The sequence below is a fragment of the Streptomyces sp. NBC_00178 genome (assembly GCF_036206005.1).
Lineage (GTDB): Bacteria > Actinomycetota > Actinomycetes > Streptomycetales > Streptomycetaceae > Streptomyces.
The window spans coordinates 5,125,386-5,183,056 of sequence record NZ_CP108143.1; the positions used below are offsets into that span (position 1 = coordinate 5,125,386).

Here is a 57,671-nt window from a genome sequence, read left to right on the forward strand (position 1 = left end):
CGGACGCGTGGACTCCGGCGACGCGATCGCCGAGGCCCGGACGTTTCCGCTGAAGCCGGCGGGCGGACACGACCTGGAGGACCGCTGGCTCTACGAGGGCCCGCTCGCCCTCGACCGCACCGGCCCCTACGGATACACCGTGCGCGTCCTGCCCTCGCACCGGCTGCTCGCCTCGGGTGCGGAACTCGGCCTGGTCGTGGTGCCGAACGCGTCCACGGGCGACGGCGGCGGGGTGCTCCTGCGCTGACGTCCCGCGGCTGCGACGGGCCCGGCGTGCGTGCTGCGCCGGGCCCGTCGTCGTGCCCCGCTGTCCCACGGGACGACCGGCAGGGGTTTTTTCGCCGTGATCTCGCTAACATGACAGCCCTGCCGGTGCTGCCCAGCAGCCACCGACGTGACGAGCGAGGCGTTCCCCCGGACGCGAGTGGAGGTCAGCACGGTGAACGGCGGCGGAGGCCGAGCGAGACGCCTGACCCGTCGGCCGGCCGCGAAGGGGGGTGTCTCCCGGCTGCTGCACATCCGCCAGTCCGAGCCAGGCGCCCTGCGCGGCGACCGCTTCACCTCCGCGGTCCGGATGCGCTGGCTCAACGCGGCGAGTACCCGGATCGGCACGAGCCTCGACCTGGAGCGGACGGCCGAGGAGCTGGCCGCGTACAGCGTCCCGAGGCTCGCCGACGGTGCCGCCGTCGACCTGCTGGAGTCCGTGCTGCGCGGCGAGGAGGGCGAGCGGGTCACCGGCGCCGCGGTTCCCGTCACGCGGGCCATGGCGGTCCGGGCCATCGAGTCGCTGAAGGGGCTCGAACCCTCGCCCGTGGGTGAGGTCGTCGACCGCAGGGAGCGTCGCGAGACGCTGCTGACCACCGAGTGCCTGCGCAACGGCCGGCCCGTGCTGGTCAGCCGGATGACTCCGCGGGACTACGAGCGCGTCACCCCCACCGCGAGCGCCGCGGTGGCCATGCGGCGCCAGGGCGTCCACAGCTACATGGCCGTGCCCCTGACCGCGCGCGGCGTCCTGCTGGGATCCGCGGACTTCGTGCGCGCCGGGGACAGCCCGCCCTTCAACCGCGCGGACCTGGACCTGGCGGGTCAGCTGGCTTCCATGGCGGCCGTCTTCATAGACAACGCGCGGCTCTACGGGCGGGAGCGCGAGCACGTCGTCTCCCTCCAGCGTTCCCTGCTGCCGCGCGCCACCCCCCGCACACCGGGGCTGCGGGTGCACGCCCACTACGCCCCCGCCGTCGACGCGCACGGGGTGGGCGGCGACTGGTACGACGTGGTGGCGCTGCCCGGGGGCCGCACGGCGCTGGTCGTCGGTGACGTCACCGGCCACGGTCTGCCCGCCGCCGCCACCATGGGCCGGCTGCGGACCGTCGCCCGCACCCTCATGACGCTGGACATCGCGCCCGACCGGGTGCTGGCCCGGCTCGACCTCGCCACCCGCGACCTGGAGGACGACCAGGTCGCCACCTGCCTGTGCGCGGTGTACGACCCGGCGGACTCCAGCTACACGATCGCGAGCGCCGGGCATCCGCCGCCGCTGCTGGTCGACGCCGGCGGCACCGCCCGCTACGTCGACGTACCGGTCGGGGCGCCGCTGGGGGCGGGCGTCATCCCGTACGACCCGCTGCGGCTGCGCGGGCCGGTCGGCGCGCGGCTGGTCCTGTACACCGACGGGCTGATCAAGACGCGGACCGACGACGTGGACGTGCAGCTGGAGACGCTCCGGACGTCCGTCGCCACGATGCCACCCGAACTCCTGGATTCCGGGAAGCCGTTGACCTGCCCCCGGCCGGACGACGGCCGCTTCGACGAAGCGGTGCTGCTCGTCGCGGGGGGCCACGAGCTGCCCGCCGACGTGCGGCTGCGGGAGTGGGACCTGCCGACCGAGGGGAACCCCGCCTCCACGGCCCGCAAGCTCGTCACCGAGCAGCTCGCCCTGTGGGGTCTCGGCGAACTCGCGGACGTGACGGAGCTGGTCGTCAGCGAGCTCGTCGGCAACGCCCTGCGCTACGGCGGCGGGCCCGGCCGGCTCAGGCTGCTGCGCGACGAACGGCTCGTGGTGGAGCTCGCCGACACCGGTCCCGACCTGCCGCAGATCCAGCACGCCGACGTCAGCGACGAGGGCGGCCGGGGACTCCAGCTCATCAACCTGCTGTGCCGGAGCTGGGGTTCGTGCCGTACGGCGACCGGCAAGGTGGTCTGGGCCGAGCAGAACATCCCCGACTGAACGCGGGACGGCCCGGGGGAAGCGAGCTTCCCCGGGCCGTCCCCTGTCCTTCGCGCCGTCCCGGGGACGCCTGGCCAGGCGTCCCCGGGCAGTGCGTCAGAAGGTCAGCTTGACGCTGTTGAAGGTGCCGGTGTCGCCGGAGTAGGCGTCCTGGATCCTGAGGTTCCAGGTGCCGTTGGCCGCCTCGGACGAGGCGTTGACCGTGTAGGTCGCCACCACGTTGTCAGCGGAGTCGCTGGACGAGGAGTTCTTCAGCCGGTACGCCGTGCCGTCCGGGGCCACCAGGTCGAGGACGAGGTCACCGCGGTAGGTGTGCGTGATGTTGACCGCCACCGACAGGGTGCTCGGCGCGTTGCCGGTGAGGCCGGTGACGACGACCGGGATGTTGGTGGTGCTGCGGTCGGCGAGGGCCTTCACTGTCGTGTTCTGGAAGACCTTGCCACCCGGGTCGGGGTCGCCGCCGCCGGGGCGCGAGCCCACGGCGATGCCGGCCCAGGCGTTGGCCACCGCGGTGTACTCGGCGCTGGAGGCGCCGTACAGCTCGGTCGCCACCGCCAGCGTGCCCGTGCGGGCCGCGGCGTAGTTCGTGGTGGAGGTGAACTTCGTGGTGAGCGCCTTGAACCAGATCTGCAGCGCCTTGTCCCGGCCGATGCCGGTCACCGGAAGGCCGTCCGACGTCGGGGAGTTGTAGCTCACCCCGTTCACGGTCTTCGCGCCGCTGCCCTCGGACAGCAGGTAGAAGAAGTGGTTGGCCGGGCCCGAGGAGTAGTGGACGTCGATCGAGCCGAGGCCGGAGTACCAGGAGTCCTTGGACGCCCCGTCCTTGCTCGGCTTGTCCATGTAACGCAGCGGCGTGCCGTCGCCGTTGATGTCGATCTTCTCGCCGACGAGGTAGTCGCCCGGGTCCGTCGAGGTGTTGGAGTAGAACTCCACACCCGCCGCGAAGATGTCCGACGTGGCCTCGTTGAGGCCGCCCGACTCGCCGCTGTAGTTGAGACCCGCGGTGTTGGAGGTGACGCCGTGCGTCATCTCGTGGGCCGCCACGTCCAGCGAGGTCAGGGGTGCGGCGTTGCCGCTGCCGTCGCCGTACGTCATGCAGAAGCAGCTGTCGGACCAGAAGGCGTTGACGTAGTTGTTGCCGTAGTGCACGCGCGAGTACGCGCCGACTCCGTCACCCCGGATGCCGGTGCGGCCCATCACGTTCTTGTAGAAGTCCCACGTCTCCGCGGCGCCGTAGTGCGCGTCGGCCCCGGCGGTCTCCGTGTTGGACGCACTGCCGTTGCCCCAGACGTCGTCGGGGCCGGAGAACAGGGTCCCGGTGCCGGACGTGCCGCGGTTCAGGTTGTACGTCTTGTGGCTGCCGCGCGCGCTGTCCGTCAGGTTGTACGAGCTGCCGGAGCCCGAGGTGCCCAGCGTGACCGTGCCGCTGTACTGCGTGTTGCCCGTGCCGTTCTCGATGGCCTGCCACTCGAACAGCTTGGCGCCCGACGAGGCGTCGGTGATGACGTGCAGCTCGTTCGGCGTGCCGTCGTGCTGGAGACCTCCGACCACGGTCTCGTACGCGAGCTGCGGGGTGCCGTTCGCCGCCCAGACGACCTTGCGCGGGGCCTTGCTCGCCTCGGTGCTCTTCGAGCCGTCCGCCCTGGCGGCGGTCAGGGCCTGCTTCTCGGCGGCGGCCGGCGCGACGTCCGCCGCGGTGCCGACGGCCTTCAGCTGCGCTCCGGTCGCCTTCGACGCCTTGGTGACGCCCTCGGTCCTCCCCGCCTTCGACTCGGCCACGACGAGGTCGCCGCCGAGGACCGGGAGCCCGTCGAGCGTGCGCTCGTAGCGGGTGTGGGTGGTGCCGTCGACGTCCTTGACGACATCCCGTACCACGAGCTTCTCCGTCGACCCGAGGCCGAGCTCCTTGGCGGTGGCCGCCTTGGTGGAGTTGGCCTCCCGGAGCAGTTCGGCCCGCTGGGCGGGGGAGAGCTTCGCGGGCAGCGCGCCGGGGTCGGCGCCCTTCACGGCGGCGGCCGGGGCCGCGGTCGCGCCTTCCGGGGCGGCCGTTGCGGCACCGCCCTGCATTCCTACGGCGAGGAGGGCTGCTGCGGCTATCAGAGCGCCGGTCGCGGTGGCACGACGGCTGGGCGTGGGTCTCACGCGGACTCCTTCTGCGAGGGGGGTCACGGCCGACTGGGTGAGCCGACCGGCAGAGCAGGCGGTGCGTGGAACGGGGGAAGAGTGCCAGCAGAAACCGGTGCGTGTCAGGACCGCGTCAATACAATGGCCGGAAGTCGTCCGTTGCCGGAAGTGCCGTGTTCGTTAAGCGGACGTTTCGCCCTGTGTCATCCCGGTGCTCTACGGGGGCTGCCGGAGCACCGGGGGGCCGGAAACGGCGGGAGGACTTGAGATTTCGTTCGAATCCGCGCCGTTCGAACAGGAACGCCCGCCGGAGGTGCGGAAACGGAGTCGGGGCGGCGTGGAACTGTGGCCAGTTCCACGCCGCCCCGAACGGCCGTTCAGAAGGAGCCGCAGGCACCGGGCGAGACGCCGTCCGGATGGACGGAACCGCGTGGTGCGAGTGACGGGTGCCGCCGCGCGGCGACCACTCGCGTCACACGCGTCACGCCAGGCTCTCGCGCCACGCGCGGTGCAGCCCCGCGAACCGGCCGGTCCCCGCGATGAGATCCGCCGGGGCTCCGTCCTCGACCACGCACCCCCGCTCCATCACCAGCACGCGGTCGGCGATCTCCACCGTCGACAGCCGGTGGGCGATCACCACGGCGGTGCGCCCGTGCAGCACGGTGTCCATCGCACGCTGCACCGCCCGCTCGCCGGGCACGTCGAGCGAACTCGTCGCCTCGTCCAGGATCAGCACCGCCGGATCCGCCAGCAACGCCCGTGCGAAGCCGACCAGTTGCCGCTGCCCCGCGGAGATGCGGCCACCGCGCTTGCGTACGTCGGTGGCGTAGCCGTCGGGCAGGGCGCTGATGAAGTCGTGCGCCCCGATCGCCTTGGCCGCGTGCTCGATCTCCTCGGGCGTCGCGTCCGGACGGCCGATCGCGATGTTCTCGGCGATCGTCCCGGAGAACAGGAACGCCTCCTGGGTCACCATCACCACGCCCCGCCGCAGTTCGCCGGTGGCCAGATCGCGCAGATCCGTCCCGTCGAGCAGCACCCGTCCCTCCGTCGGGTCGTAGAAGCGCGCCAGCAGCTTGGCCAGCGTCGACTTGCCCGCGCCCGTCGAACCGACCACCGCCACCGTCTGGCCCGCCGGGATCGTCAGGGCGAAGCGGGGCAGGACCTCGCCGCCCGTCCGGTACGCGAACCGCACCCCGTCGAAGGTGACCTCACGTCCCGGGTGCTCGCCGGCCGAGGGCGGCAGCGCCTTCGGCGCGAGCGGTTCCGGGACGGAGGGCGTCTGGGCCAGCAGGCCGGCGATCTTCTCCAGCGAGGCGGCCGCCGACTGGTAGGAGTTGAGGAACATCGCGAGCCGGTCGATCGGGTCGTAGAGCCTGCGGAGATAGAGCACGGCGGCCGCCAGCACGCCGAGGGCCAGCGTGCCCGACGCCACACGGTAGGCACCCCACAGCACCATGCCGGCCACCGCCGTGTTGGCGACCAGCCGGGACCCGACGACGTAACGGGCCATCTCCAGCAGGGCGTCGCCGTTCGTACGTTCGTGGCGGTGGTTGAGCACCGCGAAGTCCTGGTCGTTGGCGCGCTCCCGGCGGAAGGCCTGCACGGGACGGATCCCGTTCATCGTCTCGGCGAACTTCACGATGACCCCGGCCATCGCCGACGAGCGGGCCGAGTAGGCATCGGCGGCCCGCCGGCGGTAGCTCCGCACCAGCAGGTACAGGGGAGCGAAGGAGGCCACCGCGATGGCCCCGATGCCGAGATCGAGCCAGAAGAGCAGCAGCGAGATCGACACGAACGACAGGATCACGCCGATCAGTTCCTGGAGCCCCTCGCTGAGCAGTTCGCGCAGGGACTCCACGTCCGTCGTCGACCGGGAGATCAGCCGGCCCGAGGTGTAGCGCTCGTGGAAGTCCACACTCAGCGCCTGGGCGTGGCGGAAGATCCGGCCGCGCAGGTCCAGCAGCACGTCCTGGTTGATCCGCGCGGCCGCCCGGATGAAGGCGTACTGCATGATCCCGCCGGCCAGCGAACACAGCGCGTACCCGGCGCCGACGGCGGCCAGCGGCCCGTAGTCGTGGTCCCGGAACGCCGGCACGCCGCTGTCGATCGCGTACGCCACCAGCAGCGGCCCCGCCTGTACGGCCGCCTGCTGGACCAGCAGCAGGAGGGAGGCCACCACCACCCTGGCCCGCATCGGGCCGAGCAGGGACATCAGCAGTGCCCGGGTCGCGCCCCTGGGCGTGGGGAGGGAGTCGCCCTCGAAGGCGTCGTCCTCCGGGCGCGCCGGCCCGGGTCCCCCGTCGGGCAGGTCGTCGCCGGCCAGGGCGGGACCGTCGGCTGTCGTACTGCTCATCGGGTGCCGCCCTCCTCGGGCACGAGGACACCGGCGCCGTCATGGGCACCGGCCATCAGCCAGGCGTACTCGGAGCTGGTCCGCAGGAGTTCCTGATGGGTGCCCACGGCGGTGATCCGGCCCTCCGACAGGAGCGCCACCCGGTCCGCGAGCATCACGGTGGACGGGCGGTGCGCGACGACCACGGCCGTCGTATCCGCCAGAACGCGCCGCAGAGCCGCCTCCACCAGGGCTTCCGTGTGCACGTCCAGCGCCGACAGGGGATCGTCGAGCACGAGGAACCGGGGCCCGCCGACCACGGCGCGGGCCAGCGCGAGGCGCTGACGCTGACCGCCGGAGAGGCTCAGCCCCTGCTCCCCGACCTGGGTGCCGGCGCCCTGCGGGAGGTCGTCGACGAAGCCCGCCTGCGCGACGGACAGGGCACGGCGCAGGTCCTCCTCGCCCGCTCCCTCCGCACCCATCAGCACGTTCTCCGCGACCGTGGCCGAGAAGAGGGTCGGCTCCTCGAAGGCCACCGACACCAGCTCGCGCAGCCTGGGACGCTCCATCAGGGCGATGTCCTCGCCGTCCAGCAGGATCCGGCCGGCGGTCACGTCGTGCAGCCGGGGGACGAGGGCCGTCAGCGTCGTCTTGCCGGAACCCGTCGCGCCGACCAGGGCCATCGTCTCGCCGGGACGGACCCGCAGGTCGATCCGGGCGAGCACCGGCGGGGAGCCGGGACCGGCGTCGGGGTAGCGGAACTCCACGCCCTCGAAGACGATGCCCGCCTCGCCCGCACCCGCCTTCCCCGCAGGGCCGCCCGGCCCCTCGGGCTGGGGTTCCTCGGCGACGTCCATCACCTCGAAGAAGCGGTCGGCGGCGGTGGCCGACTCCTGGCTCATCGCCAGCAGGAACCCGATCGACTCGACGGGCCAGCGCAACGCGAGGGCGGTCGACAGGAAGGCCACCAGCGTCCCCGCCGACAACGCGCCGTCCGCCACCTGCACCGTGCCGAGCACCAGCGCCGCCCCGATGGCCAGCTCGGGGATGGCGGTGACGAGCGCCCAGATCCCGGCGAGGAGCCGCGCCTTGCCCAGCTCGGTACCGCGCAGCCGCAGGGCGAGCGTGCGGAAGGCCAGTGCCTGGCTGCGGTTCCGGCCGAAGCCCTTGACGATCCGGATGCCGAGCACGCTCTCCTCGACGACCGTCGTGAGGTCACCGACCTGGTCCTGGGCCTTGCGGGCCACCAGCGCGTACTTCGTCTCGAAGAGGGAGCACAGGATCATCAACGGCACCGCGGGCACCAGCAGGACCAGTCCCAGAGACCAGTCCTGGGCGAACAGGATGACGAAACCGACCAGGATCGTGGTCCCGTTCACCAGCAGGAAGGTCAGCGGGAAGGCCAGGAACATCCGCATGAGCATCAGGTCCGTGGTGCCGCGGGAGAGGAGCTGACCCGAGGGCCAGCGGTCGTGGAACGCCACGGGCAGGCGCTGCAGGTGGCGGTAGAGGTCGGCGCGCATCGACGCCTCCACGCTCGCCAGCGGCCGGGCCACGAGCCACCGGCGCAGCCCGAACAGTCCTGCCTCCAGGATGCCCAGCAGCAGCAGCCAGAGCGCCCCCAGCCACACCCCGCCGGGGTCGCGCCGCGCTACCGGGCCGTCCACCATCCACTTCAGTACGAGGGGGATGACCAGGGTGAGGGAGGAGGCCACAACGGCCACGAGCGCGGCACCGAGCCAGCGCGTACGCACCGGCCGGACGTAGGGCCACAGGCGCAGGAGGGAGCGCACGGCGGACCGGTCCGTGGGCTCTGCAGGTTTTTCGGGCATCAGGAGTGAGCCTAAGGTTCACCACTGACATCACTCACCTGGTTTTCGGGTCACGCCGGCCGGGCCGCAGCGCCGTATCAGCCGATCGGCCGATGCGGTCCGGAGCCCGTCGGCGGATACCGGCGCCGCCCGGGCTCCGGAACCCTAGCGGGTATGGCGATCATCGAAGTGCACGGGCTGGACAAGGCCTACGGGGGACGCCGAGTGGTCCACGGCGTGGGCTTCACCGTCGAGGAGGGGGAGATCTTCGGCATCCTCGGTCCCAACGGGGCGGGCAAGACCACCACCGTCGAATGTGTCGAGGGGCTGCGGGTGCCCGACGCCGGCACGGTCAGGGTCGCGGGCCTGGACCCCGCCGCCGACCGTCACGAGATCACCCGCCTGCTCGGCGCCCAGCTCCAGGAGAGCGAACTCCAGCCCGAACTGACCGTCCGGGAGGCGCTGGAACTCCACAGCGCCTTCTACCGGCAGCCCGCCGACCGGCACGCGCTCGCGGGACGGCTGGGGCTGGAAGACCACCTGGACCACAGGTTCCGCCGGCTGTCGGGCGGCCAGAAGCAGCGCCTGTTCATCGCGCTCGCGCTCATCGGCGACCCGAGGGTGGTCGTGCTGGACGAGCTGACCACCGGCCTCGACCCGCGGGCCCGGCGGGACACCTGGCGGCTCATCGAGGAGATCCGCGACCGGGGCGTGACCGTCGTGCTGGTCACCCACTTCATGGAGGAGGCCCAGCGGCTCTGCGACCGGGTCGCGGTCATCGACGGGGGCCGGCTCGTCGCGCTCGACACCCCCGCCGGCCTGATCGGCGGTTCGGCCGCTTCGACGGTCATCTCCTTCACGCCCTCCGAGCCCCTTCCGGACAGCGGGGAACTCGCACGGCTGCCCGGGGCGGCGTCCGTCTCCGTCGGGCGGCAGGACGGACGGGTCGTGATCCACGGCACCGACGACACCGCGGACGCGGTGATCTCGCTGCTGGTCCGGCACCGCATCACCGCCCGTGGGCTCCGCGTCACGGAGACCGGCCTGGACGACGCCTTTCTCGGCCTCACCGGAAAGGACACCTGAGATGACCTCCACCACCGCCGGCACGGAATCCGGCCTCCGGACGACAGGCCCGCTCGTCGCCGTCCTCCGGGCGGAGACCCGTCTCTTCCTGCGCGAGCCGGGCAGCCTGTTCTGGATCCTGGCCTTCCCCTCGGCCCTCCTGACGATCCTCGGCCTCATCCCCTCCTTCCGGGAGGACGACGACGCACTCGGGGGGCGCAGCGTCATCGACCTGTACGTGCCGGTGGCCGTCCTGCTCGCCATGATCATGGCCGGTCTCCAGGCCATGCCGCCCGTCCTCACCGGCTACCGCGAACGGGGCGTCCTGCGCCGCATGTCCGCCACACCGGTCCGGCCGTCGGCACTGCTCACCACCCAGATCGTGCTGCACGGCGCGGCCGCGCTCGGTTCGGCCGCCCTCGTCGTGGCCGTGGGACGCGCCGCCTTCGGCGTACGGCTGCCGGAACAGGCCGCCGGCTACCTGGTCGCCCTCCTCCTGGCCGTCGCCTGCGTCCTCGCGCTCGGCGCCACCATCTGCGCACTGTCACGGACGTCCAAAGCCGCGGCCGCCGCCGGTTCGGTGGCCTACCTGCTGACGATGTTCACCGCCGGGGTCTGGGTCCCCGTCCAGGCCATGCCGGACCTGCTGCGCCGCACCGTCGAGTTCACTCCCTTCGGCGCGGCCTCCCAGGCGCTCGACCAGGCGGCCACGGGGAGTTGGCCCGACTGGACGCACCTCGTGGTCGTCGTGGCGTGGACGGCCGCACTGGGAGCGGTTTCGGCCCGGTTCTTCCGCTGGGAGTGAGGCGGGTGCCGGGCGGGGGAGACTCGGTGTCCAGACGGGCACGAGCCGGGGGCGGACGATGAGCGGCGGCACGACGGTCGAGCAGCGCTGGGAACAGTTCTACCGCTACGGCCCGTACACACTGCTCGGCATCGCCGTCCTGATGGCCGCGCTGTCCTCGGGCCTCGTCGGGATGTCCGGGGCGGAGAGGTCCGCGGCGGGGCTGCTCGCCGCCGCGGCCTGTGCGCTCCAGGTGTGGTGGGGCCGCGCCAGGCGGACGGCGCCCGCACGGCCGGCCGCCGCACAGGTCTACTACGCCCTGCGGACGCTGACCGCCTTCGCCCTCTGCTGGTGCAACCCGTTCTTCTCCGTCTACGCCATCGTGGGCTACTTCGACGCGGGGGAACTGCTGCCGAAACGCCTCGTGCGCGCCGGGCTGCTCTGCACCGCCGCCACCATGGCCGGTTCGCAGTCCGGAGGCGGGATGCCGCCCGCCTCGCTCACGAACTGGGCGGCCTTCGGCGCACTGTTCGTCCTGCACGCCTCGCAGGCACTCCTCTTCGGCAACCTGGGCGAGCGGGAGGCGGAGAGGACCAGGCACCAGGCCGGCACGATCGCCGAACTGGAGCGCGCCAACACCCGTCTCGCGCGGGCCATGGAGGAGAACGCCGGGCTGCACGCCCAACTTCTCGTCCAGGCCCGGGAAGCGGGGGTGTCCGACGAGCGGCGCAGGCTGGCCGCCGAGATCCACGACACCCTCGCCCAGGGCCTGGCGGGGATCATCACGCAACTCCAGGCAGCCACCTCCGCCGACGGCCCCGCCCTGGCCCGCGAGCACCTCGACCGGGCGGCGGGGCTCGCACGGCGGAGCCTCGGCGAGGCCCGTCGCTCGGTGCACGGCCTGGTGCCCGCCGCCCTGGAGCACGACGACCTGCCGGGAGCGCTGGGCAAGACGGTCGCGGACTGGTCCGAACGCAGCGGAGTGCACGCGGAGTTCACCGTCACGGGCACCGTCGAACCGCTTCACGACGAGGTCGGTGCCACCCTGCTGCGCATCGCCGAGGAGTGCCTCGCCAACACCGCCCGGCACGCCTCGGCGACCCGAGCCGGTGTCACCCTCTCGTACATGGACGGCGAGATCACCCTGGACGTACGCGACGACGGCCGCGGCTTCGACCCCGCGGAGCCGCCTCCACGCGGCGGCACGGGCGGCTTCGGCCTCGGCGGGATGAGGGCCCGCGCGGAACGCGTCGCGGGCTCCGTCACGGTGGAGGCCGAGCCCGGCCTCGGCACCGCGGTCTCCGCGAGGGTGCCGCTGGTCCGGCGCGCCTGAGGGTCAGTAGGGTCACGCGGCATGACCCCTGCCCCGGACGCCTCGCGCACCATCACCCTCGTTCTCGTCGACGACCATCCCGTCGTACGGGACGGCCTGCGCTCCGTGTTCACCTCCGCACCCGGCTTCGAGGTGCTCGGCGAGGCCGCCGACGGAGTGACCGCCGTCGGTCTGGTCCGCAGTGCGGACCCGGACGTCGTGCTGATGGACCTGCGCATGCCGGGCGGCGGGGGTGTGGCGGCCATCGCGGAGCTGACGCGCCTGGGTGTCCGGTCCCGGGTGCTCGTCCTCACCACCTACGACACGGACTCCGACACCATCCCCGCCATCGAGGCGGGCGCGACCGGTTACCTGCTCAAGGACGCGCCCCGCGACGAGCTCTTCACCGCCGTACGCGCCGCCGCCGACGGCCGCACCGTCCTGTCGCCCGCCGTCGCCTCACGCCTCGTCTCACGGGTACGCACCCCGGCGCCCGGCCACGACGCGTTGTCCGCGCGGGAGCGCGAGGTGCTCGGCCTCGTCGCCCGGGGGACGTCCAACCGGGCGATCGCGGCCGAGCTGTTCATCAGCGAGGCCACCGTGAAGACCCACCTCGCCCACGTCTTCGCCAAACTCGGTGCGAAGGACCGCGCCGCGGCGGTCGCCGTCGCCTACGAGCGCGGCATCCTCGGCTGAGTCCTCCTCACTCCGCCACCCGCAGCAGCAGCACCGACCTCCCCGGAACGGTGAGCACGGCGCCGCCGGTGTGCAGCGTCCCGGGGGCCGTGGACTGCTCCTCGCGCGAGGTGTCCAGGACCAGTTCGTAGGCCTGCGCCCACGGCGGCCCCGGGAGCCGGAAGTCGCACGGGAGGTGGCCGGCGTGCAGGACGGCCAGGAAGCTGTCGTCGGTGATCTGCCCGCCGCGGGCGTCGCGGCCCGGGATGTCGCGCCCGGACAGATAGAGACCGAGCGTCGCCGCCGGCGCGTACCAGTCGGCCGCGGTCATCTCCTCGCCCCGTGAGGTGAACCACGCCAGGTCCCGCAGTCCGTCCGGGGCCTGGGGCGTCCCGGCGAAGAAGGCGCGGCGCCGCAGCACCGGATGCCGGTGGCGCAGCGACAGCACCCGGGCCGTCAGCTCCGTCAGCTGGCGCCACTCGGGCCGCTCCAGCAGGGACCAGTCCACCCAGCTGACCTCGTTGTCCTGGCAGTAGGCGTTGTTGTTGCCGCCCTGGGTGCGCCCCATCTCGTCCCCGGCGACGAGCATGGGCACCCCGGTCGACAGGAGGAGCGTGGTCAGGAGGTTGCGCAACTGCCCGCGGCGCAGGGCGTTGACCTCGGGGTCCTCGGTCTCGCCCTCGACGCCGCCGTTCCAGGAGCGGTTGTCGTTCGTTCCGTCGCGGTTGCCCTCGCCGTTGGCCTCGTTGTGCTTCTGTTCGTAGCTGACCAGGTCGCGCAGGGTGAAACCGTCGTGCGCGGTGACGAAGTTGACGGAGGCGTACGGGCGCCTGCCTCCCCAGGCGTACAGATCGCTCGACCCGGTGAGGCGGTAGCCGATGTCCCGTACGTCGGGCAGCGCGCCACGCCAGAAGTCCCGTACGGCGTCCCGGTAGCGGTCGTTCCACTCGGTCCACAGAGGGGGGAACGCGCCCACCTGGTAGCCGCCGTTCCCGACGTCCCACGGCTCGGCGATCAGCTTGACCCGGCGGAGCACCGGGTCCTGGGCGATCACCGCGAGGAACGGGGAGAGCATGTCCACGTCGTGCATCGAGCGGGCGAGCGCCGCCGCCAGGTCGAAGCGGAAGCCGTCGACGCCCATCTCCGTCACCCAGTAGCGCAGGGAGTCGGTGATCAGGCGGAGCACCTGCGGCTGCACCACGTGCAGGGTGTTGCCGCAGCCCGTGTAGTCCGCGTAACGGCGTGCGTCCTGGGAGAGGCGGTAGTAGCCGCGGTTGTCGATGCCGCGCAGGGACAGCATGGGACCGAGCTCCCCGGCCTCCGCCGTGTGGTTGTAGACCACGTCGAGGATGACCTCGATCCCGGCGTCGTGCAGGGCGCGCACCATCTGCTTGAACTCGCCGACCTGCTGGCCGCCGGTGCCGCTCGCCGCGTAGCCGGCGTGCGGGGCGAAGTAGCCGATCGAGTTGTAGCCCCAGTAGTTGTGCAGTCCGCGCCGCAGCAGGTGGTCCTCGTGGGCGAACTGGTGCACCGGGAGCAGCTCGACGGCGGTGACCCCGAGCCGTCTGAGGTGGCCGATGGCCGCGGGGTGCGCGAGACCGGCGTAGGTGCCGCGCAGCTCGGGCGGGATACCGGGGTGCAGCTTGGTGAAGCCCCGTACGTGCAGTTCGTAGATCACCGAGTCCGCCCACGGTGTCTTCGGGCGGCGGTCCTCGGCCCAGTCGTCGTCGTCGTGGACCACGACCGCCTTGGGTACGAAGGGCGCGGAGTCCCGGTCGTCGCGCACGGTGTCGGCGACGTGCTGCTCGGGCCAGTCCCGCACATGGCCGTAGACCTCGGGCGGCAGGGTGAACGACCCGTCCACCGCGCGGGCGTACGGGTCGAGGAGCAGCTTCGCCGCGTTCCAGCGGGCTCCGGTCCAGGGGTCCCACCGTCCGTGCACCCGGTAGCCGTAGCGCTGTCCCGGCCGCACCCCGGGGACGAAGCCGTGCCAGATCTCGTGGGTCAGCTCGGTCAGGGGCAGCCGGATCTCGTGTCCCCGCTCGTCGAAGAGGCAGAGCTCGACGGCTTCGGCGCCGCCGGCCCAGAGGGCGAAGTTGGTGCCCGCCACACCGTCGGGTCCGACCCGGAAGCGTGCCCCCAACGGCATAGGGGCACCCGGCCATACGGGTGGTTCGTCCGGACCGTTCCCGGGGACCGGTCCGGTCGCCACGACCCTCCCGGAGGTACGCGGCGTTTCCTCCTGCTCGGCTGTGCTCGACACCTCTCAGCCTCCTGCGGCTCGTCGGAGCGGCCACCCGCAGAAGGAGTCCGCGGCGTCCCGGCGGCGGCCTTCCTGATGGTGTCCTCACCCCTTGTTCTGCCCACCGGGGGGCCCGCACTCACGTTTCCCCCGGACGACCCCTGTCGTTGGGGGAGCGTGAACCACGTAGCGAAGAGAGCACGGGCGGGTTCGACCGCCGTGCTGACATGGGCAGGACTGTTCACCGTGCTGGCCGTACTGACCGGCTGCAGCGGCACGTCGTCGATCTTCGGTGACGACCGCTCACCCGGGGACGCCATCCGGATCGTCCCCAAGGACGGCGCCGCGGACGTCGGCGCCGACAGCCCGCTGGAGGTGACGGTCCCCGACGGCCGCCTCGAACGGGTCAGGGTCACCCGGATCGAGGACGCGGAGCAGCAGGAGGTGCCCGGCCGGATCGCGGGCGACGGCCGCTCCTGGGCTCCCCGGGACGACGGCCACCGGCTCGGGCTCGCCGGGAAGTACAGCGTCGAGGCGGTCGCGGTCGACGGGGACGGCCACCGCTCCGCCCGCAGCACGACCTTCACCACGCTGGTCCCCAAGGACCGCTTCATCGGCTACTTCAAGCCGGAGAACCGGTCCACCGTCGGCACCGGGATGATCGTGTCCTTCGACTTCAGCCGGCAGATCACCGACCGGGCCGCCGTCGAGAGGGCCATCCGGATCACCACGGAACCCGAGGTCGAGGTGGCCGGCCACTGGTTCGGGAAGAACCGGCTCGACTTCCGCCCGGCGGGCTACTGGCAGCCCGGCACCGAGGTCACCGTCGACGTCGGCCTGCGGGACGTCGAAGGGGCTCCCGGCGTGTACGGCAGCCAGCGCAAGAAGGTGACCTTCCGGGTGGGCCGTTCCCAGACGTCCGTGGTGGACGTCGGCGAGCACACCATGGAGGTGCGCCGCGACGGCGAGCTCGTCAGCGCCGTGCCGATCACGGCGGGCGCCGAGAAGACGACCACCTACAACGGGAAGATGGTCGTCTCCGAACTGCACGACGTGACCCGGATGAACGGCGACACCGTCGGTTTCGGCGGCGAGTACGACATCAAGGACGTGCCCCACGCGATCCGTCTGACGAAGTCGGGCACCTTCCTGCACGGCAACTACTGGGAGGACCCCGACATCTTCGGCTCGGAGAACACCAGCCACGGCTGCATCGGGCTGCGTGACGTGAAGGGCGGCGGTTCCGACACCCCCGCCGGATGGTTCTTCGAGCGCACGCTCGTCGGCGACGTGGTCGAGGTCGTCAACTCCGCCGACCGGACCGTCGCACCGGACAACGGCCTCGGCGGCTGGAACCTCGACTGGGCCCGGTGGAAGGCGGGCTCCGCGCTGCGCTGACCCCGGTCCGACCTGCGAAGGTCCCGGAGAACAGCTCTCCGGGACCACCGGGCGCCGCCGCAGGGCCACTTGGGACCGAACGGTGACATCCCGGGGGACTTCTCCTTACACGCCGTGTGATTATCTGGCGTCTGGCGTGCATGAACAGCGCGCGGGGGTGCGGGCCATGGCGGGGCCAGGGCCGTGCGAGGGGAGACGACCACAATGAACGGGCAGCCGATATCGGGGGCAGGATCCGGCGCGGGCGGAGGACGGCGCGGGCGCGGGGCCCCCGTCCTCCTCCCGCTGGTACTGGGCGCGCTGCTGCTGGCCACCGCGTGCGGTGGGAACGGGAGCACCGGCACGGCCGACGGCAAGGGAGCGGGTGCCCGGGTGGACGACACCAGCGCCTCGCAGGCGGTGGTGACCATCGCGCCCAAGGACGGTGCCGACGACGTCGCGACCAGCGGTGCGCTGAAGGTCTCGGCCGCCCAGGGCAAGCTGAGCACGGTGAAGGTCGCCGGCCCCAAGGGCAAGGAGGTCGGCGGCAGGATAGCCGCCGACGGGCTGAGCTGGGTGCCGGACCGTCATCTGGCCGCCGCCACCAAGTACACGGTGCACGCGGTCGCCAAGGACGCCAAGGGCCGCCAGTCGGCGAAGGACACCACCTTCACGACGCTGGTCCCGCAGAACACCTTCATCGGCCAGTACACCCCCGAGGACGGGTCGACCGTCGGCGTCGGGATGCCGGTGTCGATCCACTTCACGCGGGGCATCACCGCCCCCGAGGCCGTCGAGAAGGCCATCAGCGTCACGGCGGAGCCGGCCGTGGCGGTCGAACCGCACTGGTTCGGCAACGACCGCCTCGACTTCCGCCCCGAGAAGTACTGGGCGGCGGGCACGAAGGTGACCGTGCGGCTCGACCTGGACGGCGTCGAGGGCCGGCCCGGGGTCTACGGCAAGCAGGCCAAGACGGTGGAGTTCACCATCGGCCGCAGCCAGGTCTCCACGGTCGACGCGCGCTCGCACCGGATGAAGGTGGTCCGGGACGGCAAGCAGATCAAGGACATCCCGATCTCCGCGGGCGCCCCGGCGACGACCACGTACAACGGGCAGATGGTCATCAGCGAGAAGCTCAAGGTGACCCGGATGAACGGCGACACCGTCGGCTTCGGCGGTGAGTACGACATCAAGGACGTCCCGCACGCGATGCGCCTGTCGACCTCGGGCACCTTCATCCACGGCAACTACTGGGGAGGGTCGGGCATCTTCGGCTCGACCAACACCAGTCACGGCTGTGTCGGGCTGCGGGACGTGCGCGGCGCGTGGGACAGCAAGACACCCGCCGCGTGGCTCTTCGACAACTCGCTGATCGGCGACGTCGTGATCGTGAAGAACTCCAAGGACAAGGTGATCCAGCCGGACAACGGCCTCAACGGCTGGAACATGGACTGGGCGGAGTGGACCGGGTAAGTCCCCCGCGCGGCGGATGCGAAGCGGGCCCGGTGCTGTGACCAACGGCACCGGGTCCGCTCGCGTTAGCGACGGTTAACCTGCTTCCCATGACCGTAACCCTTGAAGTGAGCGACAACGTCGGCACGATCCGGCTGGACCGCCCGCCGATGAACGCCCTGGACGTGGCCGTCCAGGACCGGCTGCGCGAGCTCGCGGAGGAGGCGGCCCGGCGCGACGACGTGCGGGCCGTCATCCTCTACGGCGGCGAGAAGGTGTTCGCCGCCGGAGCGGACATCAAGGAGATGCAGGCGATGGACCACGCGGCCATGGTCGTGCGCTCCAGGGCCCTGCAGGAGTCCTTCACCGCCGTGGCGCGCATCCCCAAGCCCGTCGTCGCCGCGGTCACCGGCTACGCCCTGGGCGGCGGCTGCGAGCTCGCGCTCTGCGCCGACTTCCGGATCGCCGCGGACAACGCCAAGCTCGGCCAGCCGGAGATCCTGCTCGGGCTGATCCCCGGCGCCGGCGGTACGCAGCGACTGGCCCGGCTGGTGGGGCCCTCGCGGGCCAAGGACCTGATCTTCACCGGCCGTCAGGTGAGGGCCGAGGAGGCCCTGGCGATCGGTCTGGTGGACCGGGTGGTGCCCGCGGCCGAGGTCTACGAGCAGGCCAGGGCCTGGGCCGCCCGGCTGGCCCAGGGGCCCGCGCTGGCGCTGCGGGCCGCGAAGGAGTCCGTGGACGCGGGGCTGGAGACGGACATCGACACCGGCCTCACGATCGAGCGGAACTGGTTCGCCGGTCTGTTCGCCACGGAGGACCGGGAGCGGGGCATGCGCAGCTTCGTCGAGGAGGGGCCGGGCAAGGCCAAGTTCCTCTGACCGAAAGTCAGTTGCGTACAGAGTGACGTGCGTTCATCCGTGTGGGCGGATTAGCTGGACCTTAAGAGAGCCTTAAGGTCCAGCGCTCCGGACGCCCGTGCAATTACCCCGCTCTCCCGCGTCCGCCCAGGTGGAAGTGGCTGCGGAGGCGTCCGTACTGCCTCTGGCATATGCCGGAGAACCAACCCGGAATGACTGGTTCCGGGAAAGGGATTCCGTCGGAACGGTCACGGAGAGCGTTCTGTGCGGCCATGATGGGGGCATGGCGGGCTGGGAGGGTGTGGAGCAGCCGCGACCGCGCAGCAGTGCGACCGCGGCGCGCTGGACGGCTGCCGTCGATGACGAACAGGCGTTCAAGGCGCTGGAGTTGTTCGGGAATCCGACGGACGGTGAGGTGGTGCTGCCCTCCCGTCCGGAGTCCGCCGCGACCGCCCGGCGCATCACGTCGTGCGTGATGCAGCGTCAGTGGCAGCTTCCGCCGCAGACCGTCGAACACGGTGTGCTACTGGTCTCCGAGCTGGTGGGCAACGCGGTACGGCATACCGGTGCGCGGGTTTTCGGGTTACGCATGCTCCGCCGCCGCGGCTGGGTCCGGATCGAGGTGCGCGACCCGTCGCGCGGCCTGCCGTGCCTGATGCCCGTCCGTGAGATGGACGTGAGCGGGCGGGGGCTCTTCCTCGTGGACAAGCTCTCGGACCGCTGGGGTGTGGACCTCCTGCCGCGCGGGAAGACCACCTGGTTCGAGATGCGCACCGTCGACCGCTGACACGCAGAAACCCCCGGGGCGGCCGGGGTGCGGCACGTCGGGGGCTTCTGAGGGGGCCGTGGAATGGGGGGTGTGTCCACGGCCGCTCGCGGGACCTGGCTCGGGTCGGAGGAGGTCGTCCGTCCGACTATGGCAGACGGGCGACCCCGGGGCCAAAGAGGCAAAAAGGGCATTACGGCATAGAAGTGTATGTTTCGCTTCTGAATCACAGGTGTGTTCGGTCACTCGCCTGGTTTTCTTCACACTTTCGTCGCCTTCGGTGCGTGATTCATCGATGACCTTCTGAAAGCGTCCAGCCGAACAATCCGTCGGTTCCGCCTTAACGTGTGGGTGTCTCGGGAAGATCAGCACCCGAACCGACCCGCGAGGTGGACGGCCATGGACGGTCGCAGGACACCGGTGCCCCGCCGCGACGCGCTGCGCGCCGCCTCCGCGGCACTCCTGGCGGGTACCACCGCCGCGGGATGTGCGCGGGAGACCCCCTCGCGGCCGGCCGCCACCTCGGACGGGCCCCGCGCCCGCCCGGCGGACAAGGCGCACGGCGCCGTGCGCCCGGCCGCCGCCCCGCGCCGCTTCCCCGGGCAGCCGGCCGAGATTGCCCACGGCCCCCGCGACCGCCCGCGCGTCGCCCTCACCTTCCACGGCCAGGGCGACCCCGTCCTCGCCCGCGCCGTCCTCGCCGAGGCCGAGCGGGCCGGGGCCCGGGTCACGGTCCTGGCCGTCGGCAGCTGGCTCGACGAGCACCCCGGCATGGCGCGGCGGATCCTCGACGGCGGCCACGACCTCGGCAACCACACCCAGAGCCACCTCGACATCAACGCGATGGACGAGACCAGGGCCTACGCCGAGATCACCGGCTGCGCGCAGCGCCTGCGCAGGCTCACCGGCTCCATCGGCACCTGGTTCAGGCCCTCTCGCGCGCAGTGGGCGACCCCCCTGGTGCGGGACCTCGCCCGCCGGGCGGGATACCCGCACGTCCTGTCCTACGACGTGGACTCCCTCGACTTCACCTCGCCCGGAGTCCCGGCCGTCACCCGCAAGGTCGCCGGGGAACTCCGCAACGGTTCCGTGGTGAGCCTGCACTTCGGCTACCGCGACACCATCGCCGCCCTGCCCCTCCTCCTCACCGAAATCGACCGGCGCCAACTGCGCGCGGTGACGACCACGGAGCTGTTGACCTGATGCCTCCCTCCCCGCGTACCATCGCCGCCGCGGCCCTGCTGGTCGCCGCACTCGCCGCCTGCGCAGCCCCCTCCGACCATGCCCGGTCCGCCGCCCCGCGCACCGAGGCCGCCGCGCCGCCCGACAGGGCGGCGGCGCCTCCGGGGCTGCCCGGGATGCCGCCGGTGCTCGACCCCGCGGACGTCTACGCGGCGGACCGGCCCGGGAAGCTCGCAGCGGCCGTCAAGGACTTCCCGTCCCGGGTGTACGTGCCCAACACGAACTCCAACACGGTCTCGGTGATCGACCCGGCGACGTACAAGGTGATCGAGACGATCCCCGTCGGCAACCAGCCCCAGCACGTCGTGCCGTCCTGGGACCTCAAGACGCTCTGGGTGAACAACGATCTGGGTGACAGCCTCACCGCCATCGACCCCGCGACCGGGAAGACCGGGAGGACGCTCGACGTCTCGGACCCGTACAACCTCTACTTCACGCCGAACGGCAAGTACGCCGTGGTCATGGCGTCCATGGACCGCGAACTGGTCTTCCGCGACCCGCACACGATGAAGACGGCCAAGGCGCTGCCGGTCGACTGCGCGGGCGTCAACCACGCGGACTTCTCGGCGGACGGGCGGTACTTCATCGTCTCCTGCGAGTTCTCCGGGGACCTCCTCAAGGTCGACACGGAGAAGATGAAGATCGTCGGACAGCAGAAGCTGCCCCGGCAGGGGGCCATGCCGCAGGACGTGAAGCTCTCCCCGGACGGGAAGACCTTCTACATCGCCGACATGATGTCGCACGGCATGTGGGTGCTCGACGGCAGGACGTTCGCCGTCCCGAAGCTGCTGCCGACGGGCAGGGGAGCCCACGGGCTCTACGTCAGCCGCGACTCGCGGGAGATGTACATCACCAACCGCGGCGAGGGCTCCGTCTCGGTCTTCGACTTCGCGAAGAACGAGCTCACCAAGAAGTGGCACCTGCCCGGCGGGGGCAGCCCCGACATGGGCGGCGTCTCCGCGGACGGCAAGGTGCTCTGGCTCTCCGGACGCTACGACGCCGAGGTGTACGCCATCGACACCGCGAGCGGGAAGGAACTGGCCAGGATCCCGGTCGGCAGCGGGCCGCACGGACTGGCCGTCTACCCGCAGCCCGGCCGCTACTCGCTCGGCCACACCGGGGTCTTCCGCTGACGGCCGCCCCCGGGACGGCCCGCCCCCGCTGCCGGATAATCTGAACTCCGTCAGCAACGCTTAACGAAGGGGCGGAACAGTGGCGGACATCGAGTCGGCACGCACGGCATTCGAGCGCTTCGACCAGAACAGCGACGGCAGCATCACGGCCGCCGAGTACAAGAGCGCCATGGCGCAGCTCGGTGACCCCTACGTCACCGAGACCGTGGCCCAGGCCGTCATCAACGCGCACGACACCAACGGTGACGGCGAGCTCACGTTCGACGAGTTCTGGGCCTCGCAGAACAAGGCCTGACCGCACCGGACCGGCGGCTGCCGGTCCGGTGCGGCGGCGGCGCTACTTGAGGTAGACCAGGCCGTCGGTGGTGAGGGTGGGCCGGCCCTTCGTGCCCACCACCACGACCCTGACCGTGTGCGCGGCGGAGGCGGACCAGGACTTCGTCCAGATCGCCTGCCGGTAGGCGGTGGTGGAGGACTTCAGGTCCACCGTCGCCGCCTTGACGCCGTCGACGTACACGTACGCCTGTCCCGAGGTCGAGGCCCGGGACACCACCCAGGCGACCGAGCGGCCGGTGAAGGTCCACGTCAGCGAGGCGTTCCTGGTTCCGCTCGAGTAGGACCTGCCGCCGAGATAGCTCGACGACGACTTCGTGGTCCAGGTACCGCTCTTCTTCGCCGACGACTCCTGAAGGATCACCGGTGTGCCGACGACCGAGGACGCGCCGCCGTTGCCCGCACGGTCGTACGCGGTCATGCGCCATGTGGTGGCCGCACCCGACTTCGCCGTGTGCGACGCCGAGGTGACCGTCGGACCGTAGGTCCTGGCAAGGGGAGCGGTCAGGGCCACGTCCCTGAGCTGTACCGCGTCGGTGGCCTTCCACTTCAGGGTGACGGGGACGGCCGTCGTGTTCACCGTGCCGCCGCGCAGCGACAGGACGGGCTTCGTGGAGAACGCCGGAGCCGTCCGGTCGGCGATGACGGTGGCCGTCGCGGAGACCGAGGTCTTCCCCGACACGTGGGTGGCGCGTACCTGCACCGTGTGACTGCCCGCGGTCAGCGCCGCCTTGGCCGACGTGGCGGTGCCCGGGGCGGTGGCGGCGGGCTTGCCGTCCACCAGCAGCTCGTACTTCCCCACGAACACGGCGGGGGTGCTCGCCGACCAGCCGACGGTGATGTCGGCCTTCGCGTGGTACGCGGCGCCGGAAAGGACCCCGCCGGTCACGGACTTGACGGCCAGGCCGGCGACCGGGCCGGCCGCGTAGCCGCGGATCGTGGGCAGTTGAGCGTAGAGCCGGGTGCCGGGGCACTCGGTGTTGAAGCCGTCGCGGTGCCCGGAGATCCGGTCGAACGTGTAGGCCGTCTGCGCGGTGAACTTCCTTCCGCTGTAGCCGGTGCCGTCCGCACCCGCGGTCAGAGTGGTCGTCCCCGACGGGCTGACGCCGTACTGGCCGAGCTTCCAGGCAGCGACTCGGGCGACTGCCGCCGTCGCGGCGGTGGCCGCCGAGGAGTCGGTGTACAGGCCGATGACGGCGATACCCGCGGTCTCGCGGTTGAATCCGTAGGTGTGCGCGCCCATCACGGCGCGGTCGGCACCGCCCTTGCGGCCTTCGAAGACCGTGCCGCACTTGTCGACCAGGAAGTTGTAGCCGAGGTCCTTCCAGCCGTTCGACCGGACGTGGAACGCGTGCAGACCGCGGACGATCGCCGCCGAGTCGGCGCAGGAGTAGTCGTTCGTCTGCGCGGTGTGGTGCACGAATACGGCCTTGACCGTGTCCATGTAGTCGGGTGACTCGTCGTTGAGCGTCTCGTCCGCGCTCCAGCCGGCCCGGGTGACGATCGGGGGCTTGGGCGCGGTCGACGGCAGGGGCGGCGGGAGCGTCGCGGTCGGTCCGGGGGTGGCCGAGGGTGACTGGGACGAAGGGGAGGGGGCCGGCCCGGGGTCCGTACTCGTGGACGGGTCCACGGGGGCGCTCGGCTCGGGCGCCTGTGTCGTGGGGCCGGTGGTGGCGTCCTGCGACGGGTCCACGCCGGAGGGGGAGGGGCTCGGTGACGACGGCTCGTCCGACGGGTCCGCCGACGGCTCGTCGGTGGAGTCGGCCGTGAAGGCTGCCGGCTCCGCCGTCCCGGACGGCCCGCCGGGATCGACGGTGTCCAGCCGCAGGCCGTCGGGGAGTCCCTCGGTCCGGCCCCTCCCGGCGGACACACGGACCTCCACACCGTCGGAGGGGCCGACCCACCGGGGCTCGGTCGTGCCGCGGACCCCGGGGCGGCCGGCTTCCGTGGGCCCGTCGACCTCGGTGTCGACCGGCAGCCAGGAGGTCCAGTCGCCGGTCGACACCGACCGCGTGCGCGCCTGCACCGTTCCCGTCATCTCGGCCGACGGATCGGTCCAGGTGACGCCCAGCATGCTGAACCGCTTCGTGCCGTCCCGGCGCAGGGAGGCGCTCTCCCCGTCCGCCGAGACCTTCAGGGCGTCGTGGTGCACCTCGGTCCGCGCCGGGCCCGGCTTCGCTCCGGCGTCACCGGCCTCGCCCGACATGCCCGCCGTGCCCTGCACCACCAGCACGCCCGCCACGGCCGTTGCCGTGACGGCGGCCGTGGCCCATATTCTTCGCTTCGCTCGCACGTGGGTTCCCCGTTGATGAGTACGGAAGTGACGACCGGCTGCCCGCCGGTGCTGTGCATGATCCTCGCGCATCGGCCGCACACGGATCGGGCTCTACGGACTCGACCTCATCACGATGGCACCGGAGCTACGGTCCTTTCGGCCGGCCGGGCGGTCAGACGGTGAAGTGCGGCGACAGGGAGTCCTGCCACTCGGCCCGCACGAGATCGGGGCGGGTGTAGCGCTCGGCGCGCGCCTGGTGGTCGAAGCTGCCCCGCACCAGGCGCCGGTGGCTCCGGGCGCAGGCCCGCAGCGCCGCGCGTACGGGGGCGGCGAGGCGTGCGGCGTCGGTCTCCGCGGCGAGTTCCTTCTCCGCGCGCTGTATCCGCTCGGCCATGCGCGACAGCTGGATGCCCGCCTCGTTCACCGCCTCCTGGAGCGTGTAGCCCCGGTCCCGGCGCAGGAGCAGGACGGCGTTGTGCCCGTAACCGAGCACGGCCTCCTTCTCCAGCGAGCAGATGTCGTTGCAGAGCCCGGCGTGGTCGGCGACCGCGTTCCGCAGGGTGAGGTAGGACGGCAGGCCGCGCGCCGATTCCGGGAGGTCCGTCCCGGTGGCGATCTCCTGGAGGTCCAGGAAGGGCCGCACGGCCACGGAGTCGCGGCGGTGCTCCGTGAAGTCGGCCCGTGCGGGCTCCCTTCCGGCGGCCCGTTCGACGGCCTCGGCGTAGTACGTCCAGAGCCAGGAGGCGGTGTCCCGCCGGAACTGCCGGATCCAGCCCGGGGACCGGCCCCGGCAGGCGCGCTCCCGCAGGTCCCCGAGGGCGTACTCCATGGGGCTGCCCGGCCCGGAGCCGTCGAGGACGCCCACCAGCCCGGCGACCACCCGCTCGCACAGGCGGGGGTCACGGCCCGCGATTCCGTCGTCGAACTCGTCGTCGACCAGGAGCATCCAGAAGAGCCATTGGCAGAAGAGGTCGAGATGCTCCTGCGAGGCATCGGGGAAGACGAGCGAGGTCCAGAGTTCCGGCCGGGCCCGGAGCATCCTGCTCCGGGCGGCGGGGGAGAGCGCGAGGCCGTTCTCCGCCGCCCAGCGCCAGACGGCCTCACGGGTGAGCTCCATGCGCGGGTTGCAGCCCGCGCTCCTGAAGGGCATGTGGAGCGCAGGCAGGACGATCTTGCTCATTGCGGCCCCTTCTCGGAGAAGGGTCGGCGAGCCGGACGTGCGGCCGCGTCACCTCGAGTCACTGTCAGTGAACCCGTTGGGAGTGCCTGTGGGAAGGCATATGCCAGTGAGGCCGCACGAATATGGCGGAAAGCCATCTATATCTGCCCACTTGGCGACGGGGCTGCGCCCCCGGAGAGCGGTGCGGGTCTCCGGGGGCGTTTCACCACGCGGCTGGGGAGGTGCCGGTAGGGCGTGCGCCGACACCCCACGGCCGCCCCTCGCGCGACGTCTCGTGGCGAGGCGTCGGTGCGCGCTCTTCCCTACACCTCTGCGGCGGCGGGGAGCGGGGGAGCTCTCCGGGCGCGATGCCCGAGTGGCGGGTGTCCCGTCACGCCCTTGCTGGTCGGAGCGGTGCTCCGTTGACTACCGGAGCGCCGCTCCGTTATGGTTCTGTAGCCGGAGCGGCGCTCCGGCTACGTTCACGGTACGGAGCGACCGTCCAGCATGCGACCGCCGGAATGTGAACGGACATCGCGGCGTGCGCACGTGTGCCTGTCGCTGAAGCCACTTGCCTCACGGGGAGATGGCACGCGCGGGTGATGCGTCGAGCATCGCCTCACCGGTCAGCCCCCTGTGCTGCCTAAAGGCCGGGTCGGCAGCACAGACATGTGCGCGGGACCACCCGACGGCCGGACGGCGGCCACCGCGCGCGGCTGACGCGTGCCGGTCCACTTCTTCCCTGGCGGGCGGGCACTCGCCGTCCAGCGAACGGATGCGCCTCCCGGGCCGATCGGTGCCCGGGTGGGTGACCACACGAAACGAATCACAGGAGATACCGGATGCACGTCGGAATCATCGGCTATGGGGCGATCGGTCAGTCTCTGGTCAAGCGCCTGGCAGCGGCAGGCATCGAGGAGATCACCGTCGCCAACAGCCGGGGGCCGGAGTCGCTCGCCCCGCACGTGGAGCAGTTCGACGGCCGGGTGAACGCCGGCACCGTGCGTGAAGCGGGCGCAGCCGAACTGGTCGTTCTGGCCGTCGGCTGGCACCAGGTTCCCAACGCCTTGGCTGAGGTGCAGGACTGGACGGGCCGGATACTCATTGACGCGACGAACAACTACGCCCCGCCCGGGGAGACGCCCCCCGACCTCGGAGGCCGCACTTCCAGCGAGATCGTGGCGTCCCACGCGCCGGGGGCCAAGGTGGTCAAGGCCTTCAACCACCTCGCCGCCGCTCTCCTGGGCGAGGACCCTCGCGTCGCCGGAGGTAACAGGGCCCTCTTCTACTCGGGTGACGACGAGGCGGCAAAGGAATCGGTGGGTGCGCTCCTGAAGCGGCTCGGCTACGCGGGAATCGACCTCGGCGGGCTCGTCGAGGGCGGCAAGATGCATGCCCCCCGCAATGGTCCGCTCATCATCCGGAACCTCATCGAGATGTGAATCGCACGGGGTGACACCGTCCCCCGGCACGTCTTGACGCCCATGGCCTCGGCGAACGGCCGGACGTGCCGCCCATCAGTTCTGGAGGAGTATCGCAGTGACGCTTTCCGCAGCCCACGTTCTGGGCCGTCCGTTCGCCCTGGGGCGGCTTACCGTCCCCAACCGGATCGTCATGTCCCCCATGACCCGCTCGTTCTCGCCCGACGGGATACCGGGCGACGACGTGGCCGCCTACTACGCCCGCCGAGCAGCGGCCGGAGTCGGGCTCATCATCACGGAAGGGACATACATCGACCACCCGTCGGCAGGCAATGACGCGGCTGTCCCTTATCTGTTCGGGGAAAAGCAACTCGCGGGCTGGGCCGCCGTCGTCGAGGCCGTCCACGCTGCCGGCGGGCGCATCGTTCCGCAGTTGTGGCACATCGGCATGGTGCGTGAGCCGGGGGATCTTCCCTTTCCCGACGCCGCTCCGATAGGGCCGTCGGGCCTCACCCTCACGGGTGCGGAACGAGGTGGTCGCGCCATGACCCGCGCGGACATCGACGACGTCATCGGCGCCTACGCCCAGGCCGCCTGGGATGCGGAGCGGATCGGCTTCGACGGTATCGAGATCCATGGTGCGCACGGATATCTCATCGATCAGTTCCTCTGGTCCCTCACCAACCGGCGCACGGACGGGTACGGAGGCAACGCCTTCGAGCGCACACGGTTCGCCGTCGAGATCGTGCAGGCGATCCGTGAGCGGGTCTCCAAGGACTTCCCGGTGATCTTCCGCTTCTCGCAGTGGAAGGCCAGCGACTTCGACGCCCGGCTCGGCGACACCCCGGACGAGCTGCAGGCCGTGCTCGCCCCTCTGGCGGATGCAGGAGTATCCGCCTTCCACGCCTCCACCCGGCGCTACTGGGAACCGGCGTTCGAGGGATCCCACCTGAATCTCGCGGCCTGGGCCAAGAAGCTCACCGGGGTGGCTGCCGTCACGGTCGGCTCGGTCGGCCTCAACGCGGACTTCCTGCAGGGCAGTGCGGGGACGGCCGGTCTGGAGGCGTTGATCGAGCGCCTCGAGCGGGATGAATTCGATCTCGTAGCGGTGGGCCGGGCACTCCTGGTGGACCCCGAGTGGGCACGGAAGGTCCTGGAGGGCAGGGCGGACGATCTCCTTCCCTTCACGCCCGAGGCGGAGAAGACGCTCTACTGACCCTGGCCGAGCTCGGGTGGGGAAGCCGAGCGGTCGTCGCGGGCAGTCCGGTCCCGGACGGGCTGCCCGCAACGGGGTCCCGGTCCGGTGCCGCGGACCCGGGTCCCCGGGCGGCTCCCGGGCCGACCTGCCCGGTGTCACGCGTACCCGGCTCCGCCGGGACCCGCTGGAGGGCATGAGGGCCTGCAGGCAGGCCGGCCCGGATGCGGAGGCGGTCTCACCACGCACAGGTGCGCCCCGTCACGACCGGAGGAATACCTGTCCGGGCACGAGTGATGCCCTGGTACCGCGCTCGGTGCGTCGAGTGCTGGTGACGTGCGTGAGGGCACCCGAGCGACGTCGAGACGCTCTCGGTCGCGGGGCCGGCCGGGGCCCGGGCGGGCGGCTGGATTTCCGGAGCGGTGCTCCGTATATTGGGAACACCTTGAATACCTCGGGCGTGGTGGCGGAAAGCCGCACCTCTCCGGACGCCGCTGCCAGGGGCGTCCAAGGGTTCTCCCGCATCCCCGCGATGTCGCGGACAACGCGCTGAGGCGGTGGGATCGACGAGGCGGAGACCGCCCGCTTCGAGACCTGGGCCGGCACAGGGCAAGCCCGCGGTCGCAGCGCTGCTCGACCACGCCCACCCAACCCGCACAGAACAAGAAAGGCACCCCTATGCGAGCGATCATCGTCCAGCGCCCCGGACAGCCGGGCAGCTTCGGCCTGGAGAACGTCCCCGACCCCCGGCCGGGCGCCGGTCAGGTCCGGATCAGGATGGCGGGATCCGCGATCAATCCGGCCGATCTGCACGTCATGGACGGTCTGGGCGGCACGCCCCACCCGCCGGGCCGCTGGGGCGTGGGCCTCGACGTATCGGGTGTCATCGACATGGTGGCGTCCGACGTTCGCGAGCTTTCCATCGGTACACCGGTGGCCGCGCTGACCTTCCCCCACGCACCGCACTCCGCCGCGGGCGCGGCAGCCGAGTACGTGATCGTGCCCGCGGCGGACGTGGCGCCCGTCCCCGAACGGGTCGACCTGCTGGACGCGGCAACGGTCCCGCTCAACTCACTGACTGCCGACCAGTTGCTGGCCAGGCTCGGCCCCGCCGACGGCCGACGCCTTCTGGTGACCGGCGCGGCGGGCGGCGTCGGTGGCTACGCGGTCGCCCTGGCCGCGCTCGCCGGCTGGTCCGTCACCGGGCTGGCGCGTACCTCCGACGCGGAATTCCTGGGCCGGGCAGGCGCCGATGAAGTGATCACCAGCCTGGAAGGGGCGAGCGCCTACGACGCGGTGCTGGACGCCGCGAAGCTGGGCGGCGCGGCGTTGCGAGCCGTCCGCGACCACGGTATGTACGCCGGAGTCTTCCCGGGCCTGGAGCCGGCCGGTGAGCGGGGGATCATGATCACCAGCGGGGTGGTCGCTCCTGACGGCCGCCGGCTGCGCGAAATTCTGGCCCTGACCGCCCAAGGGCGGCTGGAAACCCGTCGGGCCGGTGTCCAGCCGCTGGAGAAGGCTGCGCTCGCCTACCAGGCATTTCGCGAGGGCGGCCGGGGCCGGTGGGTCCTCACTCCCTGACCCGGAGCCCGATGGCCGCGGACAGCAGGTCGTCGACCTGGCCCAGCACCTCCTGCGACCGCTGGCCCGCCCAAGCCAGACCGAGCGCGACGGCGATGACGGCGCGGATGGTCAGGCTGGAGCGAACATCACCGGCCTGCTGCGCCCGTTCGAGCAGCCGTCCACCTGCCGATCTCATCTCGGCGCACGCCCCGTGCAGGGCTGATTGCTCATCAGCCAGGGCATCCATGATCGACTCCGGCAAGCCCTCGTACGTGGCGGATCCAGCGGCGAGTTCCCGCAACCAGACCAGGAGCGCCTCGCTCGGATCGGGTGAGGAGATCAGCTCGTCGGCACGGCGTCGCAGTACGGCGAAGTTGGCGTCCAGCAAGGACTCGAGCAGGGACTCGCGCGTGGGAAAGTGGCGGTAGAGCGTACCGATGCCCACTCCGGCGCGGCGGGCGACATCGCGGAGCGAGGCATTCGTGCCATGCTCCGCGACGACTTCTGCCGCTGCGGCCAGCAGGGCGTCACGGTTTCTGCGCGCGTCGGCGCGAGTCGTCTGCTGCACTTCAACACCTTGCTTCGACAGGAGCACGGCACCACCGGGCATGGCAGTACGGTGCGTCATCCTTGGGCCGGAGCGACGCTCCGCATCTCTCCGCCATCCTACGGACTCCTCGTGGGGGCTGGGGGGAGCCGACCCGGCAGCCCCCGGCCCGGAGCGTATGCGCCTCGACTTCTGGTGCACGCCCTGCGTCATGGACGACGGCCGGCGACGGACCCGTGAGTACGCGGCGGTCGGACTCGAGTGCGAAACAGCCTGGCCACTCGGATCGCCCCTCCCTGGTGAGCCCGGCCATCCGCACCGCGCGTCCCGATCGGGCCACCCGTGATCCGTCCGCAGGAGGAAGGGCCGGCCGGGATCGCCCGATCCGGTGCACGCTGGACCAGCTGATCGGCGCGCGGTCCCGCCCCTGGCTCCGGCAGGACCTCAGATCCGTCGGGCGGGCAGCCGGAAGGAGTGGTCCCGCAGGGCCCAGCCGCGCCGGCAGTGCTTGCCCGGGCGCCCGGGCCTCCAGGGCTCAAGCGCCCGGGCCTCCAGGCCTCCAGTGCCCGGGCTCGTGCCCCCGGAGTGCTCGTTTCCGCCACGCGTCGCGCCCGGATTCCCTTGTTCCATTGATGGAATCGTGGCCACGGGAGGGTGTGACTCCCAACAGAAGGGCCTCCCGGGGCCGTCGGCCGGAGCCGCGGACCGGGAGCCGGGTGCTGTGCCGGTGCTCGTGCGTCAGCCGAACATGCCGGGCCGGTAGTCGCCCGCGGGCTGCCGCACGATGACGTTCAGCCGGTTGTAGGCGTTGATGACCGCGATGAGGCCCACCAGGGCGATGAGCTGGTCCGTGTCGAAATGCTTGGCGGCGGCGGCCCACGCCTCGTCGGAGACCCCGCCGGCCGCGTCGGCGATCCGGGTGCCCTGCTCCGCCAGTTCCAGGGCCGCGCGTTCGGCGTCGGTGAACACCGTGGCCTCGCGCCAGACGGCGATCAGGTGGAGGCGGGTCGAGGTCTCGCCGGCCGCCGCCGCGTCCTTGGTGTGCATGTCGGTGCAGAAGCCGCAGCCGTTGATCTGGCTGGCGCGGATCTTCACCAGTTCCTGGGTCGCGTCGGGCAGTCCCGAGTCCGAGACGACCTTGCCCGCCGAGTTGATGTGCTTGAGGAACTGGGCCGCGAGCGGGCTGCCGAAGAGGTTCAAGCGAGCGTCCATGACGAACTCCTGTGCCGTTGCCGTTGCTGGGTACGCCTCTTCGACGGACGGGGCCCGGCGGAATGTGACATGGGGCGGATGTGACGCGCGTCTCGCGCTTCCCGCGTGCCGCGCGGGCGAGGTGCGGTTCATCGAGCGCCGACGAAAGGGGTGGGACGACCCCGGACGTGTGGGAGGGTGGCGCAGTCCCCGATCGGCAAGCGGGGCAGGGGTGTTCACGGGATCCGTGAGGTCCGCGAGCCGGCCGGCCGCCGGGCATGGCGCGAACTGTACGACTTCAGTTTGCCCAATGTCCGCTTTCTCCGTGTCTAATGACGGGTGGTCGTGAACGCGGTGGCCGTGATCCCGTGCGTCCACCACCATGTCACCCCGGTGCATGCCGGCCGGAGTCGGACAACGTTGTCATACCCTTGGCGCCGTCCACCGGACCGTGCGTGCGTATCGCGACCTGGAGAGGTTACGTGTCCATCAGATCCCATCCCCCCGTGCCCCAGGCACTTCCCGGACCCGCGGGCCGGCATCGCCGGCGCCTGCGTGCGACGGTCGCCACCCTGCTCTCCGGGGCCCTCGGCCTCGCCGCGCTGGCCGGCGGAGGCGCGGCCGCGGCCGCACCCCACGCCACGGCATCCGCGGGGACGTCCGGCGGCACGGACTACACGGCACTCGTCGACCCGTTCGTGTCGACCGCCGGCGACGACGGCAACGACCTCCCCGGCGCCCAGGCGCCCCACGGTCTCGCCAAGGTCAACCCGATGACCACGCCGGGCCGCAACCACTCCGGGTACGACTACAACGAGAAGCAGATAGCCGGGTTCACCGCGACGAACCTCGACGGCGTCGGCGGCTCGGGAGGCGGTGGCGACCTGCTGGTCGTCCCGACCTCCGTGCAGTACGACAAGCGGCCTGTCCCCAGCACGTACGCACACACGTACAGCCACACCGACGAGAGCGCGACGCCCGGCTCGTACGACGTGGGCCTCGGCGCGGTCTCCGGTACCGGGGCGTCGGTCCAGCGGGACTCGGGCACCATCGAGGCCGAGATGACCGCGACGACGCGCACCGCGCTCGAGCGCTACCGCTTCCCCGCCGGGTCGAAGCCCCAGCTCGTCCTCGACCTCGCCAACAACTACACCAGCCGCACCCGTTCGACGTTGAAGGCGACGACCCTTCCCGACGGGACCAGCTCGATCTCCGGGCTCATCGCGGGATCCTTCAACGGCGCGGCGTACCAGCTGTACTACAACGCCACCACGAACGTCCCCGTCACTTCCCTGAAGAGCTGGGGCAGCGACGGCAAGCTGAGTGACGCGACCAGCCGGACCGGCTCCGACACCGGTGCCGTCCTCGGCTTCGACACGTCCGACACGAACGACGTCGAACTGCGCATCACCCTCTCGCCGATCAGCGCGGAACAGGCCGCGACCGACCAGGCAGCCGAGGTGGGCCACCTCACCTTCGACCAGGCGCGCGCCGCCACGAAGGCGGAGTGGAACCGCACGCTCGGCGCCGTCGCCGTGCGCTCCTCGGCGAAGTCCGACCCCGGGTCGACGCTCACCAAGGAGTTCTACACCCACCTGTACCGCATGTACGCGCTGCCGGTGAACGCCACCAGCACCAGCGGCACCTACCGCGGCGCCGACGGCGCGGTGCACAAGGCGAACGGCTTCACGTACTACGACGGCTGGTCGACCTGGGACGACTTCCGGAAGTACTCCGTCGAGGCGTACATCGACCCGGCCACCTACCGGGACATGATCCAGTCCCTCGTCGAGCTCTTCGCCGACACCCGCACCTCGGGCAAGAGCCTCGGCAGCCTCACGCACTCGGTCCCGACCGTGCGCTGGGAGCGTTCGGCCGTGCTCGTCGCCGACGCGCTGTCGAAGGGCTTCAAGAACTTCGACCGGCTCGACGAGGCCTACCCGGCCCTGCTGTCGTACTCCGGCTACTACACCGGCGCGCAGCTGCGCCAGGGATACGTGACGGGTGACCCCGGCACGACCGTCCAGCGCGGCTACGACCAGTGGGCGCTCGCCGTCATCGCCGACGCGCTCGGCAGGAAGGACGACGCGAAGAAGCTGCGCGCGCAGTCCACGATGGCGATCGACAACCTCGTGAAGGCCGGCGCCTGGACCGCGTCCGACGGCACCGAGGTCGGTCTGCTCACCCCCCGCGCGGCGGGCGGCGACTGGCAGAGCGCCGACTACGAGAAGTTCGAGGCGGCCGGTCTCTACCAGGGCACGCTCTGGCAGTACCACTGGTACGACGCGTACGACATGGACCGCCTCATCAAGGCCATGGGCGGCGCCAAGGCCGGCAAGGCCGCGGTCAAGCACATGTTCGGCGAGGACTCCGCCGTCGACGACGGCTCGACCATGCTGCACTCCAACGCGAACGAGATCGACCTGCAGGCCCCGTACCTCTTCAACTACGTCGGCGAGCCCAGCCTGACGCAGAAGTGGGTGCGCTCCATCTACACCGGCTCGACCTGGAACCGCTACATCGCGACGGGTTCCTCGAACGAAGCCCCCAGCTCGGGCGGCCAGTTCACCCCGCCGGTCAAGACGCAGGTCTACAAGCTCTCCCCGAACGGCTTCCTGCCGACCATGGACAACGACGCCGGCACCATGTCGACGATGTTCGTCGGCGCGGCCCTGGGCCTGTTCCCGGTCACCGCCGGTTCCAGCCAGTTCCAGATCGGCAGCCCGTTCTTCGACTCGACGACGATCACCTACGCCAACGGCACCCGGTTTACGGTGAAGGCCGACGGCGTCTCGCCGGACGACTACTACGTGCAGAAGGCGACCCTCAACGGCTCGCGCTTCGACAACACCTGGCTCGACTACTCCCAGATCATCGCCGGCGGCACGCTGGACTTCACCATGGGCTCCAAGCCCTCCCAGTGGGGCGCCCACACGAAGCCCGCGTACTCCCTGAGCACCAGCACGGGTGACGGCGGCACGGGCACCGGCAAGGGCGACACCGTCGTCTCCGCCCGCCCCGGGACCGTCTCCGCCACCGCCGACGGCAAGCTCGGCGGCAGCGTGCAGCTCACCCTGTCCGGCCCGGCGACCTTCGCCGCCCGTACCGGAACCAGCCTCACCAAGACCGGTGCGGCGACCGTGACCGGACTGCCGGCCGGTGTCACGGCGGACCTCCGCGTCAGCGGATCGCGCACGGCGACGCTGTCGCTGAGCGGCACCACGAAGACCGACGCCCGTCTCGGCATCACCTTCCAGGACGCGGCCTTCGCCCACGGCGTGAAGGCTTCCACGGTGCGCGGCACCGGGATATCCCCGACCGACCCGCTCCTCGTCTCCGCCGCCGCGGTGCACCGCAAGGCCCTCGGCGCGTTCGTCGCCGAGGCGTCCCTGGTCCGCGAGGGCAACTACTCCGACGGCTCCTGGACCCTGTTCCGGTCGGCGCTCGAACGCGCGCGGACCGTCGTCGCCGACGCCGCGTCCGCGTCGGGCACGATCATGGCCGCCGACGATGCGCTGCGGTCCGCCGTCGACGCGCTCACCATCGACGAGGGCGGCTACGCCGTCCTGCAGGCCGAGTCCCCCGACCAGAAGGAGGGCCCCAGCCTCGTCAGCGAGAGGAACAACTCGGACGGCAACCTCGGTGGCGTCACCGAGGGGTCGTGGGAGCGGTTCGACAAGCTCGACTTCGGCGGGGTCGCCCCGCGGAGCATCTCGGTCCGCTACGCGAACTCGCAGGCGGTGAACGCGAAGGCGAGCAGCGTCGACGTCCACGCAGGCGGCGCCGACGGCCCCGTCGTCGCGACCGTCCAGCTCCCCGGCACCGCCGCCTGGCAGAACTACAGCACCGTGCAGGCGGCCGTCACCGACGCGGACGCCCTGCTGGACGCCTCCAGCGCGACGTTCGTGTTCCACGCCCCCTCGGGCCAGCAGTGGGTGTCGAACTTCGACTGGTACCAGTTCTCGCCGTACGACGTCTCCTCGTCCCCGGCGACCACGCTCGCCGCGCTGACCGCGGTGAACAGCACCACGACCGGCGGCGGTTCGCTTCCGCTCAAGCTCTCAGGCGGCATCTTCGAGAACGTGACGAACGGCTCGTGGGCCGAGTGGAAGGACACCGACCTCCGTAACGGCGCCGACACCGTCACCGTCCGCTACGACAAGCCCCAGTCGCGCGCGGCGTCGGACTCGCACATCGAGCTGCACCTCGGCTCGAAGGACGGCCCGAAGACCGTCACCATCCCCCTCGAATACAGCGGATCGGGCTGGGGAACGACCGCCACCACCAGCGTGCACCTCGACCCGGCCGTCTTCACCGGCGTCCAGGACGTGTACGCCGCCTTCGTGTCCGGCACGCAGACGGACGCCCAGCCCTACGTGGGCAACGTCCACTCGCTGACCCTGACGCAGGAGACCGACGCTCCGGTGGCCTTCGACGCCACCGCGTTCCGCTCCCACAGCGGCGGCGGCCTCAAGAGCGAGCCGGCCGGCTGGAGCGGCGCGGGTTCCGCCACCAGTCTCGGCGGCACCTACGACGGAGCCTGGCTCGACTACGGGGACGTCGACTTCGGTGCCTCCGAGAAGTCCACCGTCACGCTGACCTACGTCAACAACTCCGCCCGCTGCGGCACCGGCTCCGCCGTCCAGCTCTACCTGGACTCCTTCGACGCCGCCGGCCCCGGCGCCCCGTACGCGACCGTTCCGCTGCCGGTGACGGGAGCGGCGTGGTCGGCGGGCGGGACGACGAGCCTGACCCTGCCCACGGCGATCACCGGCAAGCACTCCGTCCACCTGCGGCTGACGACGAACCCGGACTCGTCGCACCCCTACGTCGCCAACCTCGGCCGGGTCACCTTCAACCACGTCGACACCCCCGCCGTCACGGACAAGTCCGCCCTGCGCAAGGCGATCGCCCAGTACGAGGCGCTGTCCGGCGACGCCGGGCGCTACGACGCGATCGACTTCGGTGTGTACCGGCGCGAACTCGCCGCCGCGCGCACCGCGGCCGACGCCGACGGCGTCACCCAGCTGGAGGCCGACACCCGGACCCGCAGCCTCACCCTCGCCGCCAAGCAGCTGATCCCTCTTCCGAGGCTGAAGCTGGAGGACCTCGTCACGACCGCGTCGGCCCTCGACAACGCGCGCTACACGGACGTGACGTGGAAGGCGTTCACCAAGGCGCTCGCCGAGGCGAAGACCGCCCTCGCCGACGCCACGGCGACGGACACGGTCCTCACCGTACGCCGTGACGCCCTCGACCACGCGAAGTCCGCTCTCGTCACCAAGCCCAGGACGGTCCCGGCCACGCCCGGCGCCGTGTCGGCGACGGGGTCCGGCACGAGTGTGACCGTCGCCTGGTCCGCCCCCGCGGACACCGGCGGTTCCCCGGTCACCGGCTACCGGATCACGCTCAGCGACGGGCACGAGATCAAGGTCTCGGACCCGGCCGCGCGGAAGGCCACGTTCACCTGGCTGCGGGCGGGATCCTCGTACACCGCGCGCGTCCGCGCGGTGAACGCCGTCGGCAGTTCCTCGCAGAGCGCCGCCACCGCACCCGTCGTCATCGGCGGCGTCAAGCCGCACAAGCCGGCCGTGACGAGCGTGGTCACCGACGGCAAGCAGGTCCGCGTGACCTGGCGAACCGCCGACATGGGCGGATTCCCCGTCATCGGCTACACCGTGACCCTCGGCGACGGCACCACCGCGCACGTACCCGCCACGATGAACACGGCGCTGCTGACGGCCTCGGACAAGGCGAAGGCCCACACGGCCACCGTCACCGCGGTCACCCTGGCCGGAACCTCGGCCGGCTCCGCCACGAAGGCCCCGGCGCGCGCCGCCGATCCGGACTACGAGCCGTCGCCCTTCCCGGACGACGTCCTGAACGCGGACTACACGTCCGACAAATGGCCGGGGACCGGCGACGGCAGCGACTACTTCCTCGGCCTGCTCAACGGCATCGAGGACCTCGGCACCGGCACCATCGGCGCCAACACCAAGCTGCCCCGCGGCGCCGCGGTCACCGCGGAGAACGACCGGATCGCCGTCGGCATCAACAACGCGGCCACGCAGAAGGAGGTGGACCGGGCGGAGGTCGACGCGACGAACAGCTCCACCGTCACGATGGCCGACGGCCTGGGCTCCCGGCTCGGCCCGATCTACAGCAAGGCGCTGAAGGACGGCCTGCTGCCGAAGACCGACGCCTTGTTCGGCCGCGTCACGAAGAACCTCGACAAGGTCGAGGCGGGCAAGAACCACTACGCCTACATGCGCCCGTACGTCCGGCTCGGGTTCGTCGGCGACGGCGGCAGCATCTACGAGTCGCAGGACGGCTCCTACGGCAGCCTCACCACCAGCGGCTCGTACCCCAGCGGTCACACCTACGGCGGCTACGAGGCCGGCACCGTCCTCGCCACGCTCCTGCCGGAGCTGGCACCGTCGATCCTGGCCCGCACCTCGGAGTACGGGAACAACCGCATCGTCCTCGGGTTCCACTACCCGCTCGACGTCATGGGCGGCCGCATCGGCGCCCAGGCCACGGTCGCGCACCGCTGGGCCGACCCCGCCTTCGAGAAGCTGCTGACCCAGGCCCACACCGAGATGGAGAACGTGCTGCTCGCGCAGTGCGCGAAGGAGGGGTACGGCGACACGCTGGCGGCCTGTCAGGGTGACTCCTACGCCGGCCTGAGCGCGGACCAGCACGTCGCCCTGTACACCCGCCGTCTCAGCTACGGGTTCTCCCAGGTCGGCAAGTCCGGGCAGGCGCTCAAGACGCCGTCCGACGCGGCGGCGCTGCTGATCACGGCCTTCCCGAACCTCACCACCGAGCAGCGCACCCAGGTCCTCGAGCAGACCGCGACGGACTCCGGGTACCCGCTCGACCTCACCGGAAAGGGCGGTGCGAGCTGGGAGCGCATCAACCTGGCGGCCGCGATGGCGGCGAAGGTGGTCGTCAACGCCGACGGTTCGGTCACGGTGCAGAACTTCTCGGACGCCACCAAGGGAAGCGTCGCCGACGCGAAGTCCATCAAGGTCGGGGGTGTCACGATCGACGGGTTCGACCCGGCCGTGTCCACCTACGTCGTGGACTGGCCGAAGAACAAGAAGATCCCGGCCGTGTTCGCCGTGACGGCCCAGCACGGCGCGCGGCAGAAGGTCACCAGCGGCAGCCCGGTCCTCTCGTCGCCGGTGCGTCAGTTCACCATCCGCACCATCAAGGTGACCTCGGCCAACGGTTCGGTCACCCGGACCTACACGGTCGGGTTCCAGCCCACGTCGCAGGACCACCGGCCGGGCTCCGGCAGGTGATCGCCCCGAGGGGCGGTGCGACCTGGTGACCGGCGGACCGCCGTGCCGTGCAGGCGCGGTGGGTCCGCCGGGAGACGCACGGCCCCGGGCCGACGGCCCCTCCGGAAGAACCGAGCGGTTCTTCCGGAGGGGCCGTCGGCATGAGGACAGGCCGGCTCCCCGCCGCGACATGGTCGTCGAGCACCTTTTGCGCAGCCTTGGGCAAAGCTTGCCGGGCCCAAGGGGCGGACGGTCCGAACGCGCCACGGCGGCAGGGTACTTTTCGATGCGCGCGAAGTCCGGGGCCCGGGGGACCGGAGCGGCCCGGACGACGCAGCAGCGACGAATCAGCAGCACCAGGGGTGGGAAACGCATCATGTCTACGTCCAAGAGACACCGGCTGTCCAAGCGCAACCGCTACCTCGCCTGGGGCGCCACCGGCGTCGTCGTGGCCGCCGGGGGAGCGTTCGCCGCGACCAGCGCCTCGGCGACCACGGCCTGGCCGGCGCAGAAGACGTTCACGGGCCGTGCCTTCGACGCCTGCACCGCGCCGTCCGCCGCCGCGATGAAGGCCTGGCACACCGGCTTCTACGGCGCCGCCGCCGTGTACATCGGGGGCAAGAACCGCGGCTGCTCCCAGCCGAACCTCACCGCGTCCTGGGTCAAGACCGTCAACTCCCAGGGCTGGAAGCTCATCCCGCTCTACGTGGGCGCCCAGCCGCCGTGCCAGACCGGCACGCGCAACGAGAAGATGACGACGGCCGGCGCCGCCGCGCTCGGCGCCACCGACGGCAAGGACGCCGTCGCCAAGGCCGCCGCCCTCGGCATGAAGGCGGGCAGCGCGCTGTATCTGGACATGGAGCCGTACGACATCAAGAACACGTCCTGCAACAAGGCCGTGCTCTCCTACGTCCGCGCCTTCGACAAGGTCCTGCACGACAAGACCTACCGGGCGGGCTTCTACGGGTTCTCCAGCTCCAGCGCGGCCGCGATCGCGACCGCCACGGACCGCACCAACCTGCCGGGCAACCTCTGGTACGCCAAGTGGGACAAGGCGAACACCACGACCACCGACTGGCCGTGGTCCAAGTCGCTGTACACGAACCACAGCCGTGGCCACCAGTACATGGTCAACAGCAAGGAGAAGCGCGGCGCGTACACCATCACGGTCGACCGGAACGCGTGGGACGGCCCTGTCGCGATCGTCGGCTGACCTCTCACACGCGGCCGGTCCGCCGGGGCGTGGCCGGGAGACGCGGGGGCGGGTGGGCCCGCCCGACCGCCGGGCTGAAGGGGTGGTCCTTCGCAGGCGCCGCCGCCACACGTAGTCGAGACTGCTCGAAGGACGGTCCCTGTCGGCGGAGCCAGAAGGCGTGGACGGATCGGCCCAGGAACTCTCCTGGTGCAGCAGGAAAGGCCCCGACCAGCGCTGAGAGATGCGAACGCGCTGGTCGGGGCCTAAAGCCTCAGCACTCGATGATGTTCACCGCGAGTCCGCCCCGCGCCGTCTCCTTGTACTTCACACTCATGTCCGCCCCGGTCTCCTTCATGGTCTTGATGACCTTGTCCAGGGAGACCATGTGGCTGCCGTCGCCGCGCAGTGCCATCTTGGCCGCGGTGACCGCCTTGACCGCCGCCATGCCGTTGCGCTCGATGCAGGGGATCTGGACGAGACCGCCGACCGGGTCGCAGGTCAGGCCCAGGTTGTGCTCCATGCCGATCTCGGCGGCGTTCTCCACCTGCTCGGGGGAGCCGCCCAGGACCTCGGCGAGCGCGCCGGCCGCCATGGAGCAGGCGGAGCCGACCTCGCCCTGGCAGCCGACCTCGGCGCCGGAGATCGAGGCGTTCTCCTTGAACAGCATGCCGATGGCGCCCGCGGCCAGCAGGAAGCGGACCACGCTGTCGTCCTTCTCGGCCTCGGTGCAGCCGCCCGCCGCGAAGTTCATGTAGTAGTGCAGGACCGCGGGGATGATGCCCGCGGCGCCGTTGGTCGGGGCGGTGACGACACGGCCGCCGGCGGCGTTCTCCTCGTTGACGGCCATCGCGTAGAGGGTGATCCACTCCATCGCGTGTTCCTGCGGGTCGCCCTCGGCGCGCAGCTGCCGGGCGGAGTTCGCGGCACGGCGGCGGACCTTCAGACCGCCGGGCAGGATGCCCTCGCGGGACATGCCCCGCGTGACGCACGCCTGCATGACGCGCCAGATCTCCAGCAGGCCCGCGCGGATCTCGTCCTCGGTCCGCCAGGCCTTCTCGTTCTCCAGCATGAGCGAGGAGATCGACAGCCCGGTCTCCCGGGCGAGCCTCAGCAGCTCGTCGCCGGTGCGGAACGGGTGCTTGAGGACCGTGTCCTCCGGGACGATCGGGTCCTGGCCCGCCACGGCGTCCTCGTCGACGACGAAACCGCCGCCCACCGAGTAGTACGTCTTCTCCAGGAGCGGGGCCCCCTCGCGGTCGTAGGCGAGGACCGTCATCCCGTTCGCGTGGTACGGCAGTGCCTTGCGGCGGTGCAGGACCAGCTGCTCGTCCGCGTCGAAGGGGATGTCGTGCATGCCCAGCAGGTTGATGCGCCCCGAGGCGCGGATCTCCTCGACGCGGGCGTCGGCGCCCTCGACGTCGACCGTGCGGGGCGACTCGCCCTCCAGGCCGAGCAGGACGGCCTTCGGGGTGCCGTGGCCGTGCCCGGTGGCGCCGAGCGAGCCGTACAGCTCGGCGCGGACCGAAGCGGTGTGGGCCAGGAGGCCCTCGTTCTTGAGGCGGCGGGCGAACATGCGCGCCGCGCGCATCGGGCCGACCGTGTGGGAGCTGGACGGGCCGATGCCGACCGAGAAGAGGTCGAAGACCGAGATGGCCACGGGAGTACTCCTAAGGGGTTCGGCAGACGTCGTTGTCCGCCGGGTGGTGCGGGACGGGCCTGTGGGCACGAAGAGCGCGGGGACAAGGGTGGGGGCACCGCGCTCACTCTTCAGTGTGCGTGGTGCCCCCACCCTGCGCGCAAATCGCGGGTGGCCTACTTGAGGCCGGCGTACAGCGGGAACTTCTCCGCGAGGGCGGTCACCCGCGCCTTGAGGCCCTCGGCGTCGTAGCTGGGCTTCAGCGCGGCGGCGATGATCTCCGCCACCTCGGTGAAGTCCTCGGCCTGGAAACCGCGGGTGGCCAGGGCCGGGGTGCCGATCCGCAGACCCGAGGTGACCATCGGGGGACGCGGGTCGTTCGGGATGGCGTTGCGGTTGACCGTGATGCCCAGCTCGTGGAGCCGGTCCTCGGCCTGCTGGCCGTCGAGCTCCGAGTTGCGCAGGTCGACCAGGACCAGGTGCACGTCCGTGCCGCCGGAGAGGACGCTGACGCCCACCTCGGTGACGTCCGGCTGGACCAGGCGCTCGGCGAGGATGCGGGCGCCGTCCAGGGTGCGCTGCTGGCGCTCCTTGAACTCCTCGCCCGCCGCGACCTTGAAGGAGACGGCCTTGGCCGCGATCACGTGCTCCAGCGGGCCACCCTGCTGACCGGGGAAGACCGCCGAGTTGATCTTCTTGGCGAGCTCCTGCGTCGACAGGATGACGCCACCGCGCGGACCGCCGAGGGTCTTGTGCGTGGTGGTCGTGACGACGTGGGCGTGCGGCACCGGGTTGGGGTGCAGACCCGCGGCGACCAGGCCCGCGAAGTGCGCCATGTCGACCATCAGGTACGCGCCGACCTCGTCCGCGATGCGGCGGAAGGCGGCGAAGTCCAGCTGACGGGGGTAGGCGGACCAGCCGGCCACGATGAGCTGCGGCTTCGACTCCTTGGCGAGGCGCTCGACCTCGGCCATGTCCACGACACCGGTGTCGTCGACGTGGTACGGGACCACGTTGTAGAGCTTGCCGGAGAAGTTGATCTTCATGCCGTGGGTCAGGTGACCGCCGTGGGCCAGGTTGAGACCCATGATCGTGTCGCCCGGCTTCAGCAGCGCGAACATCGCGGCGGCGTTGGCCTGCGCACCCGAGTGCGGCTGGACGTTCGCGGCCTCGGCGCCGAACAGCGCCTTGATCCGGTCGATCGCGATCTGCTCGACCACGTCGACGTGCTCGCAGCCGCCGTAGTAGCGGCGTCCGGGGTAGCCCTCGGCGTACTTGTTGGTGAGGACCGAGCCCTGCGCCTCCATGACGGCGACCGGAGCGAAGTTCTCCGACGCGATCATCTCGAGGGTGGACTGCTGACGGTGGAGCTCGGCGTCGACGGCGGCGGCGACGTCCGGGTCCAGCTCGTGGAGGGAGGAGTTCAGAAGCGACATCAGTGGGTCCCTTGGGGTCTCAGTTGCCGGAGAACGCGGTGTACTCGTCGGCGGAGAGAAGGTCGTTCGGCTCCTCCGCGACGCGCACCTTGAACAGCCAGCCGCCCTCGAAGGGGGCGGAGTTCACCAGCGACGGGTCGTCCACGACCTCCTGGTTGGCCGCGGTGACCTCGCCGGTCACGGGCGAGTACAGGTCGCTGACCGACTTGGTCGACTCCAGCTCACCGCAGGTCTCGCCCGCGGTCACCGTGTCGCCGACCTCCGGGAGCTGGGCGAAGACGACGTCACCGAGGGCGTTGGCCGCGTGCTCGGTGATACCGACCGTGGCGACGCCGTCCTCGACGGCCGACAGCCACTCGTGCTCCTTGCTGTACCGCAGCTGCTGGGGGTTGCTCATGACCTGAATTCTCCTGTACGCGGGGGAGTGCTGATGAACGGTGGTCTTACGGTGTGAGACACGAATGCGTCACGTGGTGCGGTTCGGGCCCGTCACGCGCGGCGCTTGTAGAACGGCAGTGCCACGACCTCGTACGGCTCGTGCGTGCCCCGGATGTCGACGCCGACACCCCCGGTGCCCGGCTCGGCGTACGCCGCGTCCACGTAGGCCATGGCGATCGGCTTGCCCAGGGTGGGCGACGGCGCTCCGGACGTGACCTCGCCGACGACCTCCCCGCCGACCACGACGGGGAAGCCCGCGCGGGGCACCCGGCGGCCCTCGGCGATCAGGCCGACGAGCTTGCGGGGCGGGGCGGACTCCGCGCGGGCGGCGGCTGCGGACAGCGCCTCGCGGCCGACGAAGTCGCCCTCCTTCTCGAACTTCACGACCCGGCCGAGGCCCGCGTCGAAGGGGGTCAGCGCGGTGGTGAGCTCGTGCCCGTACAGCGGCATGCCCGCCTCCAGGCGGAGCGTGTCCCGGCAGGAGAGCCCGCAGGGGATCAGGCCGTACGGCGCGCCCGCCTCGGTGAGGGCGGTCCACAGCTGCTCGGCGTGCTCGGGCGCGACGAAGAGCTCGAAGCCGTCCTCGCCCGTGTAACCGGTGCGGGCGATGAGCGCGGGGACGCCGGCGACCGTGCCCGGCAGGCCCGCGTAGTACTTCAGTCCGTCCAGGTCGGCGTCCGTGACCGACTTCAGTACGGCGGGGGAGTCGGGTCCCTGTACGGCGAGCAGCGCGTACGCCTCGCGGTCGTCCCGCACCTCGGCGTCGAAGCCGGCCGCACGCTCCGTGAGGGTGTCCAGGACCAGCTGGGCGTTGCCGGCGTTGGCGACGACCATGAACTCGGTGTCGGCCAGGCGGTAGACGATCAGGTCGTCCAGGATCCCGCCGTCCGCCGCGGTGATCATGGTGTAGCGGGCCCGGCCCACGCCCACGGTCGCGATGTTGCCGACCAGCGCGTAGGCCAGGAAGGCCGAGGCCTGCGGACCGGTGACGGTGATCTCGCCCATGTGCGACAGGTCGAACAGGCCGGCCCGGGTGCGCACGGCGTTGTGCTCGTCGCGCTCGCTGGCGTACCGCAGCGGCATGTCCCAGCCCGCGAAGTCGGTCATGGTGGCGCCCAGCGACCGGTGCAGGGCGTCGAGGGCGGTGAGTCGGGGGGCGGCGCTCGGGGCAGTGCTCATGGACATGGCTCCAGGGCATGACGACAGAGGGTTGATCCCTCCCCATCTGTCATCGGAACCTGAGAGGTTCGCCGAGACCCCCCGAAGGGGTCCAGAAGGGTCGTCCCCTTCGGGTTCGGCTTGCACCTTGGGTGGGGCCGCACGGCGGCCCGCTTTTCAGATCTGCCTCATCCACGCGGTACGGGGCCTGAGAGATTCAAGGGAGGAACTTGCTCCTTCGGCGCCCGGCGCACACGGTGACCGGGACTCTCCCGCGCGGATTCAAACGGCCGGTATGCAATTGGCGGGGTCATCATCGCACGCATTGGGAGAGAGTGGGGCGTCCAGGTCCGTGCGGGTGTCCGGGGCCGCGCGGCCGCGACACGTGCGCTCCGGAGCGGTTGTGCCGCATTACCTTTTCTTTACACTTCTTGGGCAGGTCAGTGGGTGAATCGGCAGGGGGACGGCGATGAGGTTGCAGCGTTACGCGACGACCGCGGGGGTCACGCACGAGACCATGCCCCGGCAGCCGGGCGCGCCGGCCAGGGAACTGACGGCAGATCCCGCACCGGTGGTGCGGGATCTGCGGGGCGCCGGAGGACGGGGCCCGCGCGGTCTGGACTTCGCGGCGGGTGACGTGGTGGTGGTCTCCGGGCTGCCCGGCAGCGGCAAGTCGACGCTGATCCGGCGGGCCGTCGAGGAACACGCCATCGACTCCCAGGACGCCAGGGACCGCTGGGCCGAGGCCCTGCCCGGCTTACTCCCGTACGCGCTCTACCGCCCCCTGGTGCGCGTCGCGCACTACGCCGGCCTGTGGCGGGCCCTGCGTTCAGGGGCGTCCGTGGTCGTCCACGACTGCGGCACGCAGGCGTGGGTGCGCCGCTGGCTGGCGCGCGAGGCCCGGCACCGGGGCCGCCACCTCCACCTCGTGCTGCTCGACGTCTCCCCCGGGGTGGCGCGTCAGGGGCAGCGGGAGCGCGGGCGCGGGGTCTCCGGATACGCCTTCGCCCGGCACCGGCGCGCCGTGGGACGGCTGTTGCGTGACACCGGGAGCGGTCTGCTGCCGCCGGGGTGCGCCTCCGCGGTGCTGCTCGACCGGGAGTCCGCGGGGGCCGTGTGCCGGATCTCCTTCCCGGAGGCGCGGCCTCCGCAGCAGTAGCCGCGGCCGGGCGGGGTCCGGGCGGGGCGTCACCGTTCGCATACGCACAGTCCGCGGCGGGCCGGCGGACCGTCCGGAATCTGGACGCCGCGCCGGGTCCGGGCACCGCTCCCGTCCGGGCCCTGCATCCGGGGCCCGACCCGGTCTAAGGTTTCTGCCGCACAGCACGGCGAGAAAGGGACACAGACACCGTGGACATTCCGGCCCAGGCCGCGCCCCATCAGACGAACGGATGGCCGGCCAACGAGTTCGAAGAGGTGCTCGGCGCCTCCATCGGCATACCCGGAGCGGGCGGCCGGCTGGTCGAGGTGCTCGGCCGCAGCCAGGTCTGGGTACCTCTGCCGAACGGCGGCGGGCCCGACAGCGCCGCTCTCGACCTGCCGACGGTCGACATCGACGGCGCCGCGTACGTCCCCGTGTTCAGCTCCGAGGCGCAGTACCTCCAGTGCGTCGGATCGCACCTGTCCTTCACGGTCGCGCCCGCACGCGATTTCGCCCGCGGTCTCCCCCCGCAGGTCGGCATCGCGGTGAACCCCGGGGGAGCGGTCGGCGTGCCGCTGCCGCCGCCCGCCGTCGCGGAACTCTGCCGGGCGGGCCGCACCCCGCTGGACGGGGCCGCGAGCGGAGGCCGGGTGCGCCTGTACGAGCCGGACTGGAAGGAGGACCCGGTCGACTTCCTGGCCGCGGTGTCCGAGGAGTTCCGGGCGACGGGAGTGGTGAGCACCGCCCGGCGGTCACTGGCCAGCATCGAGGGCGACAGCCCCGTCCTGTTCGTCGGTGTCGAGGCGGCGGGCGTCGACGCCGCGGGGCAGAGCGCCCCGATGGACGCGCTCGGCCGCGCGCTCGGCCGCGTCCAGGCCCCCTGGCCGGTCAGCCTCGTCCTGCTCGACGTCGCCCGGGACCCGGTGGGCGACTGGATGCTGGAGAAGGTGCGCCCGTTCTACGTGCGCGAGGCGTACTGAGAGCGACGTGACGCTCCGGCACGTGGCGTCAAGGCGGTGTCAGGGGCGGCGCATAAGCTGGTTTGATGGCCGGGCCGGGAGCGGCGGCACGACACCGCGGAGCACGCGGGCGGCGGAACAGCGGATCGAAGAGGGGCGGGACCCAGGGTGAGTGCGTCAGGCACCGCGGCGGCCGGACAGGTCGAGCACATGCTGCGCCAAGTGACCCCCGGGCGCCTCGACACGTACGAGGAACTGCTGAGGTCCCTGGCCGGCGGGCAGGTCTGGATGCTGCTGTGGCACGGCACGGCGGGCTCCCCCGACGCGCAGTACGGCAACATGGAGGTCGACGGCCTCGGTTACGCCCCCTGCGTGACCTCCGCCCAGGAGCTCTCCGCGAGCGGCTGGAGCAGGGCCCACGAGGTCACGACCGGCCGCGACATCGCCCGCTCGCTCTTCCCGGACCGCTGGGGCATCTGGCTCAACCCGCACGCGCCGGGCGGGGGCGTCGGCATCCCCTGGCTCGACCTGCGCCGCATCGCGACCGGGCTCGACCGCATGCCGGCGGGCCCGCTGCGGCTCTCCGAACCGGCCATCGAGATCCCGCAGTTCTACGCCCTGCTGTCGCAGAACGCCCACCGCACCCCCGCCGTCCGCGCGCTGCGGCGTGCCTGGGTGCAGCCGGCGCTGGGTGTCCCGTACCTGGCGATCGGGCTGGACCTCTACGACACCGGCCGCCCGTCCGTGGACGCCGTGCGCGCGATGATGCAGCAGTCGATCGGCGTGGTCCCCGACGGGCTGCCCGTCTCCACGGTCTCGATGTCCGACGAGTACGACCCGGTCGCGATGTGGCTCCGCGTCAACTCCCGGCCGTTCTACGACCGCGAGGCGCACGCTCCGGCGCCCGGCACGGGTTACGGCTATCCGCCCGTCCCCGGCCAGGCCCCGCAGGCTTACTGACGGGGCGTCCGCCCGTCGCGGCCGACGGCCAATTGGTCACCACATGAACGTGCTTGGGGCGCCATGTCCGCTATAGCGGATTAGCGGCCGAGACGTCCGCTCACAAAGCACAGCTGTCCGGATAACGGAAGCCTCTGGGCAGCATCACGTTTGAGCAAACATTCCCCGTCAGGTCTGGCGGGTGATCGCGAAGTCACCTCAGACTCCACACAGCAGGTGTTCCCTGCCCCGCACATCCCTCTTTCAAACAGGGTCAGTTCCGGGGTGTGTGATCACGTGTGTCACGTTTTGTACGAGCCGCTACAGCGGCGGTCATGGGCCGGCCACCGTCGGCCGAGAGGGGTCTCCACCGCAATGACGGCACCTATCGAGACCACCAGGGCGGAAGTGCAGCCCGAAGCGGTGCTGGAAGGCGCCCCGCGCAAGCAGATCGAGGGCCGTTCGCTCGGCCGGATCGCCTGGACCCGCTTCAAGCGGGACAAGGCCGCGATGGCCGGTGGCATCGTTGTCGTGCTGCTGATCCTCACCGCTCTGCTGTCGAAGCCGCTCCAGGCGCTCCTCGGGCTCGACCCCGACGCGTTCAACCAGAGCCTGGTCGACCCCGTACTGCTGGCGCCCAAGGGGGACTTCGGCGGGATCAGCTGGGACCACCCGTTCGGGGTGGAACCGCAGACGGGCCGCGACATCCTGGCCCGCATCCTCGAGGGCTCCTGGGTCTCGCTCGTGGTCGCGGTCGGCTCCACGCTGCTCTCGGTCGTGATCGGTGTCGTCATGGGCGTCGTCGCGGGCTTCTACGGCGGCTGGGTGGACAGCTTCATCAGCCGCCTGATGGACACCTTCCTGGCGTTCCCGCTGCTGCTCTTCGCGATCTCCATCTCCGCCTCGCTGCAGGGCGAGGCGTTCGGGCTGCAGGGACTCACCCTGCGGATCGCGGTCCTGATCTTCGTCATCGGCTTCTTCAGCTGGCCCTACATCGGCCGCATCGTCCGCGCGCAGACGCTGTCGCTCCGCGAGCGGGAGTTCGTCGAGGCCGCGAGGTCGCTGGGCGCCCGCGGTCCCTTCATCCTCTTCCGCGAACTGCTGCCGAACCTGATCGCGCCGATCCTGGTCTACGCGACGCTCCTGATCCCCACGAACATCCTCTTCGAGGCATCCCTCAGCTTCCTCGGCGTCGGTATCGCGCCGCCGCAGGCTTCCTGGGGCGGAATGCTGACCCAGGCGGTCGACCTCTACGAGGTGGACCCGATGTTCATGGTCATCCCCGGCATGGCGATCTTCCTCACCGTGCTGGCCTTCAATCTGCTGGGGGACGGGCTGCGTGACGCACTCGACCCTCGTGGCAAGTAATCGCGGCGATGCCGCACCGTTCGATCGAGGGGGCTTTCCTCAGCATGAGAACCAGAAAGACAGCTTCGGCCATCGCCGTCGCCGTGGCGGTCGCGCTCGGCGCGTCGGCCTGCAGCGGCAGTGACACCGACACCGACGGAGCGGGGGGCAGCGGCGGGGGCAAGGCCGACGCCGGCCTGACGTCGATCGTCAACAAGACCGACAAGAAGGGGGGGACGGTCACCTTCGAGCACTCGAGCGGTCCCGACTCCCTGGACCCGGGCAACACGTACTACGGCTGGGTGCAGAACTTCTCCCGCCTGTACGGCCGTTCCCTGGTCACCTTCAAGCCGGCCGCCGGCAAGGAGAGCCTGGAGATCGTCCCGGACCTCGCCACCGGTCTCGGCAAGGCCAGCGCCGACGCCAAGTCCTGGACCTACACGATCCGCAAGGGCGTGAAGTTCGAGGACGGCACGGAGATCACCTCGAAGGACGTCAAGTACGCCGTCGAGCGCTCGAACTTCGCGCCGGAGGCCCTGTCCAACGGTCCGACCTACTTCAAGGCGTACCTCGAGGGCGGCGACAAGTACAAGGGTCCCTACAAGGACAAGTCCCCCGAGGGCCTCAAGTCGATCGAGACCCCGGACGACTACACGATCACCTTCAAGCTGAACAAGCCGTTCGCGGACATGGACTACCTCGCCGCGTTCTCGCAGACCGCTCCGGTCCCGCAGAAGGCCGACAAGGGCGCCAGCTACGTCCAGAAGATCGTGTCCTCGGGCCCGTACAAGTTCTCGGCGTACGACGAGAGCAAGGGCGCGACGCTCGTCCGCAACCCGGAGTGGGACCCGAAGACGGACCCGATCCGCAAGGCCCTGCCGGACAAGATCGAGCTCAAGCTCAACGTCAACCCCACCACGGTGGACGACCACCTGCTCAACGACGTCACCACCGCTGACATCGCGGGCACCGGTCTGCAGTCCAAGACGCAGCCCAAGGTCCTCGTGAAGGCCGCCGAGAAGGCGAAGACGGACAACCCGTACGCCGGCGTGCTGCAGTACATGGCGCTGAACGTCAACGTGAAGCCGTTCGACAACGTCGAGTGCCGCAAGGCCGTCCAGTACGCGGTCGACAAGCAGAGCCTGATCGACTCGATCGGCGGCTCGGTCAAGGGCGACCCGGCCACCACGGTCATCCCCCCGACCGTCGCCGGCTACAAGAAGTTCGACCTGTACCCGACCGAGGGCCACAAGGGCGACGCGGCCAAGGCCAAGGAGGCGCTGACCAAGTGCGGTCAGCCCAAGGGCTTCAAGACCACGCTCACGGCGCGCTCCGACCGTCCTGACGAGATCACCGCGGCCACGCAGCTCCAGGGCAGCCTGAAGGCGATCGGCATCACCGCCGAGATCAAGCAGTTCCCCTCGGACAAGTACTTCACCGACTTCGCGGGTGTCCCGGCCTGGGTGCACAAGAACAACGCGGGCATGATGATGATGCAGTGGGGCGCCGACTGGCCGACCGGCTTCGGCTTCCTGGACCAGATCGTGAACGGCACGGCCATCAAGCCGTCCGGTGGCACGAACCTGATGGAGCTCAACGACAAGGCCGTCAACGAGGCACTCGTCAAGGGCATCGGCACCGTCGACACCACGGCGCGCAACGCCGCCTGGGGCGAGGTCGACCAGAAGGTCATGGAGAACGCCTCCGTCGTTCCGCTCGTCTACCGCAAGAACCTGCTGTACCGCCCGGACTCCGCGGCGAACGTCACGGTCACGGACGCATACCTCGGTATGTACGACTACGTGCTGATGACCTCGACCAAGAAGTAACACCTGTTCATCGACAGCATCATTTGAAAGGCAGGTGAAGGCGCCGGGCCGGCGGGTGTCAACCCGCTCGCCCGCCCGGCGCCGCACGGCTGTGGCTGCGTACATCATCCGACGCGTATTCGCCGCGGTGTTGCTGCTGCTGGTGGTCAGCGCAGTCACGTTCGCGATCTTCTTCCTGGTCCCCCGCCTCGGCGGGCAGACCCTCGACTCGATGGCCGCCCAGTACGTCGGGAAGAGCCCCGACCCCGACGTCATCGCCGCGGTCAAGAAGAACCTGGGGCTGGACCAGCCCCTGTACCTGCAGTACTGGCACTTCATCAAGGGCATCGTCGTCGGCGCCGAATACCAGTTCGGTCCCGACCCGGTCACCTGCCATGCCCCGTGCTTCGGCTACTCCTTCAAGACGCACACCGAGATCTGGCCCCAGCTCGTGGACCGCGTTCCGGTGACGCTCTCCATGGCCGTCGGTGCGGCCGTCATCTGGGTCCTCTCCGGTGTCGCCGCCGGTGTCGTCTCCGCCCTGAAGCGGGGGTCGTTCTTCGACCGCCTCTCCATGGGTGTCGCCCTCGCCGGTGTCTCGCTGCCGATGTTCTTCACCGGCCTCGTCGTCCTGGCGATCTTCGGCAACGGCGAGTACGTGCCGTTCCTCCAGAACCCCGTGGAGTGGGCCGGCGCCCTGGTCCTTCCCTGGTGCACGCTCGCCCTGCTGTACTCCGCCCTGTACGCCCGGCTCACCCGGGCCGGGATGCTGGAGACGATGGGCGAGGACTACATCCGCACCGCCCGGGCCAAGGGCCTGGCGGAGCGCAAGGTCGTCGTCAAGCACGGCCTGCGCGCGGCGCTCACCCCGCTCGTCACGATCTTCGGCATGGACTTCGCGCTGCTGCTCGGCGGCGCGGTCATCACCGAGAGAGTGTTCTCCTTCCAGGGCCTCGGCGCCTTCGCCATCCAGGGAGTGACCACGGCCGACCTTCCCAAGGTGATGGGCGTGACCCTGGTCGCCGCCTTCTTCATCGTCATCTGCAACCTGCTGGTGGACCTCGTGTACGCCGCGATCGACCCCCGGGTGAGGCTCTCATGAGCGACGTAAGCAAGAAGGACGCCCCGAGCGGGAAGGACGCGCCCGCGCCGGCGACGGTCCCCGCCCCCCGGGACGCCGCGGCGGACGCCAAGGAGTTCCTCTCCGTACGCAACCTCAGCATCCACTTCGACACCGACGACGGCCTGGTCAAGTCCGTCGACGGCGTCAGCTTCGACCTGAAGGCCGGTCAGACCCTCGGCATCGTCGGTGAGTCCGGGTCCGGCAAGTCCGTGACCTCGCTGGGGATCATGGGACTGCACACCTCGGAGCGCGCCCGGATCAGCGGTGAGATCTGGCTCGACGGCGAGGAGCTGATCGGCGCCGGGCCCGAGCGGGTGCGCGAGCTGCGCGGCCAGAAGATGGCGATGATCTTCCAGGACCCGCTGTCGGCGCTGCACCCGTACTACAGCATCGGCGCGCAGATCGTGGAGGCGCACCGCGTCCACCACAAGGTCGACAAGAAGACGGCCAAGAAGCGCGCCATCGAGATGCTCGACCGCGTGGGCATCCCCGAGCCGCAGCGCCGTTACGAGGACTACCCGCACCAGTTCTCCGGCGGCATGCGCCAGCGCGCCATGATCGCGATGGCCCTGGTCAACAACCCCCAGCTGCTGATCGCCGACGAGCCGACGACCGCCCTCGACGTCACCGTCCAGGCGCAGATCCTCGACCTGATCCGCGACCTGCAGAAGGAGTTCGGCTCCGCGGTCGTCATGATCACCCACGACCTCGGCGTCGTCGCCGAGATCGCGGACGACCTGCTGGTCATGTACGCGGGCCGCTGCATCGAGCGCGGAAGCGCCGAGAAGGTCTTCTACGGGCCGCAGCACCCCTACACCTGGGGCCTGCTGGGCTCCATGCCGCGCATCGACCGCGAGCAGACCGACCGGCTCGTCCCGGTCAAGGGGTCGCCGCCCAGCCTCATCAACGTCCCGTCCGGCTGCGCCTTCCACCCGCGCTGCCCGTACGCCGACGTCCCGAAGGACAACATCACCCGCACCGAGCGTCCCGAGCTGACGCCGGCCGGCGACGGGCACTACTCCGCGTGCCACATGTCGCGTGAGCAGCGGGAAAAGATCTGGATCGAAGAGATTGCGCCGAAGCTGTGACTGAGCTGAAGAACGAGACCCCCGCGTCCGCCGCGGCGGGGTCCGAGGGAGCCGGGTCGGAGCCGCTCCTCAAGGTCGAGGGCCTGGCCAAGCACTTCCCGATCACCAAGGGCGTGCTGAAGCGCAAGGTCGGCGCGGTCAAGGCCGTCGACGGGCTCACCTTCGACGTCCGCGCGGGGGAGACCCTCGGCGTGGTCGGCGAGTCGGGCTGCGGCAAGTCGACCATGGGCCGGCTGGTGACCCGTCTGCTCGAACCGACCGGTGGCAAGGTCGAGTTCCAGGGGCGCGACATCACCCACATGTCCGCGGGGCGGCTGCGGCCCATGCGCCGTGACATCCAGATGATCTTCCAGGACCCCTACGGGTCGCTGAACCCGCGCCACACCGTCGGCGGGATCGTCAGCACCCCCTTCAGGCTCCAGGGCGTCAAGCCCGAGGGCGGCGTGAAGAAGGAGGTCCAGCGGCTGCTGGAGCTGGTGGGGCTCAACCCCGAGCACTACAACCGCTATCCGCACGAGTTCTCCGGCGGCCAGCGCCAGCGCATCGGCATCGCCCGTGCGCTCGCGCTCAACCCGAAGCTCGTCGTCGCGGACGAGCCCGTCTCCGCGCTGGACGTGTCGATCCAGGCGCAGGTCGTGAACCTGCTGGACGACCTCCAGGACGAGCTCGGGCTCACGTACATGATCATCGCGCACGACCTCTCGGTCATCCGCCACGTCTCCGACCGGATCGCGGTCATGTACCTCGGCAAGATCGTCGAGCTCGCGGACCGCGATTCGCTGTACGGCGCGCCGATGCACCCCTACACCAAGGCCCTGATGTCCGCGGTGCCGGTGCCCGACCCCCGGCGGCGCGGCGAGAAGAGCGACCGCATCCTGCTCAAGGGCGATGTGCCGTCGCCGATCTCGCCGCCGACCGGCTGCCGGTTCCACACCCGGTGCTGGAAGGCGACGCAGGCCTGCAAGACCACGGAGCCGCCGCTGCTGCAGCTCAAGACCGGTCACCAGGTGGCCTGCCACCACCCGGAGAACGGCGAGGACCAGCTCCCCGGGGACGCGCCGCTCGTCGCGGACGTCATCACGGTGAAGTCGGAGAAGGCCGCGGCGCCGGTCGCCCCGAAGACGGCCGAGCCCGTGACCGAGGACGAGCCGGTCACGGCGGAGAAGGCGACGGTGACGGCCGAGCCGGACGCGTCGGCCGAGCCCGCTGAGGCCGTCGAGGCGCCGGAGACGGCTGCCGAGCCGGATGAGTCGGCCAAGCCCGAAGAGGCCGCCGAGCCGGAAGAGGCCGCTGAAGTCGCCGAGTCGGAGGAGGAGGCCGCCGAGGCCGCCCCCGAGGACGCCGGCAAGGGCTCCGCCGCACCGTCCACGGGTACGGGGGACAAGTCCAAGGAGTAGGACCGGCACAATTGCCCGGTGCTCAACGAACTCTTCACCCCCTCCGTCCAGCATGCGCTCGACATCGCCGGGATCTTCGTCTTCGCGATCTCGGGCGCCCTGCTCGCCGTACGCAAGAACTTCGATGTCTTCGGCATCGCGGTGCTCGCCGAGGTGACAGCGCTGGGCGGAGGGATTTTCCGTGACGTGATGATCGGCGCGCTGCCCCCCGCGGCCTTCACGGACCTCGGGTACTTCCTCACGCCGCTGCTCGCCGCCGGTCTCGTGTTCTTCCTGCACCCGCACGTCGAACGCATCCAGGTCGGCGTCAACGTGTTCGACGCCGCGGGGCTGGGCCTGTTCTGCGTGTCCGGCACGATCAAGGCGTATGACTACGGCCTGGGCCTCACCTCGTCGGCCGCCCTCGGGCTGGCCACCGCGGTCGGCGGCGGCGTCCTGCGGGACGTCCTGGCCAACGAGGTCCCCTCGCTGCTGCGCTGGGACCGTGACCTGTACGCCGTGCCCGCCATCGTCGGGGCCGTGACCGTGGTGCTCTGCATCCGCTTCGACACGCTCAACGCCTACACCAGCGGCGCCGCCGTGATCACGGCCTTCGTCCTGCGACTGCTGGCCATGCGCTTCCACTGGAGGGCCCCGCGGGCCTGGAACAGGCGCTCGGCCTCGGCGGAGGACACCTCGGCCGTCATCTGACCGCAACAAAAGCTACCGCTCAGTAATACGATCGGTGTACGGTGCATGCCATGGCACAGGCAGCAGCGCAGGAGTCGCGCGCGGTACACGCGGTACGGGCGACCATCGGGGACAGCGAGTTCGACCGCGACACCGCGGTCACGCTCCGGGAGGACGGCGTCTACGACGCGGAGCTCTCCGCGGGCTGGACGATCATCCACGCCGTCAACGGCGGTTACCTGCTCGCGATGCTCGGCCGCGCGCTCGGCCAGGCGCTCCCGCACTCCGACCCCTTCTCGGTCTCCGCGCACTACCTGACCGCCTCCGTCCCCGGCCCGGCCGTGATCCGCACGCAGGTCGTCCGCACCGGGCGCACCCTCTCCACCGGGGAGGCGTCGCTCTTCCAGTTCGCGGAGGACGGCAGCGAGATCGAACGCATCCGGGTGCTGGCGACGTACGGCGACCTGGACGCCCTGACCGACGACGTCCGTACGTCGGCGGAGCCGCCCGCGATCCCGCCCATGGAGCACTGCCTCGGCCCGGCGGACGGCCCCGCACCCATCCCCGGGAGCTCGGCCATCACCGGGCGGCTCGACATCAGGCTCGATCCCGCGACCGTCGGCTGGGCCGTCGGCGCTCCTTCCGGCAAGGGCGAGATGCGGGGCTGGTTCGGCCTCGCCGACGGCCGCGACGCCGACCCGCTCTCGCTGCTGCTGACGGTCGACGCGCTGCCGCCGACCTCGTTCGAGCTCGGGCTCAAGGGGTGGACACCCACCATCGAACTCACCGCGCACATCCGCTGCCGCCCCGCCCCGGGTCCGCTGCGGGTCTCCATCGCCACCCGCAACCTCGCCGGCGGCTTCCTGGAGGAGGACGCGGACGTCTGGGACAGTGCGGGCCGCCTCGTCGCCCAGTCCCGCCAGCTGGCCCGCGCTCCCCGCGTCTGACCGTCGCGCCGGGCCGGGTCCGACCGCGTCCGGCGGTCACGCCGGGCCGGGCCGTGCGTCCCGGCTCGGCGCCCCCCAGGTGGCCGCGCCCCGCCCGGCCGGGGCGCCCCGGGGCCGTCCTCAGGGTGCGTCGAGCCAGTGCGTCCTGCCGAGCGTGACCAGGCGCAGCCGGCGACGCGCCACCCTCACGACCTCCTGACGGCCTCCGGGGCCCGCGTCCAGCAGCGCCGACGCGGTGAGCACCATGTGGTCGACGTACAGCCCGCCCAGCATGAGCAGGTCCTCCGGTTCCCACCCCGCGGACTCGGGCTCCTCGGCAAGGACCCCGGCCACCTCCTCTGCGAACAGCCCCAACTGGGCGGCGATGGCCTCGCGGACCTGTCCCACCCCGCCGTGCTGCTCCCGTGCGATGAACCTGAAGTGGGCAGGCTGGGCCGTCACGTGACGAGCTATCAGTTCAACGCTGCGGTCGAGCCGTTCCTCGGTGTCACCCGTCTCGGCGAGGATCGCGCCGATCATTCCGTGCAGGCTGTCCAGGGTCTCCTCGACCAGCGCCACACCCAGGTCCGCCGTGCCGTCGAAGTGCCGGTAGAAGGCGGTCGGGGCCACGCCCACGGCGCGGGTCACCTCGCGCAGGCCCAGGCTGCTCAGGCTCTGGTGCTCCAGCAGTCCGAGTGCCGCGTCGAGGAGTGCCTGACGTGTCTTCAGCTTCTGGGCCTGGCGGATGCCGACGGTGTGACTCATGCCATTCAGTAAACAACCGTTCTCCGAGACGGGGAAGGGGGTCGAGGGTCTAGACTCAAAAGTCAGTGAACAGTCGTACTCTCAAACTTCGCAGAAAGGCACCGGCATGTTCGTCCTCGTCGCAGCCCTGCTCCTGCTGGGGGTCGTCCTCGGAGCGGTCGCACACCTTCCGCTTCCGCTGGCCCTGGCCGCCGCGGCCGTGATCGGTCTCTGGCTGGCGGTCTTCGGCGTCCGTGAACGCCTCGCCCGCCGCACCCGCTGACGAAGGAGCCCGCACCATGACACTCACGACCGCGCACGCCGGCCGCTCCACCGGAGACCGGCTCCGGAGGAACCGGCCCGACGCACGGCCCACTTCGCCCGCGACCGCCACCCGTGACACCTCGTCCGGCGAGGCGGCCCCCGGCGGAACCGGTGCGGGCGCAGGCCCCGCCGCCCGCACCCGCAAGCCGTCCCGGGAGGCCGACGGGCTGGCCGTCGCGTCGTTCGTGCTCGGGCTGCTCGGCCTGCTGGTGATGAACATCCTGCTCGGCCCCGTCGCCATCGTCATGGCGCTCGTGGCCCTCGCCCGCTCCACCACCCGGCGCGGGCGCGCCCTGCTGGGGCTGGGCCTGGGCGTCGCCGACCTGATCGTCCTCGCGGTGCTCGTGACCGCCAACGGCACGGTCTCCTGGAGCCTCGCGGGCTGATGTCCCGCAGCGGGACGGCGCCTCGGGGGCGGGCCGGGGTGCTCGCGCCCGCCGGTACGCGATGCGCCCGGCACGCGCCCCACCGCGGGCTCGTAGAATCGGTTCCACCATGGCTTACCTCGACCACGCCGCGACCACACCGATGCTTCCCGAGGCGATCGCGGCGATGACCGCGCAGCTCGCCGTCACCGGCAACGCGTCCTCACTGCACGCCGCCGGGCGCCGGGCCCGCCGTACCGTCGAGGAGTCCAGAGAGACCCTTGCCGACACGCTCGGAGCCCGCCCCAGCGAGGTGGTCCTCACCTCGGGGGGCACCGAGGCCGACAACCTCGCCGTGAAGGGCCTCTACTGGGCCCGCCGCGACGCCGATTCCCGGCGCACCCGGGTACTCGCCAGCCCCGTCGAGCACCACGCCGTCCTCGACGCCGTGGACTGGCTGGCGGAGCACGAAGGCGCCACCGTCGAGTACCTGCCGGTCGACGCCCACGGGCGGGTGCACCCCGACGTACTGCGCGAGGCCCTCGCCCGTAACCCGGACGACGTGGCCATGATCACCGTGATGTGGGCGAACAACGAGATCGGCACCGT

44 protein-coding genes and 1 riboswitch (2 of these 45 cut by a window edge) are annotated in these 57,671 nt (G+C 71.1%); of the genes, 31 read left to right on the plus strand and 13 right to left on the minus strand.

Annotated elements, in window-relative coordinates; genetic code table 11:
* Positions 1–247, plus strand: partial view of an alpha-glucan family phosphorylase gene (gene glgP, locus OHT61_RS22630; protein WP_329040723.1) — the 3' portion only. 2,432 nt of this gene lie to the left of the window's left edge; 247 of the gene's 2,679 nt are visible here — the last part of the coding sequence; its start codon lies off the left edge, out of view; its stop codon occupies positions 245–247.
* Positions 248–439: 192 nt separating this feature from the next.
* Complete coding sequence (locus tag OHT61_RS22635) at positions 440–2,227, plus strand: SpoIIE family protein phosphatase (RefSeq protein ID WP_443049623.1); 1,788 nt, start codon at positions 440–442, stop codon at positions 2,225–2,227.
* 96 nt (positions 2,228–2,323) lie between these two features.
* Here the strand turns inward: OHT61_RS22635 and OHT61_RS22640 are convergent, their stop codons facing one another.
* From OHT61_RS22640 to OHT61_RS22650, 3 genes are all read right to left on the minus strand, one after another.
* Entirely contained in the window at positions 2,324–4,369 is a 2,046-nt protein-coding gene (locus tag OHT61_RS22640) for a M4 family metallopeptidase (RefSeq protein ID WP_329040726.1), read from the minus strand.
* A gap of 463 nt (positions 4,370–4,832) precedes the next feature.
* On the minus strand, positions 4,833–6,704 hold the full coding sequence (locus OHT61_RS22645) for an ABC transporter ATP-binding protein (RefSeq protein ID WP_329040728.1): 1,872 nt from the start codon (positions 6,702–6,704) through the stop codon (positions 4,833–4,835).
* Positions 6,701–8,515, minus strand: coding sequence for an ABC transporter ATP-binding protein (locus OHT61_RS22650; protein ID WP_329040730.1), 1,815 nt, complete (start codon positions 8,513–8,515; stop codon positions 6,701–6,703). The genes OHT61_RS22645 and OHT61_RS22650 overlap by 4 nt, the downstream gene beginning before the upstream one ends.
* Before the next feature lie 153 nt (positions 8,516–8,668).
* On the opposite strand from OHT61_RS22650, the gene OHT61_RS22655 reads away from it, so the two are divergent.
* From OHT61_RS22655 to OHT61_RS22670, 4 genes are read left to right on the plus strand one after another with little or no spacing between them, the layout of a single operon-like run.
* Complete coding sequence (locus tag OHT61_RS22655; RefSeq protein ID WP_329040731.1) at positions 8,669–9,580, plus strand: ABC transporter ATP-binding protein; 912 nt, start codon at positions 8,669–8,671, stop codon at positions 9,578–9,580.
* Position 9,581: 1 nt separating this feature from the next.
* Positions 9,582–10,364, plus strand: coding sequence for an ABC transporter permease (locus tag OHT61_RS22660; protein ID WP_329040732.1), 783 nt, complete (start codon positions 9,582–9,584; stop codon positions 10,362–10,364).
* 58 nt (positions 10,365–10,422) lie between these two features.
* Positions 10,423–11,676 carry a sensor histidine kinase gene (locus OHT61_RS22665; protein WP_329040733.1) on the plus strand — a complete coding sequence of 418 codons (1,254 nt, stop codon included), beginning with the start codon at positions 10,423–10,425 and terminating at the stop codon, positions 11,674–11,676.
* A 21-nt stretch (positions 11,677–11,697) separates the two neighbouring features.
* A complete protein-coding gene (locus tag OHT61_RS22670) occupies positions 11,698–12,351 on the plus strand; it encodes a response regulator transcription factor (protein ID WP_329040735.1) in 654 nt (217 codons plus the stop codon).
* 7 nt (positions 12,352–12,358) lie between these two features.
* Here OHT61_RS22670 and glgX read toward each other — a convergent pair whose 3' ends face one another.
* Positions 12,359–14,479 (minus strand): glycogen debranching protein GlgX, encoded by a 2,121-nt coding sequence (gene glgX / locus OHT61_RS22675; protein ID WP_329040736.1) that lies wholly within the window; start codon positions 14,477–14,479, stop codon positions 12,359–12,361.
* Positions 14,480–14,749: 270 nt separating this feature from the next.
* Here glgX and OHT61_RS22680 point away from each other — a divergent pair, with 270 nt between their 5' ends.
* From OHT61_RS22680 to OHT61_RS22710, 7 genes are all read left to right on the plus strand, one after another.
* The gene (locus OHT61_RS22680) at positions 14,750–15,970 is read left to right on the plus strand and encodes a L,D-transpeptidase (RefSeq protein ID WP_329040737.1); all 1,221 of its coding nucleotides are present in this window, start codon (positions 14,750–14,752) and stop codon (positions 15,968–15,970) included.
* A gap of 204 nt (positions 15,971–16,174) precedes the next feature.
* A complete protein-coding gene (locus OHT61_RS22685) occupies positions 16,175–17,422 on the plus strand; it encodes a L,D-transpeptidase (protein WP_329040739.1) in 1,248 nt (415 codons plus the stop codon).
* A gap of 89 nt (positions 17,423–17,511) precedes the next feature.
* Positions 17,512–18,279 (plus strand): enoyl-CoA hydratase/isomerase family protein, encoded by a 768-nt coding sequence (locus tag OHT61_RS22690; RefSeq protein ID WP_329040740.1) that lies wholly within the window; start codon positions 17,512–17,514, stop codon positions 18,277–18,279.
* Between the two features lie 262 nt (positions 18,280–18,541).
* Positions 18,542–19,045 (plus strand): ATP-binding protein, encoded by a 504-nt coding sequence (locus tag OHT61_RS22695; RefSeq protein ID WP_329040741.1) that lies wholly within the window; start codon positions 18,542–18,544, stop codon positions 19,043–19,045.
* A 378-nt stretch (positions 19,046–19,423) separates the two neighbouring features.
* On the plus strand, positions 19,424–20,227 hold the full coding sequence (locus OHT61_RS22700; RefSeq protein WP_329040742.1) for a polysaccharide deacetylase family protein: 804 nt from the start codon (positions 19,424–19,426) through the stop codon (positions 20,225–20,227).
* Entirely contained in the window at positions 20,227–21,399 is a 1,173-nt protein-coding gene (locus OHT61_RS22705; protein ID WP_329040744.1) for a YncE family protein, read from the plus strand. The genes OHT61_RS22700 and OHT61_RS22705 overlap by 1 nt, the downstream gene beginning before the upstream one ends.
* Positions 21,400–21,478: 79 nt before the next feature.
* A complete protein-coding gene (locus OHT61_RS22710; protein ID WP_329040746.1) occupies positions 21,479–21,694 on the plus strand; it encodes an EF-hand domain-containing protein in 216 nt (71 codons plus the stop codon).
* Between the two features lie 42 nt (positions 21,695–21,736).
* On the opposite strand, the gene OHT61_RS22715 is transcribed toward OHT61_RS22710, so the two are convergent.
* On the minus strand, positions 21,737–24,025 hold the full coding sequence (locus OHT61_RS22715) for a peptidoglycan recognition protein family protein (RefSeq protein ID WP_329040747.1): 2,289 nt from the start codon (positions 24,023–24,025) through the stop codon (positions 21,737–21,739).
* Between the two features lie 154 nt (positions 24,026–24,179).
* A complete protein-coding gene (locus tag OHT61_RS22720) occupies positions 24,180–25,187 on the minus strand; it encodes a terpene synthase family protein (RefSeq protein WP_329040748.1) in 1,008 nt (335 codons plus the stop codon).
* 821 nt (positions 25,188–26,008) lie between these two features.
* Between OHT61_RS22720 and OHT61_RS22725 the strand changes: the two genes are divergently transcribed.
* From OHT61_RS22725 to OHT61_RS22735, 3 genes are all read left to right on the plus strand, one after another.
* Positions 26,009–26,608: an NADPH-dependent F420 reductase gene (locus tag OHT61_RS22725; protein ID WP_329040749.1), complete on the plus strand. Its 600-nt coding sequence runs from the start codon at positions 26,009–26,011 to the stop codon at positions 26,606–26,608.
* A gap of 97 nt (positions 26,609–26,705) precedes the next feature.
* The gene (locus OHT61_RS22730) at positions 26,706–27,803 is read left to right on the plus strand and encodes an NADH:flavin oxidoreductase (protein ID WP_329040750.1); all 1,098 of its coding nucleotides are present in this window, start codon (positions 26,706–26,708) and stop codon (positions 27,801–27,803) included.
* A gap of 657 nt (positions 27,804–28,460) precedes the next feature.
* A complete protein-coding gene (locus tag OHT61_RS22735; RefSeq protein ID WP_329040752.1) occupies positions 28,461–29,363 on the plus strand; it encodes an NADP-dependent oxidoreductase in 903 nt (300 codons plus the stop codon).
* Here OHT61_RS22735 and OHT61_RS22740 read toward each other — a convergent pair.
* On the minus strand, positions 29,353–29,913 hold the full coding sequence (locus OHT61_RS22740; protein WP_329040753.1) for a TetR/AcrR family transcriptional regulator: 561 nt from the start codon (positions 29,911–29,913) through the stop codon (positions 29,353–29,355). The two genes, OHT61_RS22735 and OHT61_RS22740, sit on opposite strands and share 11 nt — an antisense overlap.
* A gap of 717 nt (positions 29,914–30,630) precedes the next feature.
* Positions 30,631–31,104: a carboxymuconolactone decarboxylase family protein gene (locus OHT61_RS22745; RefSeq protein ID WP_329040755.1), complete on the minus strand. Its 474-nt coding sequence runs from the start codon at positions 31,102–31,104 to the stop codon at positions 30,631–30,633.
* Positions 31,105–31,589: 485 nt separating this feature from the next.
* Here OHT61_RS22745 and OHT61_RS22750 point away from each other — a divergent pair, with 485 nt between their 5' ends.
* Both OHT61_RS22750 and OHT61_RS22755 read left to right on the plus strand, forming a co-directional pair.
* Positions 31,590–38,390: a glycoside hydrolase domain-containing protein gene (locus tag OHT61_RS22750; RefSeq protein WP_329040756.1), complete on the plus strand. Its 6,801-nt coding sequence runs from the start codon at positions 31,590–31,592 to the stop codon at positions 38,388–38,390.
* A gap of 355 nt (positions 38,391–38,745) precedes the next feature.
* Positions 38,746–39,582 carry a glycoside hydrolase domain-containing protein gene (locus OHT61_RS22755; RefSeq protein ID WP_329040757.1) on the plus strand — a complete coding sequence of 279 codons (837 nt, stop codon included), beginning with the start codon at positions 38,746–38,748 and terminating at the stop codon, positions 39,580–39,582.
* A 253-nt stretch (positions 39,583–39,835) separates the two neighbouring features.
* Here the strand turns inward: OHT61_RS22755 and OHT61_RS22760 are convergent, their stop codons facing one another.
* The 4 genes from OHT61_RS22760 to gcvT form a co-directional block, all read right to left on the minus strand.
* Positions 39,836–41,221 carry an L-serine ammonia-lyase gene (locus tag OHT61_RS22760; protein ID WP_329040758.1) on the minus strand — a complete coding sequence of 462 codons (1,386 nt, stop codon included), beginning with the start codon at positions 41,219–41,221 and terminating at the stop codon, positions 39,836–39,838.
* A gap of 155 nt (positions 41,222–41,376) precedes the next feature.
* A complete protein-coding gene (gene glyA, locus OHT61_RS22765; protein WP_329040759.1) occupies positions 41,377–42,636 on the minus strand; it encodes a serine hydroxymethyltransferase in 1,260 nt (419 codons plus the stop codon).
* 19 nt (positions 42,637–42,655) lie between these two features.
* Positions 42,656–43,033 carry a glycine cleavage system protein GcvH gene (gene gcvH / locus OHT61_RS22770; RefSeq protein ID WP_327114327.1) on the minus strand — a complete coding sequence of 126 codons (378 nt, stop codon included), beginning with the start codon at positions 43,031–43,033 and terminating at the stop codon, positions 42,656–42,658.
* Between the two features lie 92 nt (positions 43,034–43,125).
* On the minus strand, positions 43,126–44,253 hold the full coding sequence (gene gcvT, locus OHT61_RS22775; RefSeq protein ID WP_329040761.1) for a glycine cleavage system aminomethyltransferase GcvT: 1,128 nt from the start codon (positions 44,251–44,253) through the stop codon (positions 43,126–43,128).
* A 166-nt stretch (positions 44,254–44,419) separates the two neighbouring features.
* A riboswitch (glycine riboswitch) is annotated at positions 44,420–44,517 on the minus strand.
* 184 nt (positions 44,518–44,701) lie between these two features.
* On the opposite strand from gcvT, the gene OHT61_RS22780 reads away from it, so the two are divergent.
* From OHT61_RS22780 to OHT61_RS22825, 10 genes are all read left to right on the plus strand, one after another.
* Positions 44,702–45,391 carry an AAA family ATPase gene (locus OHT61_RS22780; RefSeq protein ID WP_329040762.1) on the plus strand — a complete coding sequence of 230 codons (690 nt, stop codon included), beginning with the start codon at positions 44,702–44,704 and terminating at the stop codon, positions 45,389–45,391.
* A gap of 191 nt (positions 45,392–45,582) precedes the next feature.
* Positions 45,583–46,353: an enhanced serine sensitivity protein SseB gene (locus OHT61_RS22785; RefSeq protein WP_329040764.1), complete on the plus strand. Its 771-nt coding sequence runs from the start codon at positions 45,583–45,585 to the stop codon at positions 46,351–46,353.
* Positions 46,354–46,500: 147 nt separating this feature from the next.
* Entirely contained in the window at positions 46,501–47,292 is a 792-nt protein-coding gene (locus OHT61_RS22790; RefSeq protein ID WP_329040765.1) for an enhanced serine sensitivity protein SseB C-terminal domain-containing protein, read from the plus strand.
* Positions 47,293–47,646: 354 nt separating this feature from the next.
* Complete coding sequence (locus OHT61_RS22795; protein ID WP_329040766.1) at positions 47,647–48,639, plus strand: ABC transporter permease; 993 nt, start codon at positions 47,647–47,649, stop codon at positions 48,637–48,639.
* Between the two features lie 44 nt (positions 48,640–48,683).
* Positions 48,684–50,447 (plus strand): ABC transporter substrate-binding protein, encoded by a 1,764-nt coding sequence (locus OHT61_RS22800; RefSeq protein ID WP_329040767.1) that lies wholly within the window; start codon positions 48,684–48,686, stop codon positions 50,445–50,447.
* A 91-nt stretch (positions 50,448–50,538) separates the two neighbouring features.
* Positions 50,539–51,528, plus strand: a complete 990-nt coding sequence (locus OHT61_RS22805; RefSeq protein ID WP_329040768.1) for an ABC transporter permease — start codon at positions 50,539–50,541, stop codon at positions 51,526–51,528.
* Positions 51,525–52,637: an ABC transporter ATP-binding protein gene (locus OHT61_RS22810; RefSeq protein WP_329040769.1), complete on the plus strand. Its 1,113-nt coding sequence runs from the start codon at positions 51,525–51,527 to the stop codon at positions 52,635–52,637. Before OHT61_RS22805 ends, OHT61_RS22810 begins: the two co-directional genes overlap by 4 nt.
* Complete coding sequence (locus tag OHT61_RS22815) at positions 52,634–54,034, plus strand: ABC transporter ATP-binding protein (protein ID WP_329040770.1); 1,401 nt, start codon at positions 52,634–52,636, stop codon at positions 54,032–54,034. Before OHT61_RS22810 ends, OHT61_RS22815 begins: the two co-directional genes overlap by 4 nt.
* Before the next feature lie 18 nt (positions 54,035–54,052).
* The gene (locus OHT61_RS22820) at positions 54,053–54,724 is read left to right on the plus strand and encodes a trimeric intracellular cation channel family protein (protein WP_329040772.1); all 672 of its coding nucleotides are present in this window, start codon (positions 54,053–54,055) and stop codon (positions 54,722–54,724) included.
* 50 nt (positions 54,725–54,774) lie between these two features.
* On the plus strand, positions 54,775–55,650 hold the full coding sequence (locus OHT61_RS22825; protein WP_329040773.1) for a thioesterase family protein: 876 nt from the start codon (positions 54,775–54,777) through the stop codon (positions 55,648–55,650).
* Positions 55,651–55,770: 120 nt separating this feature from the next.
* Here OHT61_RS22825 and OHT61_RS22830 read toward each other — a convergent pair whose 3' ends face one another.
* Positions 55,771–56,394, minus strand: a complete 624-nt coding sequence (locus tag OHT61_RS22830; protein WP_329040774.1) for a TetR family transcriptional regulator — start codon at positions 56,392–56,394, stop codon at positions 55,771–55,773.
* 106 nt (positions 56,395–56,500) lie between these two features.
* Between OHT61_RS22830 and OHT61_RS22835 the strand changes: the two genes are divergently transcribed.
* The 3 genes from OHT61_RS22835 to OHT61_RS22845 all read left to right on the plus strand — a co-directional run.
* On the plus strand, positions 56,501–56,656 hold the full coding sequence (locus OHT61_RS22835) for a hypothetical protein (protein WP_329040775.1): 156 nt from the start codon (positions 56,501–56,503) through the stop codon (positions 56,654–56,656).
* A 16-nt stretch (positions 56,657–56,672) separates the two neighbouring features.
* The gene (locus OHT61_RS22840) at positions 56,673–57,083 is read left to right on the plus strand and encodes a DUF4190 domain-containing protein (RefSeq protein ID WP_329040777.1); all 411 of its coding nucleotides are present in this window, start codon (positions 56,673–56,675) and stop codon (positions 57,081–57,083) included.
* Positions 57,084–57,192: 109 nt separating this feature from the next.
* Positions 57,193–57,671 carry the start of a cysteine desulfurase family protein gene (locus OHT61_RS22845; RefSeq protein ID WP_329040778.1) on the plus strand. Its footprint extends 691 nt past the window's final position, so only the first 479 of its 1,170 coding nucleotides appear in the window; its start codon is at positions 57,193–57,195; the stop codon falls past the right edge of the window.

Bases quoted from the DNA above. Each gene is read 5' to 3' on its own strand.
- OHT61_RS22645 (WP_329040728.1), bottom strand. From the start codon at position 6,704: ATGAGCAGTACGACAGCCGACGGTCCCGCCCTGGCCGGCGACGACCTG.
- OHT61_RS22650 (WP_329040730.1), bottom strand. From the start codon at position 8,515: ATGCCCGAAAAACCTGCAGAGCCCACGGACCGGTCCGCCGTGCGCTCC.
- OHT61_RS22655 (WP_329040731.1), top strand. From the start codon at position 8,669: ATGGCGATCATCGAAGTGCACGGGCTGGACAAGGCCTACGGGGGACGC.
- OHT61_RS22660 (WP_329040732.1), top strand. From the start codon at position 9,582: ATGACCTCCACCACCGCCGGCACGGAATCCGGCCTCCGGACGACAGGC.
- OHT61_RS22665 (WP_329040733.1), top strand. From the start codon at position 10,423: ATGAGCGGCGGCACGACGGTCGAGCAGCGCTGGGAACAGTTCTACCGC.
- OHT61_RS22670 (WP_329040735.1), top strand. From the start codon at position 11,698: ATGACCCCTGCCCCGGACGCCTCGCGCACCATCACCCTCGTTCTCGTC.
- glgX (WP_329040736.1), bottom strand. From the start codon at position 14,479: ATGCCGTTGGGGGCACGCTTCCGGGTCGGACCCGACGGTGTGGCGGGC.
- OHT61_RS22685 (WP_329040739.1), top strand. From the start codon at position 16,175: ATGAACGGGCAGCCGATATCGGGGGCAGGATCCGGCGCGGGCGGAGGA.
- OHT61_RS22690 (WP_329040740.1), top strand. From the start codon at position 17,512: ATGACCGTAACCCTTGAAGTGAGCGACAACGTCGGCACGATCCGGCTG.
- OHT61_RS22695 (WP_329040741.1), top strand. From the start codon at position 18,542: ATGGCGGGCTGGGAGGGTGTGGAGCAGCCGCGACCGCGCAGCAGTGCG.
- OHT61_RS22700 (WP_329040742.1), top strand. From the start codon at position 19,424: ATGGACGGTCGCAGGACACCGGTGCCCCGCCGCGACGCGCTGCGCGCC.
- OHT61_RS22705 (WP_329040744.1), top strand. From the start codon at position 20,227: ATGCCTCCCTCCCCGCGTACCATCGCCGCCGCGGCCCTGCTGGTCGCC.
- OHT61_RS22720 (WP_329040748.1), bottom strand. From the start codon at position 25,187: ATGAGCAAGATCGTCCTGCCTGCGCTCCACATGCCCTTCAGGAGCGCG.
- OHT61_RS22725 (WP_329040749.1), top strand. From the start codon at position 26,009: ATGCACGTCGGAATCATCGGCTATGGGGCGATCGGTCAGTCTCTGGTC.
- OHT61_RS22735 (WP_329040752.1), top strand. From the start codon at position 28,461: ATGCGAGCGATCATCGTCCAGCGCCCCGGACAGCCGGGCAGCTTCGGC.
- OHT61_RS22745 (WP_329040755.1), bottom strand. From the start codon at position 31,104: ATGGACGCTCGCTTGAACCTCTTCGGCAGCCCGCTCGCGGCCCAGTTC.
- OHT61_RS22755 (WP_329040757.1), top strand. From the start codon at position 38,746: ATGTCTACGTCCAAGAGACACCGGCTGTCCAAGCGCAACCGCTACCTC.
- glyA (WP_329040759.1), bottom strand. From the start codon at position 42,636: ATGTCGCTTCTGAACTCCTCCCTCCACGAGCTGGACCCGGACGTCGCC.
- gcvH (WP_327114327.1), bottom strand. From the start codon at position 43,033: ATGAGCAACCCCCAGCAGCTGCGGTACAGCAAGGAGCACGAGTGGCTG.
- gcvT (WP_329040761.1), bottom strand. From the start codon at position 44,253: ATGAGCACTGCCCCGAGCGCCGCCCCCCGACTCACCGCCCTCGACGCC.
- OHT61_RS22780 (WP_329040762.1), top strand. From the start codon at position 44,702: ATGAGGTTGCAGCGTTACGCGACGACCGCGGGGGTCACGCACGAGACC.
- OHT61_RS22795 (WP_329040766.1), top strand. From the start codon at position 47,647: ATGACGGCACCTATCGAGACCACCAGGGCGGAAGTGCAGCCCGAAGCG.
- OHT61_RS22800 (WP_329040767.1), top strand. From the start codon at position 48,684: ATGAGAACCAGAAAGACAGCTTCGGCCATCGCCGTCGCCGTGGCGGTC.
- OHT61_RS22810 (WP_329040769.1), top strand. From the start codon at position 51,525: ATGAGCGACGTAAGCAAGAAGGACGCCCCGAGCGGGAAGGACGCGCCC.
- OHT61_RS22825 (WP_329040773.1), top strand. From the start codon at position 54,775: ATGGCACAGGCAGCAGCGCAGGAGTCGCGCGCGGTACACGCGGTACGG.
- OHT61_RS22830 (WP_329040774.1), bottom strand. From the start codon at position 56,394: ATGAGTCACACCGTCGGCATCCGCCAGGCCCAGAAGCTGAAGACACGT.
- OHT61_RS22835 (WP_329040775.1), top strand. From the start codon at position 56,501: ATGTTCGTCCTCGTCGCAGCCCTGCTCCTGCTGGGGGTCGTCCTCGGA.
- OHT61_RS22840 (WP_329040777.1), top strand. From the start codon at position 56,673: ATGACACTCACGACCGCGCACGCCGGCCGCTCCACCGGAGACCGGCTC.